Source organism: Crenobacter sp. CS_VA4 (genome assembly GCF_055597485.1).
Genome location: NZ_JBVMAE010000019.1, coordinates 1 through 56,871 on the forward strand (window position 1 = coordinate 1; position 56,871 = coordinate 56,871).

The 56,871-nt window shown below is 64.6% G+C and carries 50 protein-coding genes (1 of these 50 only partly in view); 20 read left to right on the forward strand and 30 right to left on the reverse strand.

Annotated elements, in window-relative coordinates; all coding sequences use genetic code 11:
• Positions 1–230: 230 nt before the first annotated feature.
• The gene (locus tag ACZ2IA_RS16515) at positions 231–959 is read left to right on the forward strand and encodes a class I SAM-dependent methyltransferase (protein ID WP_470293688.1); all 729 of its coding nucleotides are present in this window, start codon (positions 231–233) and stop codon (positions 957–959) included.
• 154 nt (positions 960–1,113) lie between these two features.
• Here ACZ2IA_RS16515 and ACZ2IA_RS16520 read toward each other — a convergent pair whose 3' ends face one another.
• The 6 genes from ACZ2IA_RS16520 to ACZ2IA_RS16545 form a co-directional block, all read right to left on the reverse strand.
• Positions 1,114–1,707: an acyltransferase gene (locus ACZ2IA_RS16520; RefSeq protein WP_470293689.1), complete on the reverse strand. Its 594-nt coding sequence runs from the start codon at positions 1,705–1,707 to the stop codon at positions 1,114–1,116.
• Positions 1,708–1,853: 146 nt separating this feature from the next.
• Positions 1,854–2,735 carry an SDR family NAD(P)-dependent oxidoreductase gene (locus ACZ2IA_RS16525; RefSeq protein WP_470293690.1) on the reverse strand — a complete coding sequence of 294 codons (882 nt, stop codon included), beginning with the start codon at positions 2,733–2,735 and terminating at the stop codon, positions 1,854–1,856.
• Between the two features lie 39 nt (positions 2,736–2,774).
• Positions 2,775–4,514: an FAD-dependent oxidoreductase gene (locus ACZ2IA_RS16530; RefSeq protein ID WP_470293691.1), complete on the reverse strand. Its 1,740-nt coding sequence runs from the start codon at positions 4,512–4,514 to the stop codon at positions 2,775–2,777.
• 141 nt (positions 4,515–4,655) lie between these two features.
• Positions 4,656–5,855: an acyl-CoA dehydrogenase family protein gene (locus tag ACZ2IA_RS16535; RefSeq protein ID WP_470293692.1), complete on the reverse strand. Its 1,200-nt coding sequence runs from the start codon at positions 5,853–5,855 to the stop codon at positions 4,656–4,658.
• A 249-nt stretch (positions 5,856–6,104) separates the two neighbouring features.
• Positions 6,105–7,310 (reverse strand): helix-turn-helix transcriptional regulator, encoded by a 1,206-nt coding sequence (locus tag ACZ2IA_RS16540; protein ID WP_470293693.1) that lies wholly within the window; start codon positions 7,308–7,310, stop codon positions 6,105–6,107.
• A gap of 208 nt (positions 7,311–7,518) precedes the next feature.
• The gene (locus ACZ2IA_RS16545; RefSeq protein ID WP_470293694.1) at positions 7,519–8,583 is read right to left on the reverse strand and encodes a 3-ketosteroid-9-alpha-monooxygenase, oxygenase component; all 1,065 of its coding nucleotides are present in this window, start codon (positions 8,581–8,583) and stop codon (positions 7,519–7,521) included.
• Between the two features lie 241 nt (positions 8,584–8,824).
• Between ACZ2IA_RS16545 and ACZ2IA_RS16550 the strand changes: the two genes are divergently transcribed.
• The 4 genes from ACZ2IA_RS16550 to ACZ2IA_RS16565 are packed head-to-tail and all read left to right on the forward strand — an operon-like array spanning position 8,825 to position 12,480.
• Positions 8,825–9,634, forward strand: a complete 810-nt coding sequence (locus tag ACZ2IA_RS16550) for an SDR family oxidoreductase (RefSeq protein ID WP_470293695.1) — start codon at positions 8,825–8,827, stop codon at positions 9,632–9,634.
• A gap of 4 nt (positions 9,635–9,638) precedes the next feature.
• Positions 9,639–10,571, forward strand: a complete 933-nt coding sequence (locus ACZ2IA_RS16555; protein WP_470293696.1) for an alpha/beta hydrolase — start codon at positions 9,639–9,641, stop codon at positions 10,569–10,571.
• On the forward strand, positions 10,568–11,698 hold the full coding sequence (locus ACZ2IA_RS16560; protein WP_470293697.1) for a 3,4-dihydroxy-2-butanone-4-phosphate synthase: 1,131 nt from the start codon (positions 10,568–10,570) through the stop codon (positions 11,696–11,698). The genes ACZ2IA_RS16555 and ACZ2IA_RS16560 overlap by 4 nt, the downstream gene beginning before the upstream one ends.
• A 17-nt stretch (positions 11,699–11,715) precedes the next feature.
• Positions 11,716–12,480, forward strand: a complete 765-nt coding sequence (locus ACZ2IA_RS16565) for an SDR family NAD(P)-dependent oxidoreductase (protein WP_470293698.1) — start codon at positions 11,716–11,718, stop codon at positions 12,478–12,480.
• 1,037 nt (positions 12,481–13,517) lie between these two features.
• Here ACZ2IA_RS16565 and ACZ2IA_RS16570 read toward each other — a convergent pair.
• Positions 13,518–14,201: an LrgB family protein gene (locus tag ACZ2IA_RS16570; RefSeq protein ID WP_470293699.1), complete on the reverse strand. Its 684-nt coding sequence runs from the start codon at positions 14,199–14,201 to the stop codon at positions 13,518–13,520.
• A 3-nt stretch (positions 14,202–14,204) separates the two neighbouring features.
• A complete protein-coding gene (locus tag ACZ2IA_RS16575; protein ID WP_470293700.1) occupies positions 14,205–14,585 on the reverse strand; it encodes a CidA/LrgA family protein in 381 nt (126 codons plus the stop codon).
• A 142-nt stretch (positions 14,586–14,727) separates the two neighbouring features.
• On the opposite strand from ACZ2IA_RS16575, the gene ACZ2IA_RS16580 reads away from it, so the two are divergent.
• Positions 14,728–15,642, forward strand: a complete 915-nt coding sequence (locus ACZ2IA_RS16580; protein ID WP_470293701.1) for a LysR family transcriptional regulator — start codon at positions 14,728–14,730, stop codon at positions 15,640–15,642.
• Positions 15,639–16,100 (forward strand): LEA/WHy family protein, encoded by a 462-nt coding sequence (locus ACZ2IA_RS16585; RefSeq protein WP_470293702.1) that lies wholly within the window; start codon positions 15,639–15,641, stop codon positions 16,098–16,100. The genes ACZ2IA_RS16580 and ACZ2IA_RS16585 overlap by 4 nt, the downstream gene beginning before the upstream one ends.
• A gap of 63 nt (positions 16,101–16,163) precedes the next feature.
• Here the strand turns inward: ACZ2IA_RS16585 and ACZ2IA_RS16590 are convergent, their stop codons facing one another.
• The 14 genes from ACZ2IA_RS16590 to ACZ2IA_RS16655 form a co-directional block, all read right to left on the reverse strand.
• Positions 16,164–18,050 carry a methyl-accepting chemotaxis protein gene (locus ACZ2IA_RS16590; RefSeq protein ID WP_470293703.1) on the reverse strand — a complete coding sequence of 629 codons (1,887 nt, stop codon included), beginning with the start codon at positions 18,048–18,050 and terminating at the stop codon, positions 16,164–16,166.
• A gap of 238 nt (positions 18,051–18,288) precedes the next feature.
• Positions 18,289–19,176 (reverse strand): succinate--CoA ligase subunit alpha, encoded by an 888-nt coding sequence (gene sucD, locus ACZ2IA_RS16595; RefSeq protein WP_470293704.1) that lies wholly within the window; start codon positions 19,174–19,176, stop codon positions 18,289–18,291.
• Between the two features lie 27 nt (positions 19,177–19,203).
• On the reverse strand, positions 19,204–20,370 hold the full coding sequence (gene sucC, locus ACZ2IA_RS16600; protein ID WP_470293705.1) for an ADP-forming succinate--CoA ligase subunit beta: 1,167 nt from the start codon (positions 20,368–20,370) through the stop codon (positions 19,204–19,206).
• A gap of 348 nt (positions 20,371–20,718) precedes the next feature.
• On the reverse strand, positions 20,719–22,149 hold the full coding sequence (gene lpdA, locus ACZ2IA_RS16605) for a dihydrolipoyl dehydrogenase (RefSeq protein ID WP_470293706.1): 1,431 nt from the start codon (positions 22,147–22,149) through the stop codon (positions 20,719–20,721).
• A gap of 56 nt (positions 22,150–22,205) precedes the next feature.
• Positions 22,206–22,349 (reverse strand): hypothetical protein, encoded by a 144-nt coding sequence (locus tag ACZ2IA_RS16610; RefSeq protein WP_470293707.1) that lies wholly within the window; start codon positions 22,347–22,349, stop codon positions 22,206–22,208.
• A gap of 51 nt (positions 22,350–22,400) precedes the next feature.
• A complete protein-coding gene (gene odhB / locus ACZ2IA_RS16615; RefSeq protein ID WP_470293708.1) occupies positions 22,401–23,681 on the reverse strand; it encodes a 2-oxoglutarate dehydrogenase complex dihydrolipoyllysine-residue succinyltransferase in 1,281 nt (426 codons plus the stop codon).
• Positions 23,682–23,742: 61 nt separating this feature from the next.
• The gene (locus tag ACZ2IA_RS16620) at positions 23,743–26,571 is read right to left on the reverse strand and encodes a 2-oxoglutarate dehydrogenase E1 component (protein WP_470293709.1); all 2,829 of its coding nucleotides are present in this window, start codon (positions 26,569–26,571) and stop codon (positions 23,743–23,745) included.
• Positions 26,572–26,761: 190 nt separating this feature from the next.
• Positions 26,762–28,051 (reverse strand): citrate synthase, encoded by a 1,290-nt coding sequence (gene gltA / locus ACZ2IA_RS16625; RefSeq protein ID WP_470293710.1) that lies wholly within the window; start codon positions 28,049–28,051, stop codon positions 26,762–26,764.
• Between the two features lie 73 nt (positions 28,052–28,124).
• Positions 28,125–28,373 carry an FAD assembly factor SdhE gene (locus tag ACZ2IA_RS16630; protein WP_470293711.1) on the reverse strand — a complete coding sequence of 83 codons (249 nt, stop codon included), beginning with the start codon at positions 28,371–28,373 and terminating at the stop codon, positions 28,125–28,127.
• On the reverse strand, positions 28,370–29,074 hold the full coding sequence (locus ACZ2IA_RS16635) for a succinate dehydrogenase iron-sulfur subunit (protein ID WP_470293712.1): 705 nt from the start codon (positions 29,072–29,074) through the stop codon (positions 28,370–28,372). The genes ACZ2IA_RS16630 and ACZ2IA_RS16635 overlap by 4 nt, the downstream gene beginning before the upstream one ends.
• Positions 29,075–29,089: 15 nt before the next feature.
• On the reverse strand, positions 29,090–30,853 hold the full coding sequence (sdhA, locus tag ACZ2IA_RS16640; protein ID WP_470293713.1) for a succinate dehydrogenase flavoprotein subunit: 1,764 nt from the start codon (positions 30,851–30,853) through the stop codon (positions 29,090–29,092).
• A complete protein-coding gene (gene sdhD, locus ACZ2IA_RS16645) occupies positions 30,853–31,197 on the reverse strand; it encodes a succinate dehydrogenase, hydrophobic membrane anchor protein (RefSeq protein WP_470293714.1) in 345 nt (114 codons plus the stop codon). The genes sdhA and sdhD overlap by 1 nt, the downstream gene beginning before the upstream one ends.
• Positions 31,191–31,565, reverse strand: a complete 375-nt coding sequence (gene sdhC, locus ACZ2IA_RS16650) for a succinate dehydrogenase, cytochrome b556 subunit (RefSeq protein ID WP_470293749.1) — start codon at positions 31,563–31,565, stop codon at positions 31,191–31,193. Before sdhC ends, sdhD begins: the two co-directional genes overlap by 7 nt.
• A 175-nt stretch (positions 31,566–31,740) precedes the next feature.
• On the reverse strand, positions 31,741–32,466 hold the full coding sequence (locus tag ACZ2IA_RS16655) for a GntR family transcriptional regulator (RefSeq protein ID WP_470293715.1): 726 nt from the start codon (positions 32,464–32,466) through the stop codon (positions 31,741–31,743).
• A 216-nt stretch (positions 32,467–32,682) separates the two neighbouring features.
• On the opposite strand from ACZ2IA_RS16655, the gene ACZ2IA_RS16660 reads away from it, so the two are divergent.
• From ACZ2IA_RS16660 to lysS, 3 genes are all read left to right on the forward strand, one after another.
• Entirely contained in the window at positions 32,683–33,663 is a 981-nt protein-coding gene (locus ACZ2IA_RS16660) for a malate dehydrogenase (protein ID WP_470293716.1), read from the forward strand.
• Between the two features lie 106 nt (positions 33,664–33,769).
• Positions 33,770–34,877, forward strand: a protein-coding gene (prfB, locus tag ACZ2IA_RS16665; protein WP_470293717.1) for a peptide chain release factor 2 whose coding sequence is annotated in 2 segments (ribosomal slippage) — positions 33,770–33,853 and positions 33,855–34,877 — 1,107 coding nt in all. Because the reading frame shifts where the segments join, the coding sequence is not laid out codon by codon here.
• A 71-nt stretch (positions 34,878–34,948) separates the two neighbouring features.
• The gene (gene lysS / locus ACZ2IA_RS16670) at positions 34,949–36,454 is read left to right on the forward strand and encodes a lysine--tRNA ligase (RefSeq protein ID WP_470293718.1); all 1,506 of its coding nucleotides are present in this window, start codon (positions 34,949–34,951) and stop codon (positions 36,452–36,454) included.
• 243 nt (positions 36,455–36,697) lie between these two features.
• On the opposite strand, the gene ACZ2IA_RS16675 is transcribed toward lysS, so the two are convergent.
• The 5 genes from ACZ2IA_RS16675 to ACZ2IA_RS16695 form a co-directional block, all read right to left on the reverse strand.
• On the reverse strand, positions 36,698–38,131 hold the full coding sequence (locus ACZ2IA_RS16675) for a hypothetical protein (protein WP_470293719.1): 1,434 nt from the start codon (positions 38,129–38,131) through the stop codon (positions 36,698–36,700).
• Positions 38,132–38,282: 151 nt separating this feature from the next.
• Positions 38,283–38,513 carry a hypothetical protein gene (locus ACZ2IA_RS16680; RefSeq protein WP_470293720.1) on the reverse strand — a complete coding sequence of 77 codons (231 nt, stop codon included), beginning with the start codon at positions 38,511–38,513 and terminating at the stop codon, positions 38,283–38,285.
• Positions 38,510–39,592: a DUF4297 domain-containing protein gene (locus ACZ2IA_RS16685; protein ID WP_470293721.1), complete on the reverse strand. Its 1,083-nt coding sequence runs from the start codon at positions 39,590–39,592 to the stop codon at positions 38,510–38,512. Before ACZ2IA_RS16685 ends, ACZ2IA_RS16680 begins: the two co-directional genes overlap by 4 nt.
• Before the next feature lie 205 nt (positions 39,593–39,797).
• Entirely contained in the window at positions 39,798–39,980 is a 183-nt protein-coding gene (locus ACZ2IA_RS16690; protein WP_470293722.1) for a hypothetical protein, read from the reverse strand.
• A 433-nt stretch (positions 39,981–40,413) separates the two neighbouring features.
• A complete protein-coding gene (locus tag ACZ2IA_RS16695; RefSeq protein ID WP_470293723.1) occupies positions 40,414–41,247 on the reverse strand; it encodes a class II glutamine amidotransferase in 834 nt (277 codons plus the stop codon).
• A 211-nt stretch (positions 41,248–41,458) separates the two neighbouring features.
• Here ACZ2IA_RS16695 and ACZ2IA_RS16700 point away from each other — a divergent pair, with 211 nt between their 5' ends.
• Positions 41,459–42,169, forward strand: a complete 711-nt coding sequence (locus ACZ2IA_RS16700; protein WP_470293724.1) for an alpha/beta fold hydrolase — start codon at positions 41,459–41,461, stop codon at positions 42,167–42,169.
• A 95-nt stretch (positions 42,170–42,264) separates the two neighbouring features.
• On the opposite strand, the gene ACZ2IA_RS16705 is transcribed toward ACZ2IA_RS16700, so the two are convergent.
• Complete coding sequence (locus tag ACZ2IA_RS16705) at positions 42,265–45,042, reverse strand: EAL domain-containing protein (RefSeq protein WP_470293725.1); 2,778 nt, start codon at positions 45,040–45,042, stop codon at positions 42,265–42,267.
• Positions 45,043–45,261: 219 nt separating this feature from the next.
• Between ACZ2IA_RS16705 and ACZ2IA_RS16710 the strand changes: the two genes are divergently transcribed.
• The 3 genes from ACZ2IA_RS16710 to ACZ2IA_RS16720 all read left to right on the forward strand — a co-directional run bounded on the left by ACZ2IA_RS16710 (position 45,262) and on the right by ACZ2IA_RS16720 (position 48,159).
• Entirely contained in the window at positions 45,262–46,587 is a 1,326-nt protein-coding gene (locus tag ACZ2IA_RS16710; protein WP_470293726.1) for a TRZ/ATZ family hydrolase, read from the forward strand.
• Positions 46,588–46,589: 2 nt separating this feature from the next.
• Positions 46,590–47,291, forward strand: a complete 702-nt coding sequence (gene ubiG / locus ACZ2IA_RS16715) for a bifunctional 2-polyprenyl-6-hydroxyphenol methylase/3-demethylubiquinol 3-O-methyltransferase UbiG (protein ID WP_470293727.1) — start codon at positions 46,590–46,592, stop codon at positions 47,289–47,291.
• Between the two features lie 199 nt (positions 47,292–47,490).
• A complete protein-coding gene (locus ACZ2IA_RS16720) occupies positions 47,491–48,159 on the forward strand; it encodes a GntR family transcriptional regulator (protein WP_470293728.1) in 669 nt (222 codons plus the stop codon).
• Between the two features lie 66 nt (positions 48,160–48,225).
• On the opposite strand, the gene ACZ2IA_RS16725 is transcribed toward ACZ2IA_RS16720, so the two are convergent.
• Both ACZ2IA_RS16725 and ACZ2IA_RS16730 read right to left on the reverse strand, forming a co-directional pair.
• Positions 48,226–48,717, reverse strand: coding sequence for a dihydrofolate reductase (locus ACZ2IA_RS16725; RefSeq protein WP_470293729.1), 492 nt, complete (start codon positions 48,715–48,717; stop codon positions 48,226–48,228).
• Positions 48,714–49,508, reverse strand: coding sequence for a thymidylate synthase (locus tag ACZ2IA_RS16730; RefSeq protein WP_470293730.1), 795 nt, complete (start codon positions 49,506–49,508; stop codon positions 48,714–48,716). Before ACZ2IA_RS16730 ends, ACZ2IA_RS16725 begins: the two co-directional genes overlap by 4 nt.
• Before the next feature lie 591 nt (positions 49,509–50,099).
• Here ACZ2IA_RS16730 and flhB point away from each other — a divergent pair.
• From flhB to ACZ2IA_RS16760, 6 genes are all read left to right on the forward strand, one after another.
• Entirely contained in the window at positions 50,100–51,266 is a 1,167-nt protein-coding gene (gene flhB, locus ACZ2IA_RS16735) for a flagellar biosynthesis protein FlhB (RefSeq protein ID WP_470293731.1), read from the forward strand.
• Between the two features lie 6 nt (positions 51,267–51,272).
• Complete coding sequence (gene flhA / locus ACZ2IA_RS16740) at positions 51,273–53,351, forward strand: flagellar biosynthesis protein FlhA (RefSeq protein WP_470293732.1); 2,079 nt, start codon at positions 51,273–51,275, stop codon at positions 53,349–53,351.
• Between the two features lie 3 nt (positions 53,352–53,354).
• A complete protein-coding gene (gene flhF / locus ACZ2IA_RS16745; RefSeq protein ID WP_470293733.1) occupies positions 53,355–54,866 on the forward strand; it encodes a flagellar biosynthesis GTPase FlhF in 1,512 nt (503 codons plus the stop codon).
• The gene (locus tag ACZ2IA_RS16750; protein WP_470293734.1) at positions 54,866–55,726 is read left to right on the forward strand and encodes a MinD/ParA family ATP-binding protein; all 861 of its coding nucleotides are present in this window, start codon (positions 54,866–54,868) and stop codon (positions 55,724–55,726) included. The genes flhF and ACZ2IA_RS16750 overlap by 1 nt, the downstream gene beginning before the upstream one ends.
• Positions 55,727–55,728: 2 nt before the next feature.
• Positions 55,729–56,469: an RNA polymerase sigma factor FliA gene (locus ACZ2IA_RS16755; protein ID WP_470293735.1), complete on the forward strand. Its 741-nt coding sequence runs from the start codon at positions 55,729–55,731 to the stop codon at positions 56,467–56,469.
• 62 nt (positions 56,470–56,531) lie between these two features.
• Positions 56,532–56,871, forward strand: the start of a protein-coding gene (locus ACZ2IA_RS16760) for a flagellar motor protein (protein ID WP_470293736.1). It continues 410 nt past the right edge of the window; 340 of the gene's 750 nt are visible here — the first part of the coding sequence; the start codon lies at positions 56,532–56,534; its stop codon lies off the right edge, out of view.

A 56,871-nucleotide genomic window follows, 5' to 3' on the forward strand; every position in this document is an offset into this window, starting at 1 on the left:
CGTTGCCCTCAAGATCGGCACCCTGCAACGGTCCGTGCCAACCGGGTCGGGCTTCGTTTTTACACAGCCTGGGCCGATTGCAGCCTGTCAGAAATAACAGAGGCTCACCCCGTTCAGAATCATCAAAGGAGGAAGGGGTTGATCGTCCCCCCGGATCAGCCCCAGCGATTGCTCAATCTGAAGCAATGCCAGACAATATAAGCATCCATCAATAAATACACATCAAGAACATGGCACAGAACATCTACGACAATCAGGCCTTCTTCGAGGGCTACAGCCAGCTGGGGCGGTCGATTCATGGTTTGGCAGGCGCGCCGGAATGGGCCGCCTTGCAGGCCATGCTCCCCGACATGAAGTGCCTCAACGTGGTCGACCTCGGCTGCGGCTACGGCTGGTTCTGCCGCTGGGCGCGCGAACAGGGCGCCGCCCAGGTGCAGGGCTACGACGTGTCGGCCAAGATGCTGGAGCGCGCGAGTTCGACGACGTCCGATCCGGCCATCAGCTACCTCCGGGCCGATCTGGAAACGCTGGCGCTGCCCGAGACCGCGTTCGATCTGGTGTACAGCTCGCTGACGCTGCATTACATCGAGGACCTGGCCGGCCTGTTCGGCCGCATCCACCGCGCGCTGGTGCCCGGTGGACGCTTCGTGTTCTCGATCGAGCACCCGGTCTTCATGGCCCCGCAGAACCCGGGGTGGCTGACCGACGTGCAGGGCCACAAGACCTGGCCGGTCGACGGCTACCAGAACGAGGGGTCGCGGGTGACCAACTGGCTGGCCAAAGGCGTGATCAAGCAGCACCGCACCATCGGCACACTGCTGAACGGGCTGATCCGCACCGGCTTCACCCTGAGTCATGTGGAGGAATGGGGGCCGACGGCGGAGCAGATCGCGGCGATGCCCGCGTTGGCCGAAGAGGTTGAACGGCCGATGCTGCTGCTGGTGGCCGCGCAGCGCTAGGCTCCGCCCCCATGGGGGTGCAGGTCCTATCGCCCGGATCGTCTTCATCGCGCGGACGGTGTCGATGAACCGTCGACCTGCTCGCTGGAACACCAGCCGACCCGCACAGAAAAACGCGGCCCGCACGGGCCGCGTTTTCGTTGAGTGGACGGCACTATCCGCCAAGGCTGCCGGCGGCATCAGCGCACACCGTCCGGCGGTCGGGCTCCTCGCGCTCCAAGGGTTCGACCGCCACCATCGTCGCGAGCGAGCGCTGCGCCAGCGCCTGATAGAGCCGCGTGCCGTTCGCCTTCTTTGTAATCTCGTCCTCGGCAAGCGCCCTCACCACCCGCGCCGGCACGCCGGCGACCAGCGTGTCGGCCGGCACCCGCATGCCTTTCGGCACGAAGGCCGATGCGGCGACGAAGGCGTTCTCGCCGACCACCGCATCGTCCATCACCACCGCATTCATCCCGACCAGCGCGTTGCGTCCGATGCGGCAGCCGTGGATCACCGCGCCGTGGCCGATGTGGCCGTCCGCCTCGATCAACACTTCGACGTCGAGGTTGGAATGGATCACGCAGCCGTCCTGCACATTGACCCCGGTCTCCAGCCGGATGCGGCCGAAGTCGCCGCGCAGGCACGCACAGGGGCCAATATAGCAGTGCGGGCCGACGATCACGTCGCCGATCAGCACCGCGTCGGGGTGGACGAAGGCGGTCGGGTCGACCACCGGCACCAACCCATCGAGCTCATAGACCTTGGCCATCCTTGATCCTATTCATAATCTTGCTGCGCAGCCCTGATCGGGGCTCATGCGCTGCTCGGAATCCTCATGTACTCCATGTACATTCCGGTTCCTGTGCTGCTCTTCACCCCGCTGAGGGCCGCTCGCGACAGATTCTGAACAGGCTCTCACACCACCCGCGCCGGATGCTGTTCGCTCGGCGTGCCAAACATTTCCCGGTACGACGGCGGCTGGCGCCCGCCCTCGTCGGTGATGCCGTAGCGGCGGGCGAGCTCGGCCGTGATCAGCGCCTTGCCGGACAGGCTGGCAAGATCCGGATCGCGGCTCAGCGCATCGACGATGCGGCCGTTGAAGCGCGGCGTCTCGGCAACCGCCAGCAGCTCGGCGTACTGGTCGGCGCGGTGGCGTCCGGCGACGCGGGTACGCTCGGTCAGCTGCGGGCCGAGCCACAGCGACACCGCCGCCACGCCATGCGCCTCGAGGTCGATCGCCATGTCGGCGGCGAGCTTGTCGACGCCGGCCTTCTGCGCGCCGTAGGCCGGACCGTGCATATAGCAGTTGGCACCGAACGAGGACACGAAGGCGATCAGGCCGTGCCGCGCGCGCACCATCAGCGGCGCCGCGTAGTAGCTGGCGACGTAGGCCGAACGCAGACCCACGTCGAGGATGCGCACCATGTCGAGCGGTTTCTGCCAGAAGCCGCCCGGGTCGATCAGGTTCTCGTGCAGGAAGGTCGCGTTGTTGACCAGGATGTCGAGCCGGCCGCTCTCCTGCTCTACCCGTTCGAACAGCGCGCGGATCTCCTCGTCGACGCCGTGGTCACACAGCACCGCGATGCCGCGCCCGCCGGCCTGCGTCACCGCGTCGGCGGTCTCGTAGATCGTGCCGGGCAGCGCCTCGCCGCACAGGCTGGCGCCGCCGCTGCTACCGGTCGAACGGCCGGTCACGTACACCGTCATGCCGGCCTCGCCGAGCGCGATCGCCACGCCCTTGCCGACGCCGCGGCTGGCGCCGGTCACCACCGCCACCCTGCTTTGTCGTTCGCTCATTGCTGTTCTCCTCGTCGTTGTCGGACTCGTCCAGCGCGCCTACACGGCGCGTGCCGCCTGCTGCTCTGTCACGTCGGTTTCGGCATCGTCCGCGGCGGCCAGATGGCGCGCGGCGATATAGCCGAAGGTCATCGCTGGCCCCAGCGTCGATCCGGCGCCCGGATAGGTCGGCCCCATCACCGACGCCGAGGTGTTGCCGATCGCGTATAGGCCGGCGATCGCCGAGCCGTCCTCGCGCAGCACGCGGGCGTGCTCGTCGGTCAGCAAACCGCCCTTGGTGCCGATGTCGCCGGCGTCGACGCGGACCGCGTAGAACGGGGCCTTCGTCAGCGGCGCGAGGCAAGGGTTGGGCTTGTTGTCCGGGTCGCCGTAGTAGCGGTCGAAGGCGTTGCCGCCCTTGCCGAACTCCGGGTCCTCGCCGCGCTCGGCGTAGTCGTTGACCCGCGCGACGGTCGCAACCAGCCCGGCCGGGTCGACGCCGATCCGTTCGGCCAACGTCGCCAGCGTCGGCGCGCGGTGGATCACCTTGCCCCACCAGTCGGCCGGCACGCGGAAGTCCGGCTGCGCGATGCCCGGCAGCAGCGGCCCCATCGGGTAGCGCGAACGAAAGCGCGCGTCGAACACCAGCCAGGCCGGCACGCTGCAGCCGCTCTTTGCATGGTCCTCGTACATCGAGTAGACGATGTCGGTGTACGGCGCCGCCTCGTTGACGAATCGCCGCCCGAGGCCGTTGACCAGCACGCAGCCGGGCAGCGCCCGTTCCATGAACAAGGTGCGCTGCTTCTCCTCGCCCGGCACCGCCATCGTCGGCGCCCACCAGGCATGGTCGGTCAACGCTGTCGCGGCGCCGAGCTTGAGGCCGGCGAGCAAGGCGTCGCCGGTATTGGTCGGCGGCGCGGAGCTCCAGTCGCTATTGGTCGGCCCCGGCAGGTAGCGCTCGCGCAGCGCCTGGTTGCGCTCGAAGCCGCCGGCGGCGAGGATCACGCCGCGCCGCGCCGAGAGCGTACGAGGCTCGCCTTCGCGCCTCACCGTCAGGCCGGTGACGCGGCCGTCGGTCTCGACCAGCTCGACCAGCGCGGTGTTCAGCCACAAGGGGATGCCGCGGTCGAGCATCGAGCGACGCAGCCGGCCGATCAGCGCGTTGCCGAGCGCGAGGCGCCGGTCGCGGCGGGTGCGGCGCCGCCAAGCGAAGTCCAGCCAGTAGCGCGCCATCAGCCCACCGAGCAGCTTCATCCAGCCCTTTTCCTTGCTCAGCATCCGCTGCGCCTCGGCGGCGGTCATCGCGAGGCGGCCGCCGACCAGCGTGCCCGGCGACGGCTCGCGCATCCGGAAGAATTCCTCGCCGAGTTCGGCCGCGTCGAACGCCTCCGGGTCCATCGTGCGGTAGCCTGGCCGCGAGCCGGGCAGCGCCTGGTAGTAGTCGGCGTACTTCGGCATCGAACGGTAGCGCACCCGGGTGTGCTCCTCGAACCAGCGCAGCATCGGAGCGGCGTTGTCGACGTAGGCTTCGAGCTTCGCCTCGGCGACCATGCCGCGCGTCGCGGCCTTGAGATAGGTCAGCGCGTCGGCGCGGTTGTCCTCGCCGCCGAGCGCGGCGATCTGGTGATTGCACGGTATCCATACGCCGCCACCGGACACCGCGCTGGTGCCGCCGTAGCGGTCGGACTTTTCCACCACCAGCACCGACAGTCCCTGCTCGTGGGCGACGATGGCGCTGGCGAGCGCGCCGGCGCCGGAGCCGACTACCACCACGTCGTAGCTATTCGGGTTTTGCGTCATGGGAAGCCCCATCAGGTTTCGGACCCGAGTCGCCAAGAAAACCCAGCGTAGCGGTCCTGGCTAGGCGCCGCCGCAGCCAGTACAAGTCCGTACGGCAAGGCGGTGCAACAACGCCAGGAGGGTTTTATTGGCGGCTCGCCATCACAGGAAGAAGTCGGTGTTGTCGCGGCCGAGCAGCACGCCGCCGTAGTTGCGCGAGTACTTGTCGACGTTGTTGGCGACGTGGGTGCGGGCGCAGTGGATGTCGACGAAGTAGCGCGACAAGGGGCTGCCGAGATAGATGCCGTGCGCGCCGGACGAGTAGAACAGCCGGCTCACCAGCTGCGCACAGCGGTCGACCACGCTCGCCGACTGCACGCGGTAATGGATGCGGTCGAGCAGCTTCAGCGGCTCGCCGGCGCGCAGCGACGCCATCATGCTGGCGAAGTTGCGCAGCAGCATGGTGCGCATCTCGTCGATCGCGAGGCTGGTCTCGGCCGCCAGTTGCTGCGCGGTCGGGTCTTCGGCGGTACGCGAGCCGTCGTTGACGCTGACGCGCCCTCTGCCGGCGTCGACAAAGCTGGTTAGCGCGCCCTGCAAGGCGCCGATCGTCGCGGTCGACACCGCGCGGACGAAGATCTGGCCGAACGGCAGCTGGTACAGCGGTGCGTCGTTAAGCGCCAGGCCCGGGCTGGTGCCGGCGAAGCCGTCGGCCGCCTTGTGGGTGCGGTACTCCGGCACGAAAGCGCCCTCGACCACCACGTCCTGGCTACCGGTGCCCTTCAGGCCCACCGTGTGCCAGACGTCGTCGGTACGGAAATCGCCACGCGGCACCAGGAAGGTGCGGTATTCCGGCGCCCCGCCCGGTTCGGCCGGCGGCACCAGCACGCCGAGGAAGGCCCAGTCACAGTGGTCGACGCCGCTGGAGAAGCTCCAGCGCCCGGACAGCTTGAAGCCGCCGTCGACCCGTTCGATCTTGCCCTTGGGCATATAGGACGACGAGATCAGCGTGGCGCTGTCCTGCTGCCACACATCGTTCTGCGCACGCTCGTCGAACAGCGCCAGCTGCCAGTTGTGCACCGCGATCACGCCGTAGATCCAGGCGGTCGACATGCAGCCTTCGGCGAGTGCCATCTGCACCTCGAAGAACACCTGCGGGTCGAGCTGGTAGCCGCCCCAGCGCTTGGGCTGCAGCACCCGGAACAGCCCGGCTGCCTGCATGTCGGCGATAGTCTCGGCCGGCACGCGCCGCTCGCGTTCGGCGCGCGTTGCGCGTTCGCGCAGTTGCGGGATCAGCGCGCGGGCGCGCGCGACGAGCTCCTCGCCTGTGACGGTCAGATCGGATTGTTGTTCGCTGCGCATCGCACTCTCCTGCAAGCTGGTTGGCGTTGTGGTGCAGCGGCCCGCATCCGGCAGGCCGCACCGACGACAGACAGGGCCGACGCAAGCGCCCCCTGATGCTGCGCAGTGTCGGGCAAGGAAAGGCGACGCTCATCGTCCGAAGGGACTACGGATGGCGAACAGGGGAAATTACGGGGAAAGGTTGGCCGAACGGCCATGAAAAAGGCCACGGGCGCAATGCCCGTGGCCTGGTGGAATACCGAAGTCGAATCAGCCGAGCGTCACGACGCTGTTGAGCAGCACCCGCACCAGCGTGGTCTGGCGGGTGACGCCGGTCTTGGAGAAGATCGAGCGCAGGTGGGCGCGCGCGGTGTTGCGGCGGATGCCCATCTCGTCGGACGCCTCGTCGAGCGTCATGCCGTCGGCGAGCAAGGTCGCCAGCACCGCCTCGGACGGGGTCAGGTCGAACAGCCGCATCACGATCTCGTGCGAGGGCTGGCTGCGCGAGTCGGGGTCGCGTAGGAAGATCACCACCGCCGGCCTATCCGGCCCGTCGTTCCACTCGTCCTCCGGCGCGGCGCGCACCAGCACGCCGATCTTGCCGTTGCCGGACGGCCGGGTCAGCGAGATCGCCTCGACCACCGACGGCCCGCGCCCACCGCCGCTCAGCTGCAGCGCCTGCTTGATCAGCCGCTGCAGCTCGCGGTGTTCCTGGCCGTACTCGGCCTGCAGCGCGCCCTTGACCAGCTTCAGGCCGTCGGCCTGCGCCAGGATCTCCTGGCCGTGCCGGTTGACCTTGATGATCTCGCCGCGCGGGTTGAGCACGATGGTGCCGATCAGCATCCGGTCGACCGCGCCGGCGTACATCTGCCGCTCCACCTCGAGCTGGCCCATCGTGCTGTGCATCTTCACCGCACGTTTCAGGTGCGACAGCAGCTGGCGACAGATCGCCTTGTCGCGTTCGGAGTACGGCGCGGCGTCCTCGCCGCGACACAGCCGCAGTCGGCACTCGATGCCGTTGTCGGTCTTCAGGTCGGCGCCGAGCACGTGCAGGATGTTGTGCGGCTGGAGGAATTCGCGGTAGATCGCGCTCTCGCGCCAGGTCTTCTCGCCGAGCAGCTCGGCAGCGGTCACCACCTGGTTGTCGGGGATGCCGGTGAACGGGTCGAGCGCGAAGAAGTGGGTGTTGTACGAGGCGTGGCCTTCGGCGGTGACGTTGCCGGCGTGGATCATCACGCCGCTCCAGTTCTGCGCCGGCGGGCGCAGGATCAGCGTGACGTGCGAGCTGTCGAGCTGCTCGCCGAGCAGTGCCAGAAAACTGCGCCACGGGGGGGTTTCGGTGGCTCCCTCATAGAGGCTGTCGAGCAGGGCGCTCACTTCGGCGGGGGGAATGGTGGGAGCATCGGGTATGCCAGCGGAAACGACGCCGGGCATCCCATCCCGGGTACGCGCGGGGCGCAGCAAGGCGTGGGCCATCGGTTTTCTCCTCTGTTTCCTTTGATGGTCGTCTTATTGTTTCCGTGTGTGTCCACGGATGATCCGGCTGTTCCGCCGGTTTAGTACTACTACCCCCCGCCCGGTACAGATGTCCGGGATGGTGAAGCATCGGGTGGACGCCGCGGAGGCAGCCGGCGACGTCACCCTTGGTGAAATCTGAATCAAATTGCGCTGAAAAGCCAGCGGCTCAGTCGAGGTGATAGAGCGCCGGTTTCTCGTCGATGCCGAAGTCGAGTTCGAAGCGCCGGGATTCGCGCATATCGGGCTCGATTTGCGCGACATCGACGTAGAACTGCTGGTACCAGCGGCGCGCGTGGTAGATCGGGCCGTCGTTTTCGCACAACACCGGGTTGTCGATGCGCACCTTGTTGTCCCAGATCGCCACGTCCTCAAGCAGCGCCGCCTGCGCCTGCTCGACGTATTGCGCGGCGATCGCCTGGTTTTCCGCCTCGGACAGCCCGGGGATCTTCTCGACCAGCACGCCGTAGAACAGCCGGAAGCTCCCGGTGTCGATCGGCGTGTTGCAGGTGATCAGCATCGAGCGGATCGTCAGGCCGTCGAACGCGCCGACCATCTCGACGAACAGATTGCCCGGCCCATGGTAGGTGGCGCGGCTGGTGAGGACGCTGTCGCCGGACAAGCGGGCCGAGCTGCCGACCATCAGCTGGGTGGCCTTGTGGTCTTCGAACAGGTTGGCGAAATACACCGGCGGCGCGCCGTGCACGACGTCAAAGTGCGCCATGTCGGCGATGTTGTCGACCAGCTCGCGACTATTGGTGTTGATCGTCCACGAGGTCAGCGTCATCGGCGACCAGTTGTCGGAGAAGCACGCCTTGTAGTGCGGGATCGGCTGCGCCGGGTCGGGCGGGTTGCCCTCCGGGTCGTGCCAGACGAACAGCAGCTGGTTCTCTTCCTGCGCGTGCCAGCGGCGCACCTTGGCCTTCGGCGGCACCCGCTTGCAGTAGGGGATCTCGGAGGCCTTGCCGTCCGGACCGTAGCGCCAGCCGTGGAACGGACAGGCGACGGTGTTGCCGTGCACGCTGCCCAGGCTCAGGTCGCCACCCATATGCGGGCACCAGGCGTCGAGGATGTGGATCGCACCGTCCTCGCCCTGGAACGCCACCAGCCGGGAGCCGAACGCGTCGACGCGGTGCGGCTTGCCGTCCTTGAAGTCGGCGGCGAGCCCCAGACAGTGCCAGCCGCGGGCGTAACGATTGTCGATGGGTTTCGCTTCGATGAGGTGCGCCTGCATGACCTGTCTCCTCCTTGGAATGGAGCCTGATTCTTGTCACCGCGCCCGGTGCCACTCATCGTCCTTTCGGACGATATCCGCTTGCGGGATCAAGCCTCGACCATGCTAACAGCAGACCGCAGATCGCCACCCTGCGCCTAGTCCATGCGGACGATGTTCGGCCAAGCCCGCCCCGCGCAGCATCGCTGAAACCGGCCAAGCGCCGCCCTTCATCCCCGCCCACCCGCCACGGGAGACCGCGATGCCCCACCCTGCCCCTCTACACACCCTTGCCGTGATCACCGGCGCCGCCCGCGGCCTCGGCCGTGCGCTGGCGGTGGAACTGGCCCGCCGCGGCTACCGGCTGCTGCTGGCCGACCGCGATGCCGCGGCGGTGCACGCGGCCGCCTCCGCGATCGGCCCCCAGGCCGAAGCCATGGCCTGCGACGTCACCCGCGAGGCCGATCTCGTCGCGCTGCGCGACCGCGCGTTCGCCGCCGGCCTGCCGGTGCTGCTGGTCAATAACGCCGGCACCCTGCTGTCCGGCAACGCCTGGGAGATCCCGGCCGCCGACTGGCGCCGGGTGCTCGACATCAACCTCATCGCCACCGTCGACGCCTGCCGGCTGTTCGTGCCGGCGATGCAGGCGGCGGGGGGCGGCCAGATCGTCAACGTCGCGTCGATGGCCGGCCTCGCAGTCGGGCCGTGGCTCGCGCCGTACACGGTGTCGAAGTTCGGCGTGGTCGCGCTCTCCGAGTCGCTGTACCTGGAATGCCTGGCCGGCGGCCTGCCGATCGCGGTGTCGGTGGTCTGCCCCGGCCCGATCAGCACCGAGATCGCGCAGGGCCTTTCGGCCAACCCGGCGTCGCCGGCCGGGCAGATGGCCCAAGCCCTGCAGCAGCACATCGCCGCCGGTCTCACGCCGGCCGACGCGGCCCGCCTCGTCGCCGACGGCATCGCCGCGCGCGCGTTCTGGATCTTCACCCACGAGGAGGCGCGCCACGCCGCCCGCGGCCGCCTCGAGGGTCTGCTCGCCGACCTGCCGCCGGCGCTGCCTTTTGCCCAGGAGTAAAGCCATGCCCCTAGACGCCCACGCCCAGGCGCTGCTCGCCGCCTTCGCCGACCTGCCGCCGCTCGACGTGTCCACGCTGACGATCGAGAACTACCGCGCCTATCTCGCCGCCGGCATGGCGCCGGCCGAGCCCGAGCCGCTCACCGCGGTGCGCGAGCTCACTGCCTCCGGCGCCGCCGGGCCACTCGCCGCGCGCGCCTACTATCCTGACGGCGCCGGCCCGCTGCCGGTGCTCGCCTTCTTTCACGGCGGCGGCTTCGTCTCGCTCGGCCTCGACTCGCACGATGCGCTGTGCCGCCGACTGGCCCGCCTGTCCGGCGCTCTGGTCGTGTCGTTCGACTACCGGCTCGCGCCCGAACACCCGTTCCCGGCCGCCGCGCACGACGCGGTCGCCGCGCTGCGCTGGCTGCACGCGCACGCGGTCGAACTCGGCGGCGATGCGGCGCGCATCGCGGTCGCTGGCGACAGCGCCGGCGGCAACCTCGCCGCGGTCGCGAGCCAGCAGTTGTGCGGCGACGCCGCCGAGCCCTGCCACCAATTGCTGTTTTATCCAGTAACAGACGCCATCACCGATACCGCCTCGTACCGCGAGCAAGACAACGTCGGCTTCCTGCCGGCCGCGCTGATGCGCTGGTTCTGGCAGCAATACCTGGTCGGTGCCGACGCACACGACCCGCTCGCCAGCCCCATGCGTTCGGCCAAGCTTGCCGGCCTGGCGCCGGCCACCGTATTCACCGCCGAATGCGACCCGCTGCGCGACGAGGGCGAGGCGTACGCGCGCGCCCTGGCGGTGGCCGGCAACGAGGTCGAACTGAAGCGCTGGGACGGCCAGTTCCACGGCTTCGCCAGCCTGCTCGGCGTGCTGCCGGCGGCCGACGCCGCCGTGGCCGAAGGCGCCGCCGCGCTGCGCCGCGCCTTCGCGGCGGTGCCGGCATGAACGCCCCGCTGGCGGCTGGGCTGCCGGTGCTGGCGCTGATCGACGCGTTCCGGCGCGGCGAGCCGGTGCTGCTGCTCGACGGGGACGGCAGCGATGCCGAAGGCCGGCTGATCCAGGCGGCCGATGCGGTCAGCGAACGCTCGGTGACACTGATGGCGAGCGAAGCGCGCGGGCTGATCTGCCTCGCGCTCGGCGAGTCGCAGCGGCGCCAGCTGAAGCTGCCGCTGCTCGGCGACACCACCCGCCACGGCGAGCGCTTCGCGGTGTCGATCGAGGCGGCCGACGGCGTCACCACCGGCATCTCGGCGGCCGACCGGGCGCTGACGATCCGGCTCGCCGCCGACCCGCGCACCCGCCCCGAACAGCTGGTGCAGCCGGGCCACGTGTTCCCGCTGATCGCCCACCCGGACGGCGTGCTGCGCATCGCCGGCTTCGCCGAGGGCGCCTGCGACCTGGCACGCCTCGCCGGCCTGCCGCCGGCGGCGGCGCTGGTGACGGTGCTCGACGACGCCGGCGAGGTGGCGCGCGGCGCCGAACTGCAGCGCTTCGCCGCGCGCCACGGCTTCGTCAGCGGCACGCTCGCCGACCTGATCCACTACCGGCTGTTGACCGAGGGCACGCTGAGCCGCGAGCTGGAGCGCGAGGTCGACACCCGCCACGGCCGCTTCCGGCTGATCGCCTACCGCGATGCCGCGGTCGACGCCCTGCACCTGGCGCTGCTACTGGGCGAGCCGACGCCTGGCACGCCGACGCTGGTGCGGGTGCAGACCGCCGAGGCGCTGCGCGACGTGCTGCAGCTGAGCGACGACGGCGCGTCGGGCTGGAACGCCGACCGCGCGCTGGCCGCGATCGCCCGCGCCGGCTGCGGCGCGCTGGTGCTGCTCGACCGCCGGGAGACGCCCGGCGACGTGCTCGACGATATCGTGCGAGTATCGAAGGGGGAGTCGGCCCACGCGCCGCGCTTCGCGCAGCGCATGCTTGGCGTCGGCGCGCGCATCCTGCGCGACCTGAACGTCGGCCGAATGCGGCTGATGAGCCAGCCGGTCGCCTACCGGGCGATCGCCGGCTTCGATCTGGAAGTGAGCGAGTTCGTCCCCTACCAGTCGGGCAACGACCCGAAGCGATAACAACAGAGGAGATAAAGATGGCAGAACTGACAGGCAAGGTAGCGCTGATCACCGGCGGCTCGACCGGCATCGGCCTGGCGACCGCCGAGCAATTCGCCCGCCAAGGCGCGGCGGTGGTGATCGTCGACGTCAACGACCGCGCCGGCGAAGCCGCACTCGACAAGCTACGCGCACTCGGCGCCGACGCGCGCTATGTGCACACCGACGTATCGAAGCCGGAAGACTGCGAACGGATGGTCGCCGAGACGGTCGCGGCGTTCGGCCGGCTCGACTTCGCGTTCAACAACGCCGGCATCTCCGGCGGCGACCAGCCGCAGCCGACCGCCGACTACGGTCTCGATCTGTGGCACAAGGTGATCGCTATCAACCTGTCCGGCGTCTACTACTGCCTGCGCGCGCAGATCCCGGCGATGCTGAAGAACGGCGGCGGCGCGATCGTCAACACTTCGTCAGTGGCCGGCCAGATCGCCTTCCCCGGCACCGCCGGCTACACCGCGGCCAAGCACGGCGTGGTCGGGCTGACCAAGGTGGTGGCGGCCGAGTACAGCGCGCAAGGCATCCGCTGCAACGCGATCGGCCCGGGCTTCATCGAGACGCCGATGACGCAGAACGTGTTCGCCTCGGAACAGGCGCAGCAGTGGGTGCAGGCAATCTGCCCGGCCGCGCGTACCGGCAAGCCGGAGGAGATCGCCAGCGTGGTGTACTGGCTGTGTCACCCGAGCTCGTCGTACCTGACCGGTGCTTATCTGCCGGTGGATGGGGGGCTGCTCGCCAAGCGCTGAGTGGTTCGTGACTAGGCAAAAGCCCGATGCGTGCATCGGGCTTTGTTGTTTCGGCCAACCTGGAAGAATCGTCTTTACAGAGTCGAGAACCTTGGAGTGGATGCTGTAGGAAGCGCTGGTTTGGGCTGCGGCTTTGTCGGTCTCGCCCGACGGGCGACCTACTTTTCTTGCTTCGCCAAGAAAAGTAGGCAAAAGAAGGCGACCCCACCGCGCTGGCCTTCGGCTTCCCTCGCACCCGACAAGCGGCCAGGCGCCGCCGAACTCGCCCCGCGCTAACGTCGCGGGACTCGAACAAGCGGCGGCTTAAAACCTGAAACCTGGCCGCTTGCCGGTCACTCGGCAGCGCAGAAGGGGATGGCAGGTCGATTGTACGGCTAGAGGATCGGAGAGAAAGATCAGGTGCTTTGGTTGGAACGGTCATCCGTGCCTCGTTAAAAGGCAGAAACCTTTCGGCCAACCTTGTTGGCACATCGTTCCAACGGCATTCGCCCCAAGAGTCCACCGTCTTTATCCCTGACAATTTCGCGGCGGCTCCCAACGACCGCCCACTCCCCATCGACGCCGCCGAGGACGGCGCGGCCAACGGGGGGGTGTCGGCGAGCACTGTCCGAGTGCCGACGAAGTCGGCGCGAGTTGCGCAGCCGCCCGTTGGCCGTGTCCGCCCGCAGGGCAGCCCGCGAAGCGGGCCGGCGTCGTCGGGGTCGCCTTTCTTTGGGTACTTTCTTTGGCGAAGCAAAGAAAGTACCTCGCCGGTCGGGCGAGACCGACAAAGCCACAGCCCTCACCAACGTTGGCCGAAACAAGCTGATTGGTTGCGCCCCACTCACTTATCCAACAAGCTCAAAACTAGGTCGCTGTCGGACAAGACCGACAAAGCCACAACCCAAACAAACGCTTCCTACGACACTCCCCCACGACGAAACAAAAAAAAAGCCGGCCCACAGGGGCCGGCACAAAGGGTTCTCATACAAGTACACACAGGGAGAGAGGAGAAACATACCGGCCGGCCTTCCAGACCGCCCGGCACCACACACCGGTTACAACAAATGGGCCACCATCGGCGCGGCAAGCACCGTGGCCAAACCACCGAACATCATCGTCAGACTGGCGACCACACCTTCTTCGGCGCCGATCTCGTTCGCCTTGGCGGTGCCCGCACCGTGGGCGGCGGCACCGAACAGGGCGCCCTTGGCGAGGCGCGAGCGCAGCGGCAGCAAGGAAATCATCAATTCACCGATCAGCATCCCGCACACGCCGGTGATCACTACGAACACCGCGGTCAGGTTGGCCTCGGCGCCAAAGCTCGGCGCGGCGGCAAGCGCAAACGGGGTGCTGATCGAACGCGGCGCCAGGCTCTTCTGCAACAGGTCGGACAGGCCGAGCAGCCGGGCCAGCCACACCGAACTCAACATCGCCACCGGCATGCCGACCAGTACACCGGCGGTCAGCGGGAACCAGTGCTTGCGGATCAGCGCGCGCTGCTCGTAGATCGGCACCGCAAACGCCACGGTGGCCGGGCCGAGCAGCCAGCTGAGCCAGCGGGTCTCGCTGAAATAGGTGCTGTACGACACATTGGTCAGCAGCACGCCGGCCACCAGCAGCACCGGCACCGCGAACAGCGGTGACAGCCACCACACGTGGAAGCGCCGGTACAGGCGCTTCACCACGAAATACAGCACGACGGTGACGACAAAGCAGGCGACGGCGATCAGGGTTTCCATGACTTACGCCTCATTAAGGTGACGAAAACGACGACGCACCACGATTTCCAACCGGTAGCAGGCGTCGACCGCCAGCGCGGTCGCGGTCATCACCAGTGCGGTCGACAGCACGATCACCACCATGATCTTCCAGCCCGCGTCGAGCATCAGATCCGAATAGTTGACGATCGCCACCACCGCCGGAATAAAAAACAGCAACATTTCGGCCAGCAACCAGCGCGCGCCGCGGCGGCACCAGTCGAGCGGCAGCCAGCCGAGCGCGAGCGCGGCCAGCGTCAGCGCCATGCCCAGCACACCGGCCGGCACAGCGGGAAGCAACTTCTGCGAAACATGACTGGCGGCTAGCCACACCACGCACAGCAGTGCGACCTGGGAAGGCAACACGAACCATTTTTTTACCGCGGGAGAGCTAGCCGTAGCCATGATTTTTCACACACAACACAGGAGAGAGAGCCGAGTATAGCCAGCACCACACCATTCAAGAAATGAATTAAAATTATTGGGAACATTCCAAAAAGGCATTGAAATGGACGTCCGCGCGCTGCGCTATTTCATCGAAGTGGTACGCCAACAAAACTTCACCCGCGCCGCCGACGCGCTGTTCGTCACCCAGCCGACCATCAGCAAGATGGTGCGCCAGCTCGAGGACGAACTGGGCAGCCCGCTGATCCTGCGCGAGGGCCGCTCGTTCCAGCTCACCGACGCCGGCCGGGTCACCTACGAGCGCGGCCTCGACGTGCTGGCGGCGATGAACCGGCTGCGTACCGAGCTGGCCGACCTGTCGGCGCTGGTGCAGGGCGAGCTGGTGGTCGGCGTGCCGCCGATGGCCGGCGGCGCGTTCTTCGCGCCGGTGGTGAACGCGTTCCGGCAGCGCTACCCGAGGGTCGAGCTGCAGCTGGTCGAGGACGGCGCGCAGGCGATCGAGAGCCGTGTGCGCACCGGCCAGCTGGAGATCGGCGTCGCGGTGCTGCCGGTCGACGCCGAGCAGTTCATGTCGATCAGCTGCATCCGCGACCGCCTGTGCCTGGTCGCGCCGGCCGGCTCGCGCTGGCACGGCCGGCGCGGCGTGCGCTTGAAGGAATTCGCCGATCAGCCGATGATTCTCTATCCCGAGGACTTCACGCTGTCGCACCTGATGGCCGACGCGTACCGCAAGCTCGGCCGGCCGGTGAAGATCGCCGGGCGCAGCGCGCACTGGGACCTGATCGTCGCGCTGGTCGCCGCCGGGCTGGGCCTCGCGCTCTTGCCCGAGCGGGTGATCCGCAGCGTCGACCGCAACCTGTTCGACATCGTGCCGCTCGACGACGAATCGCTGATCTGGCACCTCGGCCTGATCTGGAAGAAGGACACCTACCTGTCGCACGCCGCGCGCGCGTGGCTGGAACTGACCCGTGAACTGTTCGGTGCCAACGCGCCGCCGCCCACAGGAGCCCCCGCATGAAACGCTGTCTCGCCCTCTTCGCCCTGCTGTTCGTCACCGGCTGCGCCAGCCTCTATGGCCAGAAGCCGGAAGTCCGCGTGATCGACATCCAGCCGCAGCAGGCAACGCTGCTGGAGCAGACCTTCAAGCTGGTGCTGCGCATCCAGAACCCGAACAACAAGCCGCTGTCGGCCGACGGCCTGGCGTTCGAGATCAAGCTGGCCGACCAGTCGTTCGGCAAGGGCGTCAGCGGCGGGCCGATCACGGTGCCGGCGTACGGCGACACCACCGTCGACGTGACCTTGCACACCACGCTGGCCGCCTGGCTGCGCCAGGCCGGCAGCTTCATCGACGGCCAGCACAGCACACTGCCGTACGAGATCAGCGGCCACCTGAACGGCCTGAATGGCTGGGGCACCGTGCCGTTCAGGAGCCACGGCGAGCTGAAGCTGCCGAAGGTGCTGGCCGGGCCGCAGTAGGCGCCAGAGTGCCGTCATGAAAAAAGCGCCCAGCGGAGCGCTTTTTCTTTCCAACTCGACCGCTTACAGCTTGAAGCGGCTGAACGCGGTCTGCATGCTCTTGGCGGTGGCGTTGAGCACCTCGAGCGTCTGCATCGCCGTTTGCAGCGCCGCGTCCGAATCGACGATCTGGCCGTTGATCGACTCGGTGCTCTGCGCCATCGCGGTGGTGGCGTCATGCTGCTCGCCGGTCGACAGCGCGATCGCGCTGATCTTGTCGATCACCTGCTGCATCGTGCTGCCGATCAGCGCCATCCGCTCGCGCGCCGATTCGGTCAGGCTGGCGCTGGTATCGACCGCGCCGACCGTGCCCTGCATATTGCTGACCGCGCGGCCGGTCTCGGCGAGGATGCTCTCTACGGTGCCGCTGATCTCCACCGTCGCCTGGCCGGTGCGTTCGGCCAACTTGCGCACCTCGTCGGCCACCACCGCGAAGCCGCGGCCCTGCTCGCCGGCGCGCGCCGCCTCGATCGCCGCGTTCAGCGCCAGCAGGTTGGTCTGGTCGGCGATATCGCGGATCACGTTGGTGATCTTGGTGATGTCCTGCGAGCGGCGCTCCAGCGACTGCAGCAGCGACGCCAGGTTGCCGACTGTCTGGCTGGTGCGCGACATCTCCTCGCTGATCCGCTGCATGTCGCCGGCGCTGGCCTGCGAGGCCTGACCGGTTTCCTTGATCAGCTGGTCGGTTTCCTGCGCGGTGTCGGCGATGTGCGAGATGCTCACCGTCACCTCCTCGATCGCCGCGGCGTTCGAGCTGGAGATGTCGGCCAGCCGGTGCGAATCGTGCGCCACTTTCTGCACCGATCCGCTCACCTCGATCACGCCGTCGGCGAGCCGTACCGCCTCCTCGCGCAGCTCGCGGAACATGCCGTTCAGGCGCTGCACGAAATTGTTGAACGCCTCGGCGGTCTCGGCCACCTCGTCGTTGCCGGACACCTCGATGCGCCGGGTCAGGTCGCCCTCGCCCTGCGAGATCTCGCGCATCGCGTCACGCACCCGCAGCAGGCCACCGAGCAGACGGCCCAGGTAGGCGCTGCTCGCGGCCAGCACCGCCGCCAGCACCACGGCCGCGGCCACGACGATGATCAGGATCAGCCGGTTCAGCGGAGCGTCGAGCTCGGCCTTGTCGACCGCCACGCCGAGCAACCAGTCCGAGCCCTCGATCGGCGTCATCCGCACCAGGAAGTCGTTGCCGTCGTAAGCGACGGTCTTCACCTCGCCGCTGTCGGCCAGGCTCTTCACCCCGGCCGGGTCGAGCGCCGGGATCAGCTCGTTGATCGGCTTCAGGCCGGTGCCTTGCTTCGGGTGCGCGATCACCTTGCCGTCGCGGGTCAGCAGGAACGCATGGCCCTGGCCGGCCAGCTTGACGCTCAGCACCGACTTCTCCAGCGCGTCGATGTAGATGTCGCCGCCGGCGACCTTCTCGGCGCCCGGGATCTTGCGCGCGATCGTCACCACCAGCTGGCCCTTGTGGCTCTCCTGCGCGTCCGGGTACGGCTCGGTGACCACCGCCTCCTCACGGCCCTTGGCCTGGATGTACCAGGGCCGCGCCGCCGGGTTGTATTCGGCGTTCGGCTTGGTCATGCCCGGCACCGAATAGACCATCGACTGGTCGCTGCCGTCGCCGATATAGGTGATGCTGAAGCCGCCGGCCTCGGCCAGTTGCTGCAGGTAGGAACTGGCCTGCGGATCGCCGGCGTGGCGCAGCGCGGCGTTGACCGCCAGCTTGCGGCTGCCGAGCCAGTTGGCGATGAAGCGGGACTCGCCCGACGACACCTGTTCGATCTCGCGGTTGGCTTCTTGGTAGGCGTTCTGGCGCAGGTTGATGCAGGCAATCAGGGTGATGCTGACCGTGGCGGCCAGCATGGCCAGCGCCGTCAGCAGGGTGAGTTTGCTTCGTATGGATCGCATGACGAATCGGCTTTTTTTAGGTGGTGGATTTGAAAGCCAATTATCACAGACTGCTTGGCACTTTCTAAATAACTGATGACAAACGAACAGATAAATTCGACTGTATCCGGAACTTTTTGCAAAGCCGCCACACTCGTCCCGCCGCCAAGCCCAAACTGGCTTCACGACAAATAAAAACGCCACCCGAAGGTGGCGTTCTCTTGCTGCCGGCCGACCCTAAGGTCGGCCGAAATGAGCCTTACAGCATGCCCTTGGACTTGAGCAGTTCGACCATGGTCGAACCCAGCTCGGCCGGGCTGCGGGTGTAGGCGATGCCGGCTTTTTCGAACGCGGCAAACTTCTCTTCGGCCGTGCCCTTGCCGCCGGAGATGATCGCACCGGCATGGCCCATGCGCTTGCCCTTCGGCGCGGTCACGCCGGCGATGTAGCCGACGATCGGCTTGGTCACGTGCGCGCGAGCGTACTCGGCCGCCTCTTCCTCGGCGGAACCGCCGATCTCGCCGATCATGATGATCGCCTCGGTCTGCGGGTCGTTCTGGAACAGTTCCAGCGCGTCGATGTGGCTGGTGCCCGGGATCGGGTCGCCGCCGATGCCGATGCAGGTCGACTGGCCCAGGCCGAGCTTGGTGGTTTGCGCCACCGCTTCGTAGGTCAGGGTGCCGGAGCGCGACACGATGCCGATCTTGCCCGGACGGTGGATGTGACCCGGCATGATGCCGATCTTGCATTCACCCGGGGTGATGATGCCCGGGCAGTTCGGGCCGATCAGGCGCACGCCGCCGGTGGTCTCGATGTAGCGCTTCGCCTTCAGCATGTCGATGGTCGGCACGCCTTCGGTAATCACCACGATCAGGCCCACGCCCGAATCCACCGCCTCGACGATCGAGTCGAGCACGAACGGAGCCGGCACGTAGATCACCGACGCGTCGGCGCCGGTTTCACGCACGGCTTGCTTCATGGTGTTGAACACCGGCAGGCCCAGGTGCTGAGTGCCGCCCTTGCCCGGGGTCACGCCGCCGACCACCTTGGTGCCGTAGGCGAGAGCCTGTTCCGAGTGGAAAGTACCGTTCTTGCCGGTGAAACCCTGCACCAGCACCTTGGTGTCTTTATTTACCAATACGCTCATTCTTAAGACTCCTATCTGTGCTGATGATTAGGCTTTAACAGCGGCAACGATCTTCTGCGCCGCGTCGGCCAGGCCGTCGGCCGAGGTCAGTTTCAGGCCCGATTCGTTCAGCAGCTTGGCACCCAGTTCGGCGTTGTTACCTTCCAGACGCACTACCACCGGCACGGTCACGTTCACTTCCTTCACCGCAGCGATGATCGCTTCGGCGATCATGTCGCAACGCACGATGCCGCCGAAGATGTTGATCAGCACGCCCTGCACCGACGGGTCGGCCAGGATCAGCTTGAACGCTTCGATCACGCGCTCTTTGGTCGCGCCACCGCCCACGTCCAGGAAGTTGGCCGGCTGGCCGCCGTACAGCTTGATGATGTCCATCGTGGCCATCGCCAGGCCGGCGCCGTTCACCATGCAGCCGATATTGCCTTCCAGCGCCACGTAGTTCAGTTCGTGCTCGGACGCCTTCAGTTCGCGCTCGTTCTCCTGCGACTTGTCGCGCTGGGCGGCCAGGTCGGCGTGGCGGAACAGCGCGTTGGAGTCGAGGCCGATCTTGGCGTCGACGCAGGCGAGCTGGCCGTTCTCACGCACCGCGAGCGGGTTGATTTCGAACAGCGCGAAGTCGTTCTCGACGAAGGCGTCGTAGGCGCCGAGCATCAGCTGGGTGAACTGCTTGATCTGCTCGCCCTTCAGGCCCAACGCAAACGCCACTTCACGCGCTTGGCACGGCTGCATGCCGACCAGCGGATCGACGGTCACTTTCAGGATCTTTTCCGGGGTGTCGTGGGCAACCTGTTCGATTTCCACGCCGCCTTCGGTCGACGCCATGAAGGTCACGCGGCGGGAGCTGCGGTCGACCACGGCGCCCAGGTACAGCTCGCGCTCTACCGGGTACATGTCCTCACACACCAGCACGCTGCCCACCGGCTGGCCGTTGGCGTCGGTCTGGTAGGTCACCAGATTGGTGCCGATCAGGGACTTGGCGAGCTCGGCGGCTTCTTCGCGGCTCTTCACCACTTTCACACCACCGGCCTTGCCACGGCCACCGGCGTGCACCTGGGCCTTGACGACGGCAAACTTGCCGCCCAGTTTGTCGTACGCAGCAGCGGCTTCTTCCGGGGTGGTGGCGAGAACGCCCTGTTGCACCGGCAGGCCGTACTTGGCCAGAAGCTCTTTTGCTTGGTATTCGTGCAGGTTCATCTATTGGTTCCTCTCGGTGGAAACGATGGTCGGCGTTTCAGGAGTCGTTAAAAACCTGCTGCACATTCCGGATGCTTCGTTGGACGGTCGGCGTGCGTATCTGTGATACGCCCAGCGATCAGAAATCCTCATGGACATCGAGTCCACTCCGGTTTCTGCGCGCCAATCGCCTCGCCTGCGGAATGCTCGCAACGGTTTTTAAAGCCACCTTTCGGCCAACATTTCTATTCCGTCACGGCCCGTTAGGGCCGACTCTGTCGAACAGGCAGGCCGATCTGCCTGCCTGCCCGTTTCCCCGTCTGCGCCGAGGTTCGACCGGCATGGCGCGCGACGAGGATATCTTGGCTATCAGCCGTGCAGCGCGCGCTTGTCGGCCGCCAGCGCCGCCTCGTGCACCACTTCGGCCAAGGACGGGTGGGCGTGGACAATGCGGCCGATGTCTTCGCTCGACGCCTTGAACTCCATCGCCACCACGCCTTCGGTCACCAGCTCGGACACCATCGGGCCGATCATGTGCAGGCCGAGGATTCGATCGGTCTTGGCGTCGGCGAGCACCTTCACGGTGCCCTGCGCGTGGCCCAGGCCCAGCGCGCGGCCGTTGGCAACGAAGCTCGAGGTGCCCTTCTTGTACTCGACGCCTTCGGCCTTGAGCTGCTCTTCGGTCTTGCCGACCCAGGCGATTTCCGGACTGGTGTAGATTACCCACGGCACGGTGTTGAAGTCGACGTGCGGCTTCTGGCCGGCGATACGCTCAGCCACCGCCACGCCCTCTTCCGACGCCTTGTGCGCCAGCATCGGGCCGCGTACCACGTCGCCGATCGCCCAGACGTTCGGCAGGTTGGCGTGGCAGTGGTCATCGACCACCACGAAACCGCGCTCGTCCAGCTGCAGGCCGACCGCTTCGGCGCCGAGGCCCACGGTGTTCGGCACGCGGCCGATCGATACGATCAGCTTGTCGACGGTCAGCGTTTGGTTCGCGCCATCCTTCTCATAGGCCACGACGATCTCGTCGCCAACCGTGATGGTGCCGATCTTCACGCCCATCTGGATGTCGAGACCGGTATCCTTGGTCAGCGTCTTGAACGCTTCCTTGGCGATCTGCTGGTCGGCGGCGGCGAGGAAGGTCGGCAGCGCCTCTAGGATGGTCACATCACTGCCCAGACGCTTCCACACCGAGCCCATCTCGAGGCCGATCACGCCGGCGCCGATCACGCCCAGGCGCTTCGGCACGTCGGTGATCGCCAGCGCGCCCTCGTTGTCGAGCACCTTGACGTTGTCGATGGTCACGCCCGGCAGCGGACGCGGGCTCGAGCCGGTGGCGATGATCACGTGGGTCGCTTCCAGCGTGTCGACCACCGCACCGTTGTCGGTGACCTCGATCACCCACTTCTCGCCCTGGCGGCCCTTCAGCGCGCCCAGGCCGTGGATGTTGGCGACCTTGTTCTTCTTGAACAGAAAGCCGATGCCGTTGGCGTTCTTGTTGATGATCTCGGTCTTGCGCTTGAGCATGGTGGCGACGTCGATCTGCGCGCCGTCGACACTGATGCCGTGCTTGGCGAAGTCGTGCTGCACCGCATGGAAGTTCTCCGACGACTGCAAGAGAGCCTTGGACGGGATGCAACCGACGTTCAGGCAGGTGCCGCCGAGGCTGGCCTGGCCTTCCGGGTTCTTGTAGGCGTCGATGCAGGCGGTGTTGAAGCCCAGTTGCGCAGCGCGGATGGCGGCAACGTAGCCGCCGGGGCCGCCGCCGATCACGACGACGTCAAACTGTTGACTCATGAAATTCCCCTATTTTGGCAGGCCGCCCATTTTGTAGAGCAGCACGCCGAAAGCGATCATGAACACGGCGAAGATGAGCCTGCCCAACACACTACGTAGGTGCTGTCCTTCTTGCCCTTGGCGGCTTTCATCGCGGTAAAGGCGACCAGCACCACCCCGGCCAGAACGAACAGCGGGGCGTAGAGGGTGTCGGGAATCATCGGGTCTCCGGTTCAGTGAAAAGAGCCGGGGGGATCGCCCCCGGCACGTCATTACAGGTCGAGGATCAGGCGCGCCGGGTCTTCCAGCAGGTCCTTGATGGCGACCAGCATCAGCACGGCCTCGCGGCCGTCGATGATGCGGTGGTCGTACGACAGCGCCAGGTACATCATCGGGCGCACCACCACCTGGCCGTTTTCGACCACGGCACGGTCCTTGGTGGCGTGCATGCCGAGAATCGCCGACTGCGGCGGGTTGATGATCGGGGTCGACAGCATCGAGCCGAAGGTGCCGCCGTTGGTGATCGAGAAGGTGCCGCCGGTCAGGTCTTCCAGCGCCAGCTTGCCGTCGCGGGCCTTCACCGCGAATTCGCCGATCTGCTTTTCGATCTCGGCGATCGACATCTGGTCGGCGTTGCGCAGGATCGGTACCACCAGGCCGCGCGGGCTGCCCACCGCGATGCCGATGTCGAAGAAGCCGTGGTAGACAATGTCGCTGCCATCGACCGAGGCGTTCACCACCGGGAATTTCTTCAGCGCGGCGACGGCGGCTTTAACGAAGAACGACATGAAGCCCAGCTTCACGCCGTGCTCCTTCTCGAACTTGTCCTTGTACTTGGCGCGCAGGTCCATCACCGGCTTCATGTTCACTTCGTTGAAGGTGGTGAGGATGGCGTTTTCCTGCTGCGACTGCAGCAGGCGCTCGGCGACGCGCTGGCGCAGACGCGACATCGGCACGCGCTGTTCCGGACGGTCGCCCCGGATCAGGCCGACGTTGACGGCGGGCGGGGTCGACGACAGAGCCGCCGCGGTGCTCACCGGGCCGGCCTGCGCCGGCGCGGCGGCCGGCTTGGCGGCGGCCACCTGCACGTCTTCCTTCAGCACGCGACCGTCGCGGCCGGAACCTGCCACGGTGGCCAGGTTCACGCCGGTTTCGGCGGCCAGCTTGGCGGCGGCCGGCATGGCCAGCGTCTCGCCCTCGGCGCGCGCAGCAACCGCGGTGCCGAAGCCGATGGCGTTGGCCGGCACACCGGCCTCCGCCGCCGCGGCCTTCACGCCCGCGTCGGTCGGGAGCGGGGCGCCGTCACCGGCCTTGGCGGCGGTGTCGATCTGGGCGATCAGTTGGCCCGAGGTCACGGTGGTGCCGTCGGCTTCGACGATCTTGACGATCACACCGGCCTGCGGTGCCGGCAGTTCCAGCACCACCTTATCGGTTTCCAGGTCGATCAGGTTTTCGTCGCGGTTAACGAACTCGCCTTCCTTCTTGTTCCAGCTCATCAGGGTGGCTTCGGATACCGATTCCGGCAGTTGCGGTACTTTGACTTCGATCAGCATATTCTTCTCCGTGGGTTGGGCGGCTTGCACCGCCCTCCTCTCTTGTTGGGTCGTGATGGGCTTATTTGGTAAAGGTCATGGCTTCTTCGAGGAAGGCCTTGAGCTGGGCGACGTGTTTGCTCATGTAGCCGACGGCCGGCGATGCGGACGACGGGCGGCCGGCGAACGACAGCGTCTGCTTGGCCGACAACAGGCCCTCCAGGCGGTGACGGATCTGGTACCAGGCGCCCTGGTTCTTCGGCTCCTCCTGGACCCACATCACTTCCTTGAGGTTGCTGTAGCGGGCCAGTTCCGCCGCGACCTGCTCGGTCGGGAACGGGTAGAGCTGCTCGATGCGCACGATGGCGATCTCGTCCTCCACGCCACGCTCCTTGCGGGCGTTGGCGAGGTCGTAGTAGACCTGGCCGGCACACAGCACCACGCGACGGACCTTCTTCGGATCGGTGACGGTGGCGTCGCCGATCACCGGGCGGAAGCCGCCGTTGGTGAACTCTTCGATCGGGCTCATCGAGTCCTTGTAGCGCAACAGGCGCTTGGACATGAGCACGATCAGCGGCTTGCGGTACGGGCGCACGATCTGGCGGCGCAGCACGTGGAACATCTGCGACGCCTGCGACGGCATCACGATCTGCACGTTGTGCTCGGCGCACGACTGCAGCCAGCGCTCCAGGCGGGCGGACGAGTGTTCCGGACCCTGGCCGTCGTAGCCGTGCGGCAGCATCACGGTCAGGCCGTTCAGGCGGCCCCACTTGGTTTCGCCCGAGGTGATGAACTGGTCGATCGCGACCTGCGCGCCGTTGGCGAAGTCGCCGAACTGCGCTTCCCAGATCACCAGTTGGTCTGGCGCCGAGCAGGCGTAGCCGTACTCATAGGCGAGCACCGCTTCTTCGTTCAGGATCGAGTCGATCACCAGGAAGTCGGCCTGGTTGTCGGCCATATTGCGCAGCGGCACGTAGGCGCCCTGGTCCCAGCGCTCGCGGTTCTGGTCGTGCAGCACGGCGTGGCGGTGGCTGAAGGTGCCGCGGCCGGAGTCTTCGCCGGAGAGGCGCACGCCGTAGCCGTTGGTCACCAGGCTGGCGTAGGCCAGCGTCTCGGCCATGCCCCAGTCGACGTTCTGCTCGCCGGCGGCCATCGCCTGGCGCGCATTCAGCACCTTCTGCACGGTCGGGTGCAGCTTGAAGCCTTCCGGCAGCGAGGTGAACTTCTCGGTCAGGCGCTGCAGGTCGGCCAGCGGCAAGCTGGTATCGATCGGGTGCGCCCAGTGGGTGCCGAGGAACGACGACCAGTCGAGCGCGTGCTCGCGGCGGTAGTTGGTCAGCACGGTCTGCTCGACGTGCTCGCCCTTGTCGAGCGCGTCGCGGTAGGCGCGAATCAACCCGTCGGCCTCTTCGGCGGTCAGGATGTTCTCGGCGACCACGCGCTCGGCGTACATCGCGCGCACGCCGGCGTGCTTGGCGATCTTCTTGTACATCATCGGCTGGGTGAGGAACGGATCATCGCCCTCGTTGTGGCCGAGTTTGCGGTAGCAGACCAGATCGATGACCACGTCCTTCTTGAAGGTCATGCGGTAATCGAGCGCCGCCTGCATCACGTAGCAGACCGCTTCCGGATCGTCGCCGTTGACGTGGAAGATCGGCGCCTCGATCATCTTCGCCACATCGGTACAGTACGACGTCGAGCGCATGTCGCGGTTGTCCGAGGTGGTGAAGCCGACCTGGTTGTTGATCACCAGGTGGATGGTGCCGCCGGTACCGTAGCCGCGGGTCTGCGACAGGTTGAAGGTGCCCTGGTTGACGCCCAGCCCCGAGAACGCCGAGTCACCGTGGATCAGCAGCGGCACCACGGTCTTGCGTTCGGTATCGCCGCGGCGCTGCTGGCGGGCGCGCACCGAGCCTTCCACCACCGGGTTGACGATCTCGAGGTGCGACGGGTTGAACGCCAGCGACACGTGCATCGGGCCGGTCGGGGTCGGGATGTCGGATGAGAAGCCCATGTGGTACTTCACGTCGCCGGACGGCAGCTCGACGGTCGGCTTGCCTTCGAACTCGGCAAACAGGTCGCGCGGCAGCTTGCCCAGCGTGTTCACCAGCACGTTCAGGCGACCGCGGTGCGCCATGCCGATGATCAGTTCCTGCACGCCCTGGCCGCTGGCGTTCTGGATCAGCGTGTCGAGCGCGGCGATCGCGCTCTCGCCGCCTTCCAGCGAGAAGCGCTTCTGGCCGACGTACTTGGTGTGCAGGTAGCGTTCCAGCGTCTCGGCGGCGGTGATCTGCTGCAGGATGCGGCGCTTGATGGCGGTGTCGTAACGCGGGGTGGACAGGTCTCCTTCGAAACGCTGCTGCACCCAGTGTTTTTCGGTCGAGTTGGTGATGTGCATGTACTCGAGGCCGACATTACCGCCGTAGGTCTGCTTCAGCCGGGCGATGATTTCCGACAGCGGCAGTTTCTGCGGACCGACCAAGGAGCCGGCGTTGAACTGCACCGCCATGTCGGCGTCGGTCAGGCCGTGCACCGCCGGGTCGAGTTCGGCCAGCGTTTCCTGGTCCATCCGCTTGAGCGGATCGAGGTTGGCCTGACGGGAACCCAGCACGCGCCAGGCCGAGATCAGCTTGAGCACGCCGACCTGCTTCTGCATCGACTCCCAGTCGGTCGCGGTGCTGACGCGCTGGCCGTTGATCGGCTTCTTGACCAGCTGGACGAACGATTCCTGGATCGGCTGGTGCGGCACGTCGCGCTCGGCGGCGCCCGGCGACTGCGCCAGCTTCTCGAAGTAGTCCCGCCACTCATCCGGGACCGCGTTCGGATCGGTGAGGAACTGTTCGTACAGCTCCTCAATAAACGGGGCATTCCCACCGAACAGGTAGGAATGGCTGACCATGTTTTGCATCATCGTTTCGACCCTTTTGTTTCTGTACTTGGCTGCTGCGTTGCTAAACGTCTTGGGCGTGGCACGGTTTTTTTTGTAGTGGCGCTTAGCGGATTGGGCCGGCGCGGAACGCTCGTTGGCGTCTTCTGTCGTGCACGCGAAAGCGAAAAAAGGTTGGCCGAAACCCTGTTCGGCCAACCTGTCTGGCGCTAGATCAGCGCTTGTCCAGTGCCACGTAGTCGCGGCGTTTTTCGCCGGTGTACAGCTGGCGCGGACGGCCGATCTTCTGTTGCGGATCGGAAATCATTTCGTTCCAGTGGCTGATCCAGCCCACGGTACGGGCGAGCGCGAAGATCACGGTGAACATCGACACCGGGATGCCCAGGGCCTTCAGCACGATGCCCGAGTAGAAGTCGACGTTCGGGTACAGCTTGCGCTCGACGAAGTACGGGTCTTCCAGCGCGATCTTCTCGAGGCGCATCGCGAGCTTCAGCTTCGGATCGTTTTCCAGGCCCAGCTCTTTGAGCACTTCGTAGCAGGTCTCGCGCATGATCGCGGCGCGCGGGTCCATGTTCTTGTAGACGCGGTGACCGAAGCCCATCAGGCGGTAGCGCTTGTCCTTCACGCCCTGGATGAATTCCTCGATGTTCGACTCGTCGCCGATCTCATCGAGCATCTTCAGCACGGCTTCGTTGGCGCCACCGTGCGCCGGGCCCCACAGGCAGGCGATACCGGCAGCGATACACGCGAACGGGTTGGCACCCGACGAACCGGCCAGACGCACGGTCGAGGTCGAGGCATTCTGCTCGTGGTCGGCGTGCAGGATCAGGATGCGGTCGAGCGCGCGCACCAGCACCGGGTTCGGCACGTAGTCTTCGCACGGGGTCGCGAACATCATGTGCAGGAAGTTCGCGCTGTACGACAGGTTGTTCTTCGGATACATGAACGGCGCGCCGATCGAGTAGCGGAAACACATCGCCGCGATCGTCGGGATCTTCGAGATCAGGCGGTACATCGCTACCTTGCGGTGTTCCGGGTTGGCGATGTCGAGGCTGTCCTGGTAGAACGCCGACAGCGCGCCGACCACGCCGACCATCATCGACATCGGGTGCGCGTCGCGACGGAAGCCGTTGAAGAAGCGGGTGAGCTGGTCGTGCACCATGGTGTGGCGCGTGATCGTGGTTTCGAATTCCTTACGCTGCGCGGCGTCCGGCAGTTCGCCGTACATCAGCAGGTAGCAGGTTTCCAGGTAGTCGCTCTTCTCGGCCAACTGCTCGATCGGGTAGCCGCGGTAGTAGAGATGCCCGGCGTCACCGTCGATATAGGTGATCTTCGACTCGCAGCTGGCGGTGGCCAGGAAGCCCGGGTCGAAGGTGAACATGCCGGTCTTCGAGAAAGAACGGATGTCGACCACGTCCGGACCGAGGTTGCCCCCGAGGATCGGCAGGTCGATGCTCTCCTGACCTTCTTGATAGGTCAGTGTGACTTTGCGGTTAGTTTCCACAGCAATGCTCCCATTCAGTATGTTTATGGTGTTGTAATTGGAGTGTGCGGCGTTAGCCCCTGTGCACGTAGCCTTACAGTGCCCGAAGTCGCTCGATCATCGTCATCAGCTCGGCATCGTCGATGTCGGCCTTGCCGTTGACCAGGTCGAGGAAATCGTTGTCCGGCAGATCGAGCAGCCGCCGGTAGACGGCCAGCTCGTGCTGCGAGAGTCCATCAAATTCCTGCGCCAGGAATTTCTGCAACACCAGATCCAGCTCAAGCAGACCGCGGCGCGAACGCCAGCGGATCCGCTTGATTTCGATCGCGTCGATCTCGCTCATACCGCGCGCTTGACCATGATTTCTTTGATCTTGCCGATCGCGCGGGTCGGATTCAGGTGCTTCGGGCAGACATCCACGCAGTTCATGATGGTGTGGCAACGGAACAGGCGGTACGGATCTTCCAGGTCGTCCAGACGCTCGCTGGTGATCGTGTCGCGGCTGTCAGCGATGAAGCGGTACGCGGCCAGCAAGCCGGCCGGGCCGACGAACTTGTCCGGGTTCCACCAGAACGACGGGCAGGACGTCGAACAGCAGGCGCACAGGATGCACTCGTACAGGCCGTCCAGCTCCTTGCGGTCTTCCGGCGACTGCAGGCGCTCCTTCTCCGGCGGCGGCTCGTCGTTGACCACGTACGGCTTGATCGAGTGGTACTGCTTGAAGAACTGGGTCATGTCGACGATCAGGTCGCGGATCACCGGCAGGCCCGGCAGCGGACGCAGCGCGATCGGCTGCTTCAGGCTGCGGATGTCGGTGATGCACGCCAGGCCGTTCTTGCCGTTGATGTTCATCGCGTCCGAGCCGCAGATGCCTTCGCGGCAGGAGCGGCGGAACGAGATGCCGTCATCCACGGCCTTCAGCTTGACCAGCGCGTCGAGCAGCTTGACGTCGGTCGGTTCGATCTCGAGCTCGATGTCCTGCATGTACGGCTTGGCATCGACGTCCGGGTTGTAGCGGTAAATCGAAAAGCGGACTTTTTCCATGATCGCTGCGGCTCCTTAGTACACGCGCTTCTGCGGCTTGATGTAGTCGACGGACAGCGGCTGGTTGTGTACCGGCTTGTAGGTCAGGCGGTTGGCTTCGCTGTAGAACAGGGTGTGCTTCATCCACTCGTCGTCGTGGCGGTCCGGGTAGTCGTCGCGGGCGTGCGCGCCGCGCGACTCCTTGCGCGCCTCGGCCGACACCAGCGTGGCCTTGGCCACCTCGATCAGGTTGTCGAGTTCGAGCGCTTCGATGCGCGCGGTGTTCCACACCTTGCTCTTGTCCTTGATGCTGGTTCGGCCAACCTTCTTGGCCACTTCCAGAATCTGGCTCACGCCTTCGGCCAGCACGTCTTGGGTACGGAACACGCCGGCGTGGCGCTGTACCACCTGCTGGATTTCGCGACGCACGTCGTCGACCGACTCGCCGTCCACCTGGTTTTCCAGACGGGACAGGCGCGCCAGCGAGAAGTCGGCGGCATTGGCCGGCAGCGGCTTCAGCTCCGGGTTCTGCTTGATGTACTCGATCATGCTGTCGCCGGCCGACTTGCCGAACACCACCAGGTCGAGCAGCGAGTTGGTGCCCAGGCGGTTCGCACCGTGCACCGAGGCGCAGGCGCATTCGCCGGCGGCGTAGAAGCCGTTCACACGGGCTTCGACGTCTTCATCCTTCGGTGCGATGACTTCGCCTTTGTAGTTGGTCGGAATGCCGCCCATCATGTAGTGGCAGGTCGGCACCACCGGGATCGGGTCCTTGATCGGGTCGACGCCGGCGAACTTGATCGCGATCTCGCGGATGCCCGGCAGCTTGTCGTTGATCTTGTCCGGACCGAGGTGGTCCAGCTTCAAGAGCACGTGGTCCTTGTTCTTGCCGCAGCCGCGGCCTTCGAAGATTTCCACCGCCATCGCACGCGACACCACGTCGCGCGACGCCAGGTCCTTGGCGGTCGGCGCGTAACGCTCCATGAAGCGCTCGCCGTTGCAGTTGAGCAGAATCCCGCCCTCGCCGCGCACGCCTTCGGTAATCAGCACGCCGGCACCGGCCACGCCGGTCGGGTGGAACTGCCAGAATTCCATGTCTTCCAGCGGCAGGCCGGCGCGAGCCACCATGCCCAGGCCATCACCGGTGTTGATGAAGGCGTTGGTCGACGCGGCGAAGATCCGGCCGGCACCGCCGGTGGCGAACAGCACCGCCTTGGCGTGCAGGATGAACACGTCGCCGGTTTCCATTTCCAGCGCGGTCACGCCGATCACATCGCCGTCTTCGTTGCGGATCAGGTCGAGCGCCATCCATTCGACGAAGAACTGGGTATTGGCGCGCACATTGCGCTGGTACAGCGTGTGCAGCATCGCGTGACCGGTACGGTCGGCCACCGCGCAGGCGCGCTGCACCGGGGTCTTGCCGAAGTCGGCCATGTGGCCGCCGAACGGACGCTGGTAGATCTTGCCGTTTTCCAGACGGTCGAACGGCATGCCGAAGTGCTCAAGCTCGATAACGGCTTCAGGCGCCTTGCGGCACATGAATTCGATGGCGTCCTGGTCACCCAGCCAGTCCGACCCCTTCACGGTGTCGTACATATGCCAGTCCCAACGGTCTTCCTGCACGTTGCCGAGCGAGGCGGAAATGCCGCCCTGCGCCGCGACGGTGTGCGAACGGGTCGGGAATACCTTGGACAGCACGGCGGTGTTCAGGCCGGCCTCGGACAGTTGCAGGGCAGCACGCAGACCGGCACCACCGCCGCCAACGATGACAGCATCAAAACGACGAACAGGTACGGTCATTACAGCCCCCAAACCACTTTAACGGAGTAGACGAAACAGGACAGCAGCCAGACGATGGTGAACACGTGCAGGGTCAGACGAATGCCCACCGGCTTCACATAGTCCATCCACAGGTCGCGGATGCCGACCCAGGCATGGATCAAGAAGGCCAGAATCGACACTTGAGTCAGCACCTGCACCCAGGGCTGGCGGAAGAACGACTGCCAGTTCTCGTACGAGGACGGCATGGCCAACAGGAACAACACGAGAGCGACGGTGTAGATCGCCATGATGACAGCGGTGACGCGCTGCGCGATCCAGTCACGCAGGCCGTAATGCGCCCCGACAACGACGCGATTTACCATAGAGCAACCCCCAGAATGACGGTCAGCGCGAGGCTTACGGCCAGCACGATCTTCGCCGTGGCGCGCGCGGTTTGCAGTTCGAGACCCTTGTGCACGTCGAGGAACAGGAAGCGGATCCCGGCACAGAAGTGATGCAGATAGGCCCACAACAGACCGATCAGAACCAGCTTGATCAGCGGATGCGCGATCACGGCGCGGTAGGCATCGAAGGTTTCGGCGGAACTGAGCGACCCGTGCAACAGGTAGATCAGCAGAGGAAGGGAAAAGAACAGTGCGACACCGCTGATCCGGTGCAAGATCGAGACGATGCCCGGCACGGGCAGCCTGATCTTGGCCAAGTCTAGGTGCTTCGGTCGTTGCTTCTGCATTTGCATATGGCTTCCTTGGAGAATTAAACCAAGTTGGTAGTACCCAGGCCTTTCGTATCAGGCCGCTCGCGGCACGCTAAACGCATGCCGCAAAACCAACCGCGACGACCCGATGGTCATCACAGCGCGGGAATTCTTCCTTCATGACAGCCAAACTGCTCCCGACCACAGGGGGTCAGGCACGACAGACGGTATAGGCGAGTTGCTCGGTCAGGCAGTAGCGCTGGCGCCACTCGATCGGCTCACCCTCGATCGACGAGGAGAGTCGCAACACCGATAGCACAGGAACATCGGTCGAGGTATTCAGCAGCTGCGCCTCTTCACGCGACAGCGTGATGGCACGCAGCTGTTCCATTTCCAGCCGTGGCCGCACCCCGAAACGGCGCTGCAGCGCGGCATAGACGCCACCGCACTCGCGCACCCAGCGCGCGTCGAGTCCCTCGAAGCGCTCGGCCGGCAGCAGCGCGTCGTCGAGCGCCACGGTCCGGCCGCGCAGCCGCCATACCTGGCGGACCCGCAGCAACGGCGCAGCGCGGCGAATGGCAAGCCGCTGTGCAATTTCCTCGGCGGCGTTCACCCTAGAACACCCCAACAATTCGCACACGATGGCATCCGGATGCTCGTCCGGAAGTCCTGGTGTGACCAGCGAACCGTCTCCCCAGTCGCTGGCGATATCGGACACAAACGTGCCCCGCCCCTGTTGTCTGTACAGCAGTCCCTCGCCGACCAGTTCGGTCAGTGCTTTGCGCACCGTTCCCTGACTGACCGCGAGTTCGCCGGCGAGCTCCCACTCGCTCGGCAGCACTTCGTTGGCCTGCCACTCGCCTTCGGCGATGCGTCGCATCAAGAGCGACTTAATTTGTGCGTAGAGCGGCTGGCGTCGAAGTTTAGTGCTCGTCATGGCGCTCTTTTTATCACCAAACAAATCAAGCGTAAAGACGAGTCTTATATAAGACATAATTTTTATGAGGGCCATCAGCTTGTCTGATGACGGAGGCGCTGTGCAGGCAGACGCAGCGTGATACACTTCAAAGCGCTTTTATTGCAGAGCAATATACCTCGGCAAGACCCTGCACTTCATCCTAAGAAATAGACCCAGACTGAAGGAGAGTACCTGATGAAAGCCCCCGTCCGCGTTGCCGTTACCGGTGCTGCCGGTCAGATCGGTTACAGCCTGCTGTTCCGTATCGCCAGTGGCGAAATGCTCGGCAAAGACCAGCCGGTCATCCTGCAACTGCTCGACCTGCCGCAGGCGCAAACCGCCGTCAAAGGCGTGATGATGGAACTGGAAGATTGTGCCTTCCCGCTGCTGGCGGGCATGATCGCGACCGACGATCCGAAGGTGGCTTTCAAGGACGTCCAGGTCGCTCTCCTGGTCGGCGCCCGTCCGCGCAGCAAGGGCATGGAACGCAAGGACCTGCTGACCGCCAACGCCGAGATCTTCACCGTACAGGGCAAGGCGCTGAACGAAGTGGCCGACCGCAACGTGAAGGTGCTGGTAGTGGGCAACCCGGCCAACACCAACGCCTACATCGCGATGAAGAGCGCTCCGGACCTGAATCCGAAAAACTTCACCGCCATGTTGCGTCTTGACCACAACCGCGCCCTGTCGCAACTGGCCGCCAAGGCCGGCAAGCCGGTCGCCGACATCGAGCACATGCTGGTCTGGGGCAACCACTCGCCGACCATGTACGCCGACTACCGCTTCGCCACCGTCGACGGCGAATCGCTGAAAGCGCTGATCAACGACGAAACCTGGAACCGCGACGACTTCCTGCCGACCGTCGGCAAGCGCGGCGCCGCGATCATCGAAGCGCGCGGCCTGTCCTCGGCAGCCTCGGCCGCCAACGCCGCGATCGACCACATCCGCGACTGGGTGCTCGGCACCAATGGCAAGTGGGTAACGATGGGCATCACGTCGGACGGCAGCTACGGCATCCCGGAAGGCGTGGTGTACGGCTTCCCGGTGGTATGCGAAAATGGCGCCTATCAGATTGTGCAAGGCTTGGAAATCGACGAATTCAGCCGCGAACGGATGAACTTCACGCTGGCCGAACTGGAAGAAGAGCGCGCAGGCGTCGCTCACTTGCTCGGCTAATCGACGTAGTGTTCCGGCAAAAGCGCACCGCAAGGTGCGCTTTTTGTGTTTCATCGAATCGGCCAACGCACCAATAATCAATTACTTACGTTTTGGAGTACGCACCATGATCGAAGCCGAAATCCTCAACCAGATCGAGGCCAAACTGGCGGACCTGGCGTCGCGTGGCGCCGACATTCGGGGGTATCTTTGACTACGACGGCAAAAAAGACCGTCTTGAAGAAGTCTCCCGCCTGACCGAAGACCCGGACATCTGGAACGAGCCGAAGAAGGCGCAGGAACTGGGCCGCGAGCGCAAGCAGCTCGAGGACGTGGTACTGGTGCTCGACAGCATCGGCGCCGGCCTCGCCGACGGCAAGGATCTGCTGGAGATGGCGATCGCCGAGGGCGACGACGACACCGTGCACGCGGTGCAGGCCGACCTCGAAGAGATCGAGGCCAAGCTGTCGCAGCTCGAATTCCGCCGGATGTTCAACCACCCGATGGACCCGAACCACTGCTTCGTCGATATCCAGGCCGGCGCCGGCGGCACCGAGGCGCAGGACTGGGCCGGCATGCTGCTGCGCATGTACCTGCGCTATGCGGAGCGCAAGGGCTTCAAGGTCGAGGTGCTGGAAGAGTCCGAGGGCGAAGTCGCCGGCATCTCCAGCGCCACCATCAAGATCGAGGGCGACTACGCCTTCGGCCTGATGCGCACCGAAACCGGCGTGCACCGCCTGGTACGCGTATCTCCGTACGACTCGAACGCGCGTCGCCACACCTCGTTCGCCTCCGTGTTCGTCTACCCGGAGGTCGACGACTCGTTCGAGATCGACATCAACCCGGCCGACCTGCGCGTCGACACCTACCGCGCCTCGGGCGCCGGCGGTCAGCACATCAACAAGACCGACTCGGCGGTGCGGATCACCCACAACCCGACCGGTATCGTGGTGCAGTGCCAGAACGACCGTTCGCAGCACCGCAACCGCGACGAAGCGATGAACATGCTGCGCGCCAAGCTGTTCGAGCTGGAAATGAAGAAGCGCAGCGAAGCCAAGCAGGCGCTGGAAGACACCAAGACCGACGTGGGCTGGGGCCACCAGATCCGCTCGTACGTCTTCGACCAGTCGCGCATCAAGGACCTGCGCACCAGCTATGAGGTCGGCAACATCAAGTCGGTGATGGACGGCGATCTCGACGGCTTCATCGAGGCAAGCCTCAAGCAGGGCGTCTAAACGTTGGCCGAATCGAATGCGCGGTGCTACCTCCGGTGGCACCGCGCTTATCTGTAGCTATTGGAGTTGAAATGTCTGACCACGAAAACGCATCACAACATCTGGATGAAAACCAGATCATGGCCGAGCGCCGTGCCAAGCTGAGCGCGCTGCGCGAAGCCGGCGTGGCCTTCCCGAACGACTTCCGCCGCAAGGACATGGCCGGTGACCTGGCCCGTGCGCACGGTGAGAAGGACAAGGAAACGCTGGAAGCCGAACAGCGCGAAGTCGTCGTGGCCGGCCGGATGATGCTCAAACGTGTGATGGGCAAGGCCAGCTTCGCCACGCTGCAGGACGCCAGCGGCCGCATCCAGCTGTACATCAACGACCAGGGCATCGGCGCCGAGGCGCACGCCGCGTTCAAGCACTGGGACCTGGGCGACATCGTCGGCGCCCGCGGCACCGTGTTCAAGACCAACAAGGGCGAGCTGTCGGTCAACGTCACCGAGCTGCGCCTGTTGTCCAAGTCGCTGCGCCCGCTGCCGGACAAGTTCCACGGCCTCGCCGACCAGGAGCAGAAGTACCGCCAGCGCTACGTCGACCTGATCATGAACGACGACAGCCGCGCGACCTTCATCAAGCGCTCCAAGATCGTGCAGAAGGTCCGCGACGTGATGGTCGGCGAGGGCTACCTGGAAGTCGAAACGCCGATGATGCACCCGATCCCGGGTGGCGCCACCGCGAAACCGTTCGTCACCCACCACAACGCGCTCGACATGCCGCTGTACCTGCGCGTCGCGCCGGAGCTGTACCTGAAGCGCCTGGTGGTCGGTGGTCTGGAGCGCGTGTTCGAGATCAACCGCAACTTCCGCAACGAGGGGATGAGCACCCGCCACAACCCCGAGTTCACCATGATCGAGTTCTACGAGGCGTACGCCGACTACGAACGGATGATGGAAATGACCGAGCAGATCATCCGCGCCTGCGCGATCGAAGCCCGCGGCACCACCACCGTCACCTACTCTGGCCGCGAAGTCGACCTCGGCAAGCCGTTCGAGCGCCTGACCATCGTGGCAGCGATCAAGAAACACAACCCGCAGTACAGCGACGCGCAGCTGAGCGACGCGGCGTGGCTGAAGGAAGAAATCGTCCGCCTGGGCGGCAAGCCGGTGGCAAGCGACGCGATCGGCGGCCTGCAACTGTCGCTGTTTGAAGAGTGCGCCGAAGGCCTGCTGTGGAACCCGACCTTCATCGTCGACTACCCGGTCGAAGTGTCGCCGCTGGCGCGCGGCTCCGACAGCCAGCCGGGCATCACCGAGCGTTTCGAGCTGTTCATCGTCGGCCGCGAACACGCCAACGGCTATTCCGAGTTGAACGACCCGGAAGACCAGGCCGCGCGCTTCATGGCCCAGGTCGAGCAGAAGGACGCCGGCGACGACGAGGCTATGCATTACGACGCCGACTACATCCGCGCGATGGAATACGGCCTGCCGCCGACCGGCGGCTGCGGCATCGGCATCGACCGCCTGGTGATGCTGCTAACCGACGCCCCGTCGATCCGCGACGTGATCCTGTTCCCACAGATGCGTCCGGAGTAAGAGCCACTTCGGCCAACGCAAAACCCGCAGCTTGCTGCGGGTTTTTTCTTGCTCGTGGGTGGGCCGAGCAGGGGCCGATCACATCGGACCGTAGACCGGTGCTGGAGACAAAAAACAGAATGATAGATAACAGCCAGAAGCCGCCGGTCATTGCCCACGTTCTGCCCGGCAGGAGTTCGGCCAAAGCAGACCGTCAGCTGTGCCCATTGAATCTAGGGTGACTCACACCTAGATTCATAGCAATCATTCATTGATATCTACGTCCTGAGTTTCGACAGCCTCGGTTCTCTGATTCGCTAGCCGTGCATCGATACCCTCGGCAACCGATGCAACCAGTGAACTTAGCTCAGCACAAGCCAAATCGTATTGGCTTGGCTCCAGCAGGCCAAAAGGAGTCGTCAACTCAACGATGTCACCCTCGAAAGTAAAGTCCCTGGGCATGTCTTCCACTGCCAGGATCAGTTGCTGCTCATTCGGAGTACGCTTCATAATGAATTTGAGCATCTGCATCAAATGATCAGCGTCCTGCCCCTGTTGATTGGGGGAATCAACGACGACGGGAAACAGCTTGGAGTCTCCCCTTTCCTTTGCGGTATGAAGAACCGCATACTGATAGGCGAGTAACGAACGAGGTAATGCACTTCCGCTTGCTGCCACAGTCGCATCTGGCCTTTTCTTGACATCATCCCTCAAGTCTTGGACACCCAATTCGCTCGCAAATAGTTCAATTCTTTCGGAGTAGAACTCGTTAATGGCTTTGGTTCTGTCGGGAAGGTCAAATTGGGCAACCTTGTCTTTCAGCCCGGCGGCAATCTCCTCCTGCTTAGTCAATTGCCGCTTCAGTGACTCCATATCTTTCAGGAAAGCACCCCGCACAACTTCAGCGCTTTGGCTATCAACGACATCCTGGAGTCGCAACATCCCTTTCTTTGTTTGCAGCGTCTTCTCAATGTCCATAGCCTTACGCTTGATGCGATTGATCTTTCCATGTACATCGGCAAGATTCTCATCAATCTTCCTTTGATCGACTTCCAATTCCGCGATGACCTTTCTCAAGGTCATCGCATCGTCGATCAACTCAAGACGAACGGGAAAGCCATTCTCATGGGTACTCCCACAAGTCGGACAGGTTAGCGTCGGCTGCGTCTTTGCTTCGGTGAGGTACTTCAGATCACCCTCCAAATCACGCAAAGCATCGCGAGCCATGGCAATCTGACTAGTGAGAGACTCCTTCTGAGCAGCGCATTCAAACGCCTTCTTCCTCAGCGATTCCTGTTCGTTCTTGAGATGGGTAGAACTCCGCAAGAGGCCAGAGATTTCTTGTTTAAATGCATTGGTATCCAAGCGTACTGCCGGACGAGGCAAGGATTTCTTGACGCGGGTAAGTGCCGACTGTACGACGCTCAATTCTTGGCTGATTTGATTAACTGACGCCTTGGCCTTGGACTCTTCAAACTTCGCAATGTAGTAACCGTTTGGCCTCTGTCCGGTAACGTATGCGGCAAGTGGTTTTTTCCAGTTGGAGAACTGAGATAGTTTGTCAAAAGAATGCCATTGTTGCAGCCAACTACCATCCTGATCCATATAAAAAGGAAGGAAGAGATACGGCGGAGTGGCTTGTGCCAACGTGTCTTGATGTGTCGGCAGCATTAGCCAGAAATCGAAAATACCAGCCATAATGTCTGTCCATTCTCGATAGTTAGTCGTAACACGGACAGCATGCGTGACGTCATTTCGCAAGGCGTAGACGTTTGCACGTCGATAGACCGTATACGGCTGACCGTCTAGCTCGAGCTCCAAGACAGATATGGCAAGACTATCCCATCGATTATTCTTTCCCTTGGTTTCGCATCCCAATGTCCGGAAGAGATGCTTGACCACTGTTGATTTTCCCGTGTGATTCCTCCCGAGTAGGAGCGTCCTCTGCGGGCTGAATTCGATGCTGCGTGCCGACCTCGATGCTTCTGATACGAGCCAGAGTTTTTTGAATCGCAAACTTCTCATGTTTGCCCTTCCTTAAATTTCTTACCAAGCGGAGAATCTTTGCCGAATTGCTCATTTATTGATCCTGTACAGAACAACGGCAAGCAAATACTCCCGCTCAAGTATCAAAAATGCTGACGACTGCGTAGAAGCGCAGACTTGATCAACTACCCAATTCGCCACATCCCACGAAGTCACGAGATTGCCAGGCAAAGAGGGTAGCTGCGCTTCAATTGCTTTCCCCAGAAGGTCGAGCATTTCAGCTCCTTTTCCCGCCTTATCGACAAGAAAGCGCCTTGCCGCTTTCTTGATGGCTTCCCGCTGGACAAAGGGAACGTCCTCATGGACTAGATTGGCTATAGCCTCATTGATGACATCGCTGTCCGGCTTCCTTGACAGCGTCAGCGAGAGCATTCCAGAGAGCTGCGTCTTCGAGATGCCTCTAATTCTTTTCAGATCATCGAATGCTCCAGCATCATCTGTCGCAGTAGCCTTGATCTTGATTTCGCTGTAGAGCGCTTTGCAAAGGACATCTGCCCTGGCTCCATGATCGGGAAATTTGTCCGCAAGGTAAGCTGCAACTTTACCGATAGCATGACTTTCGAGATCATCCATCGCTAATGGGCTCCGAATGAATTTGAAATCATCAAAATCTATTTCTTCTTCGTTGCAGCCAAGCTCGCTAGCTATGGAGGTGCGGAGAGATGCCTTAAGTTCCTCATCAAGGTCTGATGCAGGGAACTCCAACCGTGCAGTCGAGTCCTCCTCGTTGCCCAATTTCAGTTCGATTGGAGCATTGCTTACAAAGGCTATCGACCTCGTTCCTTCTTTTGCGATGCTCCGTGACTCACACAATTTTGCAAGAATCGACTTCCCGTCTTTCGGGGGTCTTGTGAGCGTCGTCTTGGTCCACTTTCCAGTGCTACCTTCCTTTTTCTTGAGCTGAAAAAGGTCCATTGCGGAGGGGGCATTTTCCGCATCAAGCACAGCGACATCCTCAATGAATTCCAGCAAGACTAAGTAGTCATCCTGCTCAAGATCCAACTTGAGTAGGTGACAGAGCGCCCAGTAACGCTGGAATTCATGGCCCTTGCCGCCGTGTCTGCCACCACGCTCTTTTGTCAGCGAATCGTTCAATTGATCGTGAAATGCCATCCGTTCCCCTTCCTTGAATCAGGTGCATCTACGTGTCAGCGCAGCGCATCCTTGATCTCTTGCAAATTCTCATTTTCTACCCACGCGAAGTGGTAGCGGCCATTGCCGCGCTTTGCCCCCAACAGACGTTCTTCTGTTTTGCATGAGCGAGCTAAAGCGACAGCAGAAGAGAGAAGAACGTTAGCAGGCGAATCATAGGCTGAACCTAGACATTGATGATTTCGGCATTATGCCTTTTGCTACTATCGGCGGCCAGCATGTAGTCAGCAGCATATTGCGTTGAGAGTTGCCCAGGGTTCGATGGGCAAGTCAGATCGTCCGCTTTGACCGAGGGGCGGATGCTCGTGACGATCTGCATGACCGTCAGCTCAGGGTTGAGTCCGGACATCAGGATGCACAGGTACCAATTAAACGGCTACGGCTGCGATTAAAGCCCACCGCCCCACTCTCCGGCACACTAAACTTTATCTCCGCCGGAAGGCACCGCTACCGGGCACCGACCACATGGTGCCACTCGAGCAGCCTACCCGGCTCGTCGAGCCGCTGGTGGACTTCGACAGACAGATCAGCCCTTCCTGAGCCGGCACCAAAACAAAAGGTTGGCCGAATCACTTCGGCCAACCTTTGTTCATTAATGCAAATACGTACGGCAGCACGGTCTCGTCCGGCAGAAGCACGGCACAACATCGTTTCGAAGCGCTCGGTCGGCAACGGAGATTGGAGCGGTCCATTGACGTTCACACGTGACAGGAAGCTGTCTTCACTCCTTCCGCTTATGGGCTTGGACCGCGAGACCGGGCTCAGACAAAACCTCCCGACCCCTACGGCCAATGCGGCTCGAAGTGGCCACGGACGATGCTGCCGCGTTTGGCGACGATGAACGACTGTTCCGGCACCTCCTCCCAGGCACCTGGCAGGTCGACGAGCGGTTCGGACAGCACGAGGAAGGCGTCGTCGCCGACGGCAGCGATGCGCGGGTTGTCGGGGTAGAGGGCGCGCAGGTTGCGAAAAGCAGTGCTGTGAAACAGCGAGCGTGACTGCCCCTCGCTGGAATAGCGAACGGCGATCAGCCGCTCGCCGTCGCTGGCGCAGACCGTCATGTTCAGCGGCTGTTCGATGCCGTACCGCCGGCCGGTCTCCTCGACCAGCGCCGCCATCCGCTCCAGCGCCATCACCGGTTCGCTCTCCAGGCCGAAGGTCAGCGCCAGGAAGAACATCAGCTCCGAGTCGGTGGAGCCTTCGATCGACGTGAACAGTTCCGGCGCTACCGCCAGCATCAGGTCGCGGCGAACGGCGGGGTAGTCACGGATCAGCCCGTTGTGCATGAACAGCCAGCGGCCGTACCGAAACGGGTGGCAGTTGGTCTCCTGCACCGGGGTGTCGGTGGCCGAGCGCACATGCGCGAGGAACAGCGGTGCGCGAATGGCACGGGCTGCCTCACGCAGGTTGCGGTCGTTCCAGGCCGGATGCACGCAGCAGTACCGATACGGGATCTCGTCGTCCCGGCCATACCAGCCGATACCGAAGCCGTCACCGTTAGTGGTGGTGGCGCCCAGGTGCGAATGCAGGCTCTGATCGATCAGCGAATGCTTGGACTGGAACAGCAGCATTTCCATCGGGACGGGGTTGCCGGTGTAAGCGAGCCAGCGGCACATGGGAGGCCTCCTGTCAGACGGGGTTCTTGCCACAGTAGGGCGTGTCGCGCCGTATCACCCTTCCCCGTCCGGTCGATGGGGAAGTGACGGCCACGCGCCCTGCGCTGGCGCCTGATTCATCGTAGCCGGCCCGGAACAGGCTACGCCACGGCTTGCCGGGGGGCCGGGCTTTCCCCACACTGGGTGTTACCCCTTATCCACGCCCATCGCCATGTCCCAGCGCCCACTCTACTTCCTCCCCGGCACCCAGTGCGACGAACGGCTATGGCAGCGGCTGATCCCGCTGCTGCCCGTCGACGTCGAGCCGGTCTACGTGCCGATCCAGCGCGCCCGCGACCGCGCCGGGATGCTCGCCTGCATCGCCGACAGCACGTCGGTGCACGCCAATCTGGTCGCGTTCTCGATGGGTGGTTACCTGGCCTTGCTGCATGCGTTGGCTCACCCCGAGCGGGTGCGCTCGCTGGTGCTGATCGCCTGCACCGCGCAGGGTCTGAGTAGCGCGGAACAGGCCACTCGCCGGCAGGCATTGGCGTGGTTGGAACGTCATCCCTATCAGGGCATGTCGGCGCAGCGGCTGGCGCAATTCGTCCACCCGAGCCGCTTGCACGACCCGGCGGTGGTCGACATCATCCGCCGCATGGATCGTGAACTGGGCAAGGACACGCTGATCGCGCAACTGCGCGAGACCAGCGAGCGCGCCTCGCTGATCGAGCAGTTGCCGCGTCTGCGCTGTCCAGTGCTGCTGATCGGCGGCCGCGACGATGCGATGGTGGCGGTCTCGGCGCTGCAGACGATGCACGCGGCGCTGCCCGATTGTCGCTTGGCTCTGCTGCCGGACACCGGCCACATGGTGCCGCTCGAGCAGCCAGCCAAGTTGGCCGAACTGCTGGTCGACTTCTACCGGCAGATCGGCCCCGCCTGAGCCGGGCGACACACCCGCCCATTGCATCGCCCAAAAAACAAAAGGTTGGCCGAAGCGATTCGGCCAACCTTTTGCGTATCCACGAATGCCAGCGCTTACGGCAGCGCGGTCTCGCCCGGGAGCAATACGCCGCGGCGCAGCACCGTCTCGAAGCGCTCGGCCGGCAGTGGCCGCGAGACCAGGTAGCCTTGCACCTGGTCGCAGCCTTCTTGTGCCAGGAAGCGCCACTGCTCCGCGGTTTCCACCCCCTCGGCCAGCACCTGCATATTCAGCGTCTTGGCCATCGCGATGATCGCGCGGGTGATCGCGCTGTCGTCGAAGTCGTGCGGAATATCGCGCACGAAGGTACGGTCGATCTTCAGCGTGTCGGCCTTGAAGCGCTTCAGATACGACAGGCTGGAATAGCCGGTGCCGAAGTCGTCGATCGCCAGCGACACGCCCAGCGCACGCAGCGCCTCGACCGCCTGCAGCGTGCCCTCGACATCCTCCATCAGCACGCTCTCGGTCAGCTCGATTTCCAGGCTGGTACCGTCGAGTCCGTGCGACACCAGCTGCTGCTTGATGATGCTCAACAGCTCCGGATCGCGGAACTGCAGCGCCGACAAATTGATCGCCAGCTTCGGCAGCGTCCAGCCGGCCGCCTTCCACGCTGCCAACTGGCGGCACGCCTCGCGGATCACCCAGTTGCCGATCGCGACGATGAAGCCGCGTTCCTCGGCCACCGGGATGAAGCGCAGCGGCCCGATCAGCCCCTGCTCCGGGTGGTTCCAGCGGATCAGCGCCTCGGCGCCGAGCAGACGGCCGTCGGCCATGCCGACCTGCGGCTGGTAGTGCAGCACGAACTCGTCGCGCTCCAGCGCGCCGCGGAACTGGCTCTCGATCGCCAGCACCTCGCTGGCGTGCACGTTGAGGTCGGCGGTGTAGAACTTGTAGTTGTTGCGGCCGGCCGACTTGGCGGCGTACATCGCCGCGTCGGCATTGCGCACCAGCGTCTCGACGTCGGCGCCGTCGTCCGGGAACACCGCGATGCCGATCGACGGGCTGACCGATAGCATGTGGCCGTGCAGCTCGATCGACTGCTTGAAGCAGTCGAGGATGCGTTCGGCCGCCAGCACCACCTCGCTCGGGCCGGCCGGCAGCGCCGGCAGCAGCACGATGAACTCGTCGCCGCCCTGGCGCGCCAGCATCTCGCCCGGGCCGAGCTTGCCGCGCAACCGCTCGGCGACGATCTGCAGCAGCATGTCGCCGGCGGAATGGCCGAGCGACTCGTTGATCAACTTGAAGCGGTCCAGATCGAGCAGCAGCACCGCCAGCTGACTGCCGTCGCGGCTTGCCGCCTGCAGCGCCAGCTCGGCGCGCTCCTGCAGGTGCACCCGGTTGGGTAGGTTGGTCAGCACGTCAAAGTGGGCGAGGAAGCGGATCCGCTCGTCGGCAGCCTTGCGCTCGGACAGGTCGCTGGCGATGCCGATATAGTGGGTGGTCTCGCCGGCCTGGTTCTTCACCGCGTTGATCGCGATCCACTGCGGGTAGACCGCCCCGCTCTTCTTGCGGTCCCACAGCTCGCCCTGCCAGGCGCCAGTCAAACGGATCTGCTGCCACATCGCCTGGTAGAACGCCGCGTCGTGCAGTTGCGACTGCAGGATGTTCGGTTTGCCGCCGACCACCTCTTCCGGGCGGTAGCCGGTGATCTCGGTGAACGCCTTGTTGACGCTCTGGATACTCAACTCCGCGTCGGTGATCATGATCGCCTCGACGGTGTTGTCGAACACCTTGGCGGTCAGCTCGATGTGTTCCTGCGCGGCGCGCTGCTCGGAGACGTCGCGCACCATCCGCCACACCGCGTAGATGCGACCGTAGGCGTCGCGCATCGCCACCGTCTTGACGCTGACCGGCACGGTATTGCCGAAACGGGTGATGTAGAGCGAATCGATGTCGTCGCAGAAGCCGAAGCGCAGCACCTTTTGGTCGATATTGAGCCGTTCGTCGGTTTCGCTCTCGGGGGTCAGCAGCGTCCAGAAGTTCTGTAGTTTGAGCTGTTCGGCGCTGTAGCCGAGCAGGTTGAGGAAGGCCGGGTTGGCGTCGAGGATCTGGCCGTCCAGCGTGCTGATCACGATGCCGTCGAGGTTGGACCAGAACAGCTCGCGGTACTTGGTTTCGGAGCGACGCAGCGCGTCCTCCACCTCGCGACGGCGGCTGATGTCGGCTTCCAGCGCCAGCGTCTTGGCTTCGGTCTCGTCGACCAGGCGCTTCAGTTCGGCACGGGTCGCCTCGAGCTGGCGGCCGAGCTGACTGACCTCGTCGTTGTCCGGCCACTCGAAGCGACCGTCAAGCCGCAAGCCCGCCAGCGCGGCGATCTGTTCGGCCAGCCGCTGCATCGGCCTCAGGAAGCGCAGGTGCAAGATCAGCATGATCAACAGCGTGGCGCACACCAGCTGGATCAACAGCAGCAGCGCAAAGTTGCGCAGCAGCTGGTTCTGCTCGGTGATGATGTGCTGCCGATCGAACTCGATCGACACCTCGCCGATTTCCTCGCCCCGGTACACCACCGGCTTTTTTAGCACCTCCACCTCGCCGAGGCGGCGCTCGCTGCGCACGGCCGACATGAAGATGGTATTGGACAGATTGTCGGTGACCTGCACCGAGATCACCCGTGCGTCCTTCATCAGCGAGGCGATCAGCGGCGCGCCGCTCGGCCGCGACAGGTTCCACAGCGGCTCCTGCATGCCGAGCGCGACGATTTCCAGCAGCCGGCGCTGGTCGCTGACGAAGCGGCTGGTCAGCTCCTGGCGCTGTATCGAAAAGCCGATCGCCGAGCTGAGGATCGCCGGGATCAACAGGCCCAGCGCCACCGCCATCAGGAACAGCTGACGCAACGACAGACGCCGGCCAAAGCCAGAGCGGCCGCCCGGCGGCGGTGTGACGGAGGATGTCTGCGACCCTAGGTCGTCGGAGCGGCGCATCCGGTGAGGATTCCTTGTATACACATCTTCTGTAGTGAGAAGCAAACGCACGGTATCCGCATGCGCCAGGTGGTTTGCCTTGGCTGGAGCAGACGCCTACAATCGCCGGCATTCTAGACTCGTGGAGGCCCTATGTCTCAGGCCCAGTTTGACAGCCTTATCTTTGCTCGCTGGATGATTACCGTCGAAACGGATGGAGAAGTACTGGAGAATCATGCCATCGCGCTTAAGGATGGCAGAATTGCCGCCATCCTGCCAGCCGCAGAGGCATGCCAATTGAGTGCCGATGAGGTCATCGAACTGGATCGCCACGTGCTGATGCCGGGTCTTATCAACCTGCACGGCCATTCGGCGATGACGCTGCTGCGCGGCCTGGCCGACGACAAGGCGCTGATGGACTGGCTGAACAACCACATCTGGCCGGCCGAGGGCCGCCACGTGCGCGACGAATTCGTGTTCGACGGCTCGCTGATCGCGATGGCCGAGATGTTGCGTGCCGGCACCACCACGATCAACGACATGTACTTCTACCACGGCGCGGTCGCCCGCGCCGGCCTGTCGGCCGGCATGCGCACCTTTGTCGGCTGTTCGATCCTGGAATTCCCGACCAACTACGGCATCAACGCCGACGACTACATCGCCAAGGGCCTGGCCGAACGCCGCGAATTCCTCGGCGAGGAGCGCGTCACCTTCACGTTGGCGCCGCACGCGCCGTACACCGTGTCGGACGACACCTTCCGCAAGGTGGTGACGTTGGCCGAACAGGAAGACATGCTGATCCACTGCCACATCCACGAGACCGCGGACGAAGTGGCCGGCAGCGTCGAGCAGTACCACCAGCGCCCGCTCGCCCGATTGCAGAATCTCGGCGTGCTGTCGCCGCGGCTGGTGGCGGCGCACATGGTGCACCTGAACGACGAGGAGATCGAACTGGCCGCCAAGTACGGCGTGTCGATCGCGCATAACCCGACCTCGAACATGAAGCTCGCCTCCGGCATCGCACCGGTACAGAAGCTGCTGGCCGCCGGCGTCAACGTCGGTGTCGGCACCGACGGCGCCGCCTCCAACAACAAGCTCGATATGTTGGCCGAAACCCGGATGACCGCCCTGTTGGCCAAGGTCGGCACACTCGACCCCACCGCGGTGCCGGCCGCCACCGCGATCCGCATGGCAACGCTGAACGGCGCGAAGGCGCTGGGCATCGACGACCAGGTCGGCTCCTTGCACGTCGGCAAGCAGGCCGACCTGATCGCGGTCGACCTGGCCGCGATCGAGACCGCGCCGGCGTTCGACCCGATCTCGCACATCGTCTACGCCGCCGGCCGCGAACAGGTCAGCCACAACTGGGTGGCCGGCGAGTGCCTGCTGAAAGACCGGGTACTGACCCGCCTGAACCTGGCCGACCTGCTCGCCAAGGGTGAAGACTGGCGCGGCCGCATCCTGGCCAAGGGGGAATGATCATGGGCGACAACGTCGACCAGCTCGAACTCGAGAAATTCAGCCAGCTCGCGCACAAGTGGTGGGACAAGGAGAGCGAGTTCAAGCCGCTGCACGAGATCAACCCGCTGCGCCTCGGCTACATCGACGGCTTTGCCGACCTCGCCGGCAAGACCGTGCTCGACGTCGGCTGCGGCGGCGGCATCCTGGCCGAGAGCATGGTCGAAAAGGGTGCGACGGTGACCGGCATCGACCTCGCGAAGAAGTCGCTGAAGGTCGCGCAACTGCACAGCATGGAATCGGGCGTGCCGGTCGAGTACCGCTGCGTGCCGGTCGAAATGTTGGCCGAAGAGCGGCCGGCCGGCTTCGACGTGGTCACCTGCATGGAAATGCTCGAGCACGTGCCCGAGCCGGAGAGCGTGGTGCGCGCCTGCGCGCAGCTGGTCAAGCCGGGCGGCTGGGTGTTCTTCTCGACGCTCAACCGCAACGCCAAGGCCTACCTGATGGCGATCCTCGGCGCCGAATACGTGCTCGGCCTCTTGCCGCGCGGCACGCACGAGTATGCCCGTTTCATCAAACCGTCCGAGCTGACCCGGATGGTGCGCGGCGCCGGGCTGGAGCTCGCCGACATCAGCGGCATGAGCTACAACCCGATCGCCCGCGACTACCACCTGTCGCGCGACAGCGACGTCAACTACTTGATCGCGGTGCGCCGCCCGCACTGAGCACGGTCTGATTCGCCCCAACATCGGCCGGCCCTGTCCGGCCGATTCGCATTTATGGCTGGCTCGGACTTGGCGGACACTGATACACCGCGTTACAATTTGCCCAATTGAAGGATTGCCGGACAAGTGACACCCTACTCGTCCGGCATTTTGTTTTCTGCCCCGGCTACCCGCGGGGCTGCATCTCCGGAGTTTTCGCATGAGTTTCAAGGCCAACGATTCCCTCACCGAACAGATCGCCCAGTACCTGGGCAAGCAGGTCATCGAGGGAGCGATGAAGCCGGGCGAGCGGATCCAGGAACTGCGCATCGCCGCCGAGCTGTCGGTCAGCCGCGGCTCGGTGCGCGAGGCGCTGCTGATCCTGCAGCGTCGTCACCTGGTCGAGATCTACCCGCGCCGCGGCGCGGTGGTGTCGAGCATCTCGGCCGCCGACGTCGGCGACTTCTTCGACATCTGGTTCCTGATGCTCGACAAGGTGGTGCGCAACCTCGCCAACAACTGGAAGAACGACGACCTGGCGCGCTTCTTCGAGCTGATGACCGAACTGTCCGACTGCCAACGCCGCAGCGATCTGCAAGGCTTCTACGAGAACGGCGTCGAGTTCCTGCACACCCTCTATCAGTACGCCAACAACCGCTACGTCCAGCAGACGCTGGAAGACCTGTTGCCGCTGACGCAACGCTGTCTGTTCGCGATCCTGCGCGCCGGCAAGAGCCAGCTCGACCGCACCCACGCCTTCCTCGAGGAGGTGCTCAAAACCATCATCGCGCGCGACACGCAGCGGCTGTCGCAGATGCTCGACGACTTCAGCGAGGGCTACAGCCAGCTCGCCCAGGAGTCGGCCGAGGCGCTGGCCGGCCGCGCCTGAACCGCGTCGCAACAACGCAAAACGGGCTGCCAGTGGCAGCCCGTTTTGCATTCGGCCCGTTACCGACTACAACAGCCGGTACTCGACGAAGGCGTAGCTCAAACCGTCGTCGCGCTGATGCGCCTCGCGCGCGGTCTCCTGCCAGCGGCTCCGGTCGATCACCGGGAAGAACGCGTCGCCGGCCACCGTCAGCCCTACCTCGGTCACCAACAGCCGGTCGGCGCCGTCGATCGCCTGGTGGTACAGCTCGGCCCCGCCGATCACGCACACCTCGTCCACCGCACCGGCCAGCCTCAGCGCCTCGTCGAGCGAGTGCGCCGCCTCGGCACCGTCGGCCGCCCAGTCGGCGTTGCGCGTCACCACGATATTGCGCCGGCCCGGCAGCGGCCGGCCGATCGAGTCCCAGGTCTTGCGTCCCATGATCACCGGCTTGCCGAGCGTCGCCGCCTTGAAGTGCTTCAGGTCTTCCGGCAGGTGCCACGGCAGGGTGTTGTTGATGCCGATGGCGTGGTTTTCTGCCATCGCCACCACCAGCGTGATCGTCGTCTTTATCGTCATACCGCCACCGCCGCCTTGATATGCGGATGCGGGTCGTAGCCCGTCAGCGTGAAGTCGTCGAAGCTGAACGCGAACAGATCGGTCACGTCCGGGTTCAGCGTCATCGTCGGCAACGGCCGCGGCTCGCGCGACAGTTGTTCGCGCGCCTGCTCCAGATGATTGCTATAGAGGTGCGCATCGCCGAGGGTGTGGACGAATTCGCCCGGTTTGAGGCCGCACACCTGCGCCACCATCAAGGTCAAGAGCGCGTAGCTGGCGATATTGAAAGGCACGCCGAGGAAGATGTCGGCCGAACGCTGGTAAAGCTGGCAGGACAGCTTGCCGTCGGCGACGTAGAACTGGAACAGCGCGTGGCACGGCGGCAGCGCCATCTCGTCGACTAGCGCCGGATTCCACGCCGATACGATCAGCCGGCGGCTGTCCGGCTTGCTCTTGATCATCTCGAGCACGTTGGCGATCTGGTCGATGTGGCGGCCGTCCGGCGCCGGCCAGCTGCGCCACTGGTAGCCATACACCGGGCCGAGTTCGCCGTTCTCATCGGCCCATTCGTTCCAGATCGACACGCCGTGGTCGTTCAGGTACTTGATGTTGGTGTCGCCGGCCAGAAACCACAGCAGCTCGTGCACGATCGACTTGAGGTGCAGTTTCTTGGTGGTCACCATCGGGAAGCCGTCGGCCAGATCGAAACGCATCTGATAACCGAACACCGAACGGGTGCCGGTGCCGGTGCGATCGGACTTGTCGTGGCCATGCTCGAGCACATGCCGCATCAGGTCGAGATAGGGTTTCATTGGCGCTCTCAGCCTCCGTTCGTCAAACCACGCGATTGTACCACTCTCGCCAAGTCTGCCGGCGCCTCACGGAAGCCTCCACACCCGGACGACAACACCCCAGCCGACGGGACTGCTGACAAGCCTTGATGAATCCTGCGTCAGGGGGCGTGCGCCCATCGCGCTACCTGCCCCATACAGCCAGCCCAATGCCTCAGCCTACGTCAGCGATGCAACCATGCTTGGCTGCGCAGATGATTGGTACGCCCCCCCAAAACATTCAAATGACATACCATTCGAACCGCAAAGCCTACCGTTTGGCATCCCGGCGCCCACTAGCCACCATCCCCTTCACGCTATCTTGATGCATCGTTAAACAAAAACCCTATAACTTGATAGATAATGCGTTGGCATGACGGGTTGTCGTGAAACAGCGACAACCCTACCAACCCCTGTAAGGCCTTGTTTAGCCGGATAGGCCGGGATGGAAAAAGGCGAAATTCGGAAGGATTAACAATGAAACGCTCAAAACAGCTTTAATCGCTAGAGGATTTCTCTGGCATAAGATACCATTCGCTTTAAAATCAAGTCAGTATTTTTCATTGAATTGGCATGGCTAGCGATTCCGATTTAGAACGGACAGAAGCAGCGTCGGCCCGACGACTGCAGCAGGCGCGCGACGACGGTAATGTGCCGCGTTCGCGTGAGCTGTCGACGTTCGCGGTAACGATGACCGGCGTGGCGATGCTGATGCTGTTCGGCGGCCGCCTGGCCGACTTCATGCGCCAGCTGGCGGTGCACGCCTTCACCTTCGACCAGGCGACGATACGCGATACCTCGCAGGGGCTCGAGCGTTTCAAGGAGGCGGTATACCAGACGCTGTGGCAGTTGCTGCCGATCTTCGCCGGTCTGGCGCTGGTGGCGGCGCTGGTACCTATCCTGATCGGCGGCTGGAACTACTCGCTCAAGCCGATCATGCCGAAGTTCTCCAAGATCAACCCGTTCACCGGCGTCAAGCGGCTGTTTTCGATCAATGCCGCGTCCGAGGGGCTGAAGGCGATCCTGAAGAGCATGTTGATCGGCGGGGTGGCCTGCTGGGTGATCTGGAACGAACGGATGGAGCTGGTCGGCCTGGTCAGCATGCCGCTCAATAGTGCGCTGGCCAAGCTGGTCGACCTGATGAGCCACACCTTCCTGATCGTGACCGGCGCGATGGTGATGCTGGTCGCGCTGGATGTACCGTTCCAGCTCTGGCAGTACTACAAGCAACTGCGTATGACGAAGGAAGAGGTCAAGCAGGAATACAAGGAACAAGAAGGCTCGCCCGAGGTGAAGGGTCGCATCCGTCAGTTGCAACGCGAGGCGGCGCGGCGCCGGATGATGCAGGAAGTGCCCAACGCTAACGTGATCGTCACCAACCCGACCCATTATGCCGTTGCCATAAAATATACTGAGGATATGCGCGCGCCACAGGTTCTCGCCAAGGGCTCGCTGAAACTGGCCGAGCGGATCATCGAAGTCGGTCGCGAACACAAGGTCACCGTGATGCGGGTACCCAGCTTCACCCGGGCGCTGTACTTCAACGCCGAGATCGGCGACGAGGTGCCGTCGCGGCTGTACGCCGCCGCGGCGCAGGTACTGGCCTACGTCTACCAGCTCAACGTCTACCAGAGCAGCGGCGGTCTCGCGCCGGTGTTCCCCGACCGGCTCGACGTGCCGTCCGACCTCGACCCCCAACATAACCACCCGCCCGAGGCGGACAGCGCAACCCAACACTAAGCCGGCATGGACACTCTTCTTCTACAACTGAAACGCTTCAACGTCGCCAGCCTGGCCGGCCCGGTGCTGATCATCCTCATCCTGATGATGATGGTGCTGCCGTTGCCGCCGTTCGTGCTGGACATCTTCTTCACCTTCAACATCGCGATGTCGATCATCGTGCTGCTAGTCGGCATCGGCGTGCGCCGGCCGCTCGACTTCTCGGCCTTCCCGGGGGTGCTGCTGGTGACCACGCTGTTGCGGCTGTCGCTCAACGTCGCCTCGGCCCGCATCATTCTGCTGCAAGGCCACACCGGCCCGGACGCGGCCGGCCACGTGATCGAGGCGTTCGCCACCTTCCTGGTCGGCGGCAATATCGCGATCGGTGTGGTGGTGTTCGTGATCCTGACCATCATCAACTTCGTGGTGATCACCAAGGGCGCAGGCCGGATCGCCGAAGTGTCGGCGCGCTTCACCCTCGACGCGATGCCCGGCAAGCAGATGGCGATCGACGCCGACCTGAACGCCGGTCTGATCGGCGAGGACGAGGCGCGCACGCGCCGTGCCACCATCACCGAGGAAGCCAACTTCTTCGGCGCGATGGACGGTGCGTCCAAGTTCGTCCGCGGCGACGCGATGGCCGGCATCCTGATCATCCTGATCAACATCGTCGGTGGCCTGATCGTCGGCGTGGTGCAGCACGACCTGGCGGTCGCCGACGCGGCGCACGCGTACACGCTGTTGACCATCGGTGACGGCCTGGTCGCACAGATTCCAGCGCTGATCATCTCGACCGCCGCCGGTATGGTGGTATCGCGCGTCGGCACCGAAAAAGACATGTCCGAGCAGCTGATCGGCCAGCTGTTCATGAACACGCAGGTGCTCTACATCACCGCCGGCGTGCTTGGACTGATCGGTCTGATCCCGAACATGCCGCACGTCGCCTTCCTGACCATTTCGACGCTGCTGGTGCTGCTCGGCTACTGGCATTCCAAACGCAGCCAGCGCCTGGCGTTTGCCGACCAGCCGGCCATCAAGCCGACGACGCTGGAGTCGCCCGCCACCGAGGTCAGCTGGAACGACGTGCACGGCGTCGACCCGCTCGGCCTGGAAGTCGGCTACCGGATGATCCCGCTGGTCGACCGCAACCAGGACGGCGAGCTGCTGCGCCGCATCCGCGGCATCCGCAAGAAGATCGCGCAGGAGCTCGGCTTCCTGGTGCCGCCGGTGCACATCCGCGACAACCTGGAAATCCGTCCGAACGCCTACCGCATCCTGCTCAAGGGCGTCGAGATCGGCAACGGCGAGGCGTTCATCGGCCAGTTCCTGGCGATCAATCCGGGCCGGGTCAGCGGCGACATCCACGGCACCCCGACCACCGACCCGGCGTTCGGCCTGCCGGCGGTCTGGATCGACGCCGGCCGCCGCGACGAGGCGCAGATGCTCGGCTACACCGTGGTCGACGCATCGACCGTGGTGGCCACCCATCTGTCCAATCTGTTGCAGCAGCATTCGTCGGAACTATTGGGCCGCGAAGAGGTGCAGCAGTTGATCGAGCACCAGGCGAAGGAGTCGCCGAAGCTGATCGAGGATCTGGTGCCGAAAGTGGTGCCGGTCGGCGTGCTGCAGAAGGTGCTGCAACGCCTGTTGGCCGACGGCATCCACATCCGCGACGTGCGCAGCATCATCGAAACGCTGGCCGATCACATCGCCGTCACCCAGGACGCCGACGAGCTGACCAGCGCGGTACGCACCGCGCTGTCGCGCGCCATCGTCCAGCAACTGTTCCCGGGCGAGACCGAGCTGTCGCTGATCACACTGGACCCGGCGCTGGAAAACGTGCTGATGCAGGCGGTGCAGTCGCGCGGCGGCGGGCTGGAGCCGGGCTTGGCCGAAAACCTGCTGGCCAGCGCCGCGCAGCAGGCCGAGCAGGTCGAGCAGCAGGGCTACAACCCGGTGCTGCTGACCCCGCCGGCGCTGCGCCCGCTGTTGGCGCGCTTCCTGCGCCGGCCGCTGCCGCATCTGCGGGTGATCTCGCACAACGAAATCCCGGACAACAAGACAATCCGCATCGTCGGCGTGGTCGGCGCAAGCAAGGAAGCGTAATACATGGTGGTGAAAAAATTCTTTGGCAGCAGCACCCGCGAGGCGCTGCGCCTGGTCCGCGACGAGCTGGGCGAAGACGCGCTGATCCTGTCCAATCGACCGGGCAAGGACGGCGGCGTCGAGATCATGGCGATCGCCGACGTCGAGCTGGCGGCGGTGGCCAAGGTGGTACCGAGCCCCGCCCCGGCCGCCAGTCCGCCGCCCACCGCCCACAACCCGGTACAGCGCGCGATCGCCCGCACCTACGCGCTGCCGGTCGAGCCGCTGGACAGCAGCTGGAACAGCGTGCGCCACGCCGAGCCGGCCAGCACCGTCACCGTGCGGCGCTACACCCCGGACGCAGCCCCCGCCCCGGTCACGCCGGCGGCCGAACCGCTGCCGCTGATCGAGCCTACCCTCGCCGCGCCGCCGGCAGAGGACGCCTTGATCGAGCCGCCGGGCATCGAGCCGACGCTCGAATCGGTGGCGGTCCCGCTGCAAGACACCGACCTGACCTGGCTCGACGACGGCGCGCCGACGCCGAGCAGCGGCACCGTCCACCCCGACCTGTCGCAGGTGACGGCCACCGTCAGCAACGAAATCCGCAGCGTCGGCGACGAAATCCGCCAGCTGCGCAGCCTGCTGCAAAGCCAGCTGGCCGGCTTCGCCTGGTCGGACATGCGCGAACACGCGCCGGAGCGGCTGGAACTGTACCGCCGCCTGTTGTCGTGCGGCTTCTCCGCCGCGCTGATCCGCCAGCTGATCGACAAGCTGCCCGAAACGTACAAGGGCGACACCGCGCTGCAATGGGCGCGCTCGGCGCTGGCGCACAATCTGCGCTGTGGCGACATCGACGCCGACCTGTTCGACGCCGGCGGCGTGTTCGCACTGGTCGGCCCGACCGGCGTCGGCAAGACCACCACCGTCGCCAAGCTGGCGGCGCGTGCCACGCTGAAGTTCGGCGCCCAGAACGTCGCGCTGATTACCTCAGACAGCTACCGGATCGGCGCTCAGGACCAACTGCGCATCTACGGCAAGATCCTCGGCGTGCCGGTGCACGCGGTGCAAAGCGGCCAGGACCTGAGCCTGGCGCTGGCAGACCTCTCCGAACGCCACCTGGTGCTGATCGACACGATGGGCATGAGCCAGCGCGACAGCCGCGTCACCGAACAGACCGACCTGCTGTCCGCCGCGGCGCACCGTCCGATCAACCGCATCCTGCTGCTGGCCGCCAACGCCGACGGCCACACCCTCGACGACGTGGTCAACCACTACCGCGGTGACGGCCTGTTCGGCTGCATCCTGTCCAAGCTCGACGAGGCGGTACCGCTCGGCTCCTGCCTCGACGTGGTGATCCGGCACCGCCTGCCCTTGCTGTCGCTCGCCAACGGCCAGCGGGTGCCGGAGGACCTGCACCCGGCGCAGGCGACGCTCTTGATCGAGCGCGCCTTCGCCCCGCGTCAGGCGCCGTCGCCGTTCGAACTGTTCACCGAAGAACTGCCGCTGCTGCACGCCGCGCAGGCCGGGCTGCTCTGATGTTCGACCAGGCCGAAAGCCTGCGCCGGCTCACCCGCCGCGCCAGCCGCCCCGCCAGCTTCGCCGTGGTCGGCGCCGAGGGCAGCGGCTGCAGCACGCTAGTCACCGAGCTGGCGATCGCACTGGCCCGCACCGGCCAGCGCCTGCTCTTGCTCGACGCCCAGCCCGGCCTGACGCAGAGCCGCCGCCTCGGGCTGCCGCCCTCCGCAACGCTGGCCAGCCAAACGCGGCAGCCGGGCACGCTCAGCGAGCTGATGAGCCTGTCACCGCACGGCGTGACCCTGCTCAACCTGTACGCACCGGCCGCCGAGCGCGCCGAGTTCAGCGATGCGGTCTGGCAGCGGCTGGAGCGCGAATTCCAGCCGCTGGAGCGCGACGCCGACGTGCTGCTGATCGACGCACCGTCGCCGGCCGACGACCCGATCCCGGCCGGCCTCGCCGACAACCTGATTCTGGTGCTCGGCCCGGACACCGAGTCGCTGACCCGCGCCTACGCCGACCTGAAACGGCTGCACGGCTTTGCCGGCCGGCTGTCGGCCAACGTATTGATCAACCGCTGCGACCGGCTCGACGAGGCGCGCCAGTTGTTCAACCGCTTGGCCGAGGTGGCCGGCAGCTACCTGCAGCTGCCGCTCAGGATGGTCGGTTTCGTGCCCTACGACATCAGCGTGCCGCGCAGCCAGACGCTGCGCCGGCCGCTGGTCGACGCCTTCCCGAACTGCGAGGCGGCGGTGGCGTTCGGCCAACTCGCCTCACAGCTGCCGCACTGGCATACCCCGCACCCCGGCGCCGCCGACACCGGCTATCTGGAACTTCTGGCCAGCGCCTCGCGCGACTGCACCACCGCCATTGGACTCTGACCATGTCTGCACTTCTGAAACGCCACGGCTACCAATGCGAACCCCGCTGTGAGATCGATGTCACCCAGCACGCCCCGATGGTGCGCAAGATCGCCGGCCTGATGGCCGCGCGTTTGCCGTCGTCGGTCGACATCAACGACCTGGTGCAGGTCGGTGTCATCGGCCTGATCGAGGCCGCCAAGCAGTACGACCCGGCGCAGGGCGTGCAATTCGAGACCTTCGCCAGCCAGCGGGTGCGTGGTGCGATGCTCGACGAATTGCGCCGTGAAGACTGGCTGCCGCGCCAGGCCCGCCGCCAGGCCCGCCAGATCGAGGAGGCGATCTCCCGGCTCGAACAGCAGCTCGGCCGCGCGCCGCGCGAAACCGAAATCGCCGAACAGCTCGGCGTGCCACTCGACGACTACCAGAGCATGCTCGGCGACTGCAAGGGGCTGTCGCTGCTGCACTTCGAGGACTTCTCGGACGACGAGGGCGAGGGGCTGTCCGACGCGCTCGCCAACATCGTCGACGCACGCAGCCCCGACCCGCTCGCCACCCTCGCCGACGCCGGTTTTCGCGGCGCACTGATCGAGGCGATCCAGGCACTGCCCGAGCGCGACCAGCTGGTGATGAGCCTGTATTACGAGCAGGAAATGAACCTCAAGGAAATCGGCGCCGTGCTCGGCGTGTCCGAGTCGCGCGTCAGCCAGCTGCACAGCCAGGCCGTCACCCGCCTGCGCAGCCGCCTGCGCGAATGGGTCTAGCGCCCGTGATGAATCCGCTCATAAGCCGCGCCTCCACCCCACACCGCAGGAACCCAGCTATCGTGGATAAAATCAGTCTCATAGCCCTCATCGGCGGCCTGACCGCCATCATCGCAGGTCAAGCGCTCGAAGGCGGGCACGTCGGCTCGCTGCTGCAGCTGACCGCCTTCCTGATCGTGGTCGGCGGCACCGCCAGCGCGGTGATGCTGCAGTCGACCCCGAAGCAGTTCATCGCCGGCCTGAAGATGCTGCGCTGGGTGTTCGTGCCGCCGCAGCTCGACCACAACCGGCTGATTCGCGACGTGGTCAGCTGGAGCCAGACCGCGCGCAAGGGCGGGCTGCTGGCACTGGAGGGCGCGGTCGCAGCGCAGAAGGACCCGTTCACCCAGAAGGCGCTGCAGA

Excerpts from the sequence above, each read along its gene's own strand:
- ACZ2IA_RS16515 (WP_470293688.1), top strand. The coding sequence starts at position 231 with ATGGCACAGAACATCTACGACAATCAGGCCTTCTTCGAGGGCTACAGC.
- ACZ2IA_RS16520 (WP_470293689.1), bottom strand. The coding sequence starts at position 1,707 with ATGGCCAAGGTCTATGAGCTCGATGGGTTGGTGCCGGTGGTCGACCCG.
- ACZ2IA_RS16525 (WP_470293690.1), bottom strand. The coding sequence starts at position 2,735 with ATGAGCGAACGACAAAGCAGGGTGGCGGTGGTGACCGGCGCCAGCCGC.
- ACZ2IA_RS16530 (WP_470293691.1), bottom strand. The coding sequence starts at position 4,514 with ATGACGCAAAACCCGAATAGCTACGACGTGGTGGTAGTCGGCTCCGGC.
- ACZ2IA_RS16535 (WP_470293692.1), bottom strand. The coding sequence starts at position 5,855 with ATGCGCAGCGAACAACAATCCGATCTGACCGTCACAGGCGAGGAGCTC.
- ACZ2IA_RS16540 (WP_470293693.1), bottom strand. The coding sequence starts at position 7,310 with ATGGCCCACGCCTTGCTGCGCCCCGCGCGTACCCGGGATGGGATGCCC.
- ACZ2IA_RS16545 (WP_470293694.1), bottom strand. The coding sequence starts at position 8,583 with ATGCAGGCGCACCTCATCGAAGCGAAACCCATCGACAATCGTTACGCC.
- ACZ2IA_RS16550 (WP_470293695.1), top strand. The coding sequence starts at position 8,825 with ATGCCCCACCCTGCCCCTCTACACACCCTTGCCGTGATCACCGGCGCC.
- ACZ2IA_RS16555 (WP_470293696.1), top strand. The coding sequence starts at position 9,639 with ATGCCCCTAGACGCCCACGCCCAGGCGCTGCTCGCCGCCTTCGCCGAC.
- ACZ2IA_RS16560 (WP_470293697.1), top strand. The coding sequence starts at position 10,568 with ATGAACGCCCCGCTGGCGGCTGGGCTGCCGGTGCTGGCGCTGATCGAC.
- ACZ2IA_RS16565 (WP_470293698.1), top strand. The coding sequence starts at position 11,716 with ATGGCAGAACTGACAGGCAAGGTAGCGCTGATCACCGGCGGCTCGACC.
- ACZ2IA_RS16570 (WP_470293699.1), bottom strand. The coding sequence starts at position 14,201 with ATGGAAACCCTGATCGCCGTCGCCTGCTTTGTCGTCACCGTCGTGCTG.
- ACZ2IA_RS16580 (WP_470293701.1), top strand. The coding sequence starts at position 14,728 with ATGGACGTCCGCGCGCTGCGCTATTTCATCGAAGTGGTACGCCAACAA.
- ACZ2IA_RS16585 (WP_470293702.1), top strand. The coding sequence starts at position 15,639 with ATGAAACGCTGTCTCGCCCTCTTCGCCCTGCTGTTCGTCACCGGCTGC.
- ACZ2IA_RS16590 (WP_470293703.1), bottom strand. The coding sequence starts at position 18,050 with ATGCGATCCATACGAAGCAAACTCACCCTGCTGACGGCGCTGGCCATG.
- sucD (WP_470293704.1), bottom strand. The coding sequence starts at position 19,176 with ATGAGCGTATTGGTAAATAAAGACACCAAGGTGCTGGTGCAGGGTTTC.
- sucC (WP_470293705.1), bottom strand. The coding sequence starts at position 20,370 with ATGAACCTGCACGAATACCAAGCAAAAGAGCTTCTGGCCAAGTACGGC.
- lpdA (WP_470293706.1), bottom strand. The coding sequence starts at position 22,149 with ATGAGTCAACAGTTTGACGTCGTCGTGATCGGCGGCGGCCCCGGCGGC.
- ACZ2IA_RS16610 (WP_470293707.1), bottom strand. The coding sequence starts at position 22,349 with ATGATTCCCGACACCCTCTACGCCCCGCTGTTCGTTCTGGCCGGGGTG.
- odhB (WP_470293708.1), bottom strand. The coding sequence starts at position 23,681 with ATGCTGATCGAAGTCAAAGTACCGCAACTGCCGGAATCGGTATCCGAA.
- ACZ2IA_RS16620 (WP_470293709.1), bottom strand. The coding sequence starts at position 26,571 with ATGATGCAAAACATGGTCAGCCATTCCTACCTGTTCGGTGGGAATGCC.
- ACZ2IA_RS16630 (WP_470293711.1), bottom strand. The coding sequence starts at position 28,373 with ATGAGCGAGATCGACGCGATCGAAATCAAGCGGATCCGCTGGCGTTCG.
- ACZ2IA_RS16635 (WP_470293712.1), bottom strand. The coding sequence starts at position 29,074 with ATGGAAAAAGTCCGCTTTTCGATTTACCGCTACAACCCGGACGTCGAT.
- sdhA (WP_470293713.1), bottom strand. The coding sequence starts at position 30,853 with ATGACCGTACCTGTTCGTCGTTTTGATGCTGTCATCGTTGGCGGCGGT.
- sdhD (WP_470293714.1), bottom strand. The coding sequence starts at position 31,197 with ATGGTAAATCGCGTCGTTGTCGGGGCGCATTACGGCCTGCGTGACTGG.
- sdhC (WP_470293749.1), bottom strand. The coding sequence starts at position 31,565 with ATGCAGAAGCAACGACCGAAGCACCTAGACTTGGCCAAGATCAGGCTG.
- ACZ2IA_RS16655 (WP_470293715.1), bottom strand. The coding sequence starts at position 32,466 with ATGACGAGCACTAAACTTCGACGCCAGCCGCTCTACGCACAAATTAAG.
- ACZ2IA_RS16660 (WP_470293716.1), top strand. The coding sequence starts at position 32,683 with ATGAAAGCCCCCGTCCGCGTTGCCGTTACCGGTGCTGCCGGTCAGATC.
- lysS (WP_470293718.1), top strand. The coding sequence starts at position 34,949 with ATGTCTGACCACGAAAACGCATCACAACATCTGGATGAAAACCAGATC.
- ACZ2IA_RS16675 (WP_470293719.1), bottom strand. The coding sequence starts at position 38,131 with ATGGCTGGTATTTTCGATTTCTGGCTAATGCTGCCGACACATCAAGAC.
- ACZ2IA_RS16680 (WP_470293720.1), bottom strand. The coding sequence starts at position 38,513 with ATGAGCAATTCGGCAAAGATTCTCCGCTTGGTAAGAAATTTAAGGAAG.
- ACZ2IA_RS16685 (WP_470293721.1), bottom strand. The coding sequence starts at position 39,592 with ATGGCATTTCACGATCAATTGAACGATTCGCTGACAAAAGAGCGTGGT.
- ACZ2IA_RS16690 (WP_470293722.1), bottom strand. The coding sequence starts at position 39,980 with ATGTCCGGACTCAACCCTGAGCTGACGGTCATGCAGATCGTCACGAGC.
- ACZ2IA_RS16695 (WP_470293723.1), bottom strand. The coding sequence starts at position 41,247 with ATGTGCCGCTGGCTCGCTTACACCGGCAACCCCGTCCCGATGGAAATG.
- ACZ2IA_RS16700 (WP_470293724.1), top strand. The coding sequence starts at position 41,459 with ATGTCCCAGCGCCCACTCTACTTCCTCCCCGGCACCCAGTGCGACGAA.
- ACZ2IA_RS16710 (WP_470293726.1), top strand. The coding sequence starts at position 45,262 with ATGTCTCAGGCCCAGTTTGACAGCCTTATCTTTGCTCGCTGGATGATT.
- ubiG (WP_470293727.1), top strand. The coding sequence starts at position 46,590 with ATGGGCGACAACGTCGACCAGCTCGAACTCGAGAAATTCAGCCAGCTC.
- ACZ2IA_RS16720 (WP_470293728.1), top strand. The coding sequence starts at position 47,491 with ATGAGTTTCAAGGCCAACGATTCCCTCACCGAACAGATCGCCCAGTAC.
- ACZ2IA_RS16725 (WP_470293729.1), bottom strand. The coding sequence starts at position 48,717 with ATGACGATAAAGACGACGATCACGCTGGTGGTGGCGATGGCAGAAAAC.
- ACZ2IA_RS16730 (WP_470293730.1), bottom strand. The coding sequence starts at position 49,508 with ATGAAACCCTATCTCGACCTGATGCGGCATGTGCTCGAGCATGGCCAC.
- flhB (WP_470293731.1), top strand. The coding sequence starts at position 50,100 with ATGGCTAGCGATTCCGATTTAGAACGGACAGAAGCAGCGTCGGCCCGA.
- flhA (WP_470293732.1), top strand. The coding sequence starts at position 51,273 with ATGGACACTCTTCTTCTACAACTGAAACGCTTCAACGTCGCCAGCCTG.
- flhF (WP_470293733.1), top strand. The coding sequence starts at position 53,355 with ATGGTGGTGAAAAAATTCTTTGGCAGCAGCACCCGCGAGGCGCTGCGC.
- ACZ2IA_RS16750 (WP_470293734.1), top strand. The coding sequence starts at position 54,866 with ATGTTCGACCAGGCCGAAAGCCTGCGCCGGCTCACCCGCCGCGCCAGC.
- ACZ2IA_RS16755 (WP_470293735.1), top strand. The coding sequence starts at position 55,729 with ATGTCTGCACTTCTGAAACGCCACGGCTACCAATGCGAACCCCGCTGT.